55 protein-coding genes and 1 tRNA gene (2 of these 56 running past the window's edge) are annotated in these 55,235 nt (G+C 65.0%); 33 read left to right on the forward strand and 23 right to left on the reverse strand.

Annotated features, from left to right (window positions below):
• Together ACVOLO_RS04700 and ACVOLO_RS04705 are read right to left on the reverse strand one after the other, a co-directional pair.
• Positions 1-2,783, reverse strand: the 5' portion of a protein-coding gene (locus ACVOLO_RS04700) for a sensor histidine kinase (RefSeq protein WP_481569126.1). 571 nt of this gene lie to the left of the window's left edge; 2,783 of the gene's 3,354 nt are visible here — the first part of the coding sequence; it begins with the start codon at positions 2,781-2,783; its stop codon lies beyond the left edge, outside the window.
• A 454-nt stretch (positions 2,784-3,237) separates the two neighbouring features.
• Positions 3,238-5,505 (reverse strand): TonB-dependent receptor, encoded by a 2,268-nt coding sequence (locus ACVOLO_RS04705; RefSeq protein ID WP_481569127.1) that lies wholly within the window; start codon positions 5,503-5,505, stop codon positions 3,238-3,240.
• A gap of 161 nt (positions 5,506-5,666) precedes the next feature.
• Here ACVOLO_RS04705 and ACVOLO_RS04710 point away from each other — a divergent pair, with 161 nt between their 5' ends.
• Positions 5,667-7,073: a GntP family permease gene (locus ACVOLO_RS04710; protein ID WP_481569128.1), complete on the forward strand. Its 1,407-nt coding sequence runs from the start codon at positions 5,667-5,669 to the stop codon at positions 7,071-7,073.
• Positions 7,074-7,881: 808 nt separating this feature from the next.
• On the opposite strand, the gene ACVOLO_RS04715 is transcribed toward ACVOLO_RS04710, so the two are convergent.
• A complete protein-coding gene (locus ACVOLO_RS04715; protein ID WP_481569129.1) occupies positions 7,882-8,214 on the reverse strand; it encodes a ComEA family DNA-binding protein in 333 nt (110 codons plus the stop codon).
• A 205-nt stretch (positions 8,215-8,419) separates the two neighbouring features.
• Here ACVOLO_RS04715 and ACVOLO_RS04720 point away from each other — a divergent pair, with 205 nt between their 5' ends.
• The 4 genes from ACVOLO_RS04720 to murU all read left to right on the forward strand — a co-directional run bounded on the left by ACVOLO_RS04720 (position 8,420) and on the right by murU (position 12,026).
• On the forward strand, positions 8,420-9,913 hold the full coding sequence (locus tag ACVOLO_RS04720; protein ID WP_481569130.1) for a M20 family metallopeptidase: 1,494 nt from the start codon (positions 8,420-8,422) through the stop codon (positions 9,911-9,913).
• A gap of 73 nt (positions 9,914-9,986) precedes the next feature.
• Entirely contained in the window at positions 9,987-10,259 is a 273-nt protein-coding gene (locus ACVOLO_RS04725) for a GlsB/YeaQ/YmgE family stress response membrane protein (RefSeq protein WP_481569131.1), read from the forward strand.
• Between the two features lie 55 nt (positions 10,260-10,314).
• The gene (locus tag ACVOLO_RS04730; RefSeq protein ID WP_481569132.1) at positions 10,315-11,325 is read left to right on the forward strand and encodes an aminoglycoside phosphotransferase family protein; all 1,011 of its coding nucleotides are present in this window, start codon (positions 10,315-10,317) and stop codon (positions 11,323-11,325) included.
• Positions 11,322-12,026: an N-acetylmuramate alpha-1-phosphate uridylyltransferase MurU gene (gene murU, locus ACVOLO_RS04735; protein ID WP_481569133.1), complete on the forward strand. Its 705-nt coding sequence runs from the start codon at positions 11,322-11,324 to the stop codon at positions 12,024-12,026. The genes ACVOLO_RS04730 and murU overlap by 4 nt, the downstream gene beginning before the upstream one ends.
• 79 nt (positions 12,027-12,105) lie before the next feature.
• Here the strand turns inward: murU and hda are convergent, their stop codons facing one another.
• The 3 genes from hda to ACVOLO_RS04750 are packed head-to-tail and all read right to left on the reverse strand — an operon-like array spanning position 12,106 to position 15,085.
• A complete protein-coding gene (gene hda, locus ACVOLO_RS04740; protein ID WP_481569134.1) occupies positions 12,106-12,810 on the reverse strand; it encodes a DnaA regulatory inactivator Hda in 705 nt (234 codons plus the stop codon).
• Positions 12,807-13,979, reverse strand: coding sequence for an AI-2E family transporter (locus ACVOLO_RS04745; RefSeq protein WP_481569135.1), 1,173 nt, complete (start codon positions 13,977-13,979; stop codon positions 12,807-12,809). The genes hda and ACVOLO_RS04745 overlap by 4 nt, the downstream gene beginning before the upstream one ends.
• On the reverse strand, positions 13,976-15,085 hold the full coding sequence (locus tag ACVOLO_RS04750) for a DUF2066 domain-containing protein (RefSeq protein ID WP_481569136.1): 1,110 nt from the start codon (positions 15,083-15,085) through the stop codon (positions 13,976-13,978). Before ACVOLO_RS04750 ends, ACVOLO_RS04745 begins: the two co-directional genes overlap by 4 nt.
• Positions 15,086-15,227: 142 nt before the next feature.
• Between ACVOLO_RS04750 and purM the strand changes: the two genes are divergently transcribed.
• From purM to ACVOLO_RS04775, 5 genes are all read left to right on the forward strand, one after another.
• On the forward strand, positions 15,228-16,253 hold the full coding sequence (gene purM, locus ACVOLO_RS04755; RefSeq protein WP_481569200.1) for a phosphoribosylformylglycinamidine cyclo-ligase: 1,026 nt from the start codon (positions 15,228-15,230) through the stop codon (positions 16,251-16,253).
• Positions 16,254-16,264: 11 nt separating this feature from the next.
• Positions 16,265-16,876, forward strand: coding sequence for a DUF2238 domain-containing protein (locus ACVOLO_RS04760; protein WP_481569137.1), 612 nt, complete (start codon positions 16,265-16,267; stop codon positions 16,874-16,876).
• Positions 16,873-17,532 (forward strand): phosphoribosylglycinamide formyltransferase, encoded by a 660-nt coding sequence (gene purN / locus ACVOLO_RS04765; RefSeq protein ID WP_481569138.1) that lies wholly within the window; start codon positions 16,873-16,875, stop codon positions 17,530-17,532. The genes ACVOLO_RS04760 and purN overlap by 4 nt, the downstream gene beginning before the upstream one ends.
• Positions 17,533-17,595: 63 nt before the next feature.
• Complete coding sequence (locus ACVOLO_RS04770) at positions 17,596-18,372, forward strand: DUF3108 domain-containing protein (RefSeq protein WP_481569139.1); 777 nt, start codon at positions 17,596-17,598, stop codon at positions 18,370-18,372.
• 2 nt (positions 18,373-18,374) lie between these two features.
• On the forward strand, positions 18,375-19,058 hold the full coding sequence (locus tag ACVOLO_RS04775) for a DUF3108 domain-containing protein (RefSeq protein ID WP_481569140.1): 684 nt from the start codon (positions 18,375-18,377) through the stop codon (positions 19,056-19,058).
• 146 nt (positions 19,059-19,204) lie between these two features.
• Here ACVOLO_RS04775 and ACVOLO_RS04780 read toward each other — a convergent pair whose 3' ends face one another.
• From ACVOLO_RS04780 to ACVOLO_RS04790, 3 genes are read right to left on the reverse strand one after another with little or no spacing between them, the layout of a single operon-like run.
• On the reverse strand, positions 19,205-19,519 hold the full coding sequence (locus ACVOLO_RS04780) for an EF-hand domain-containing protein (protein ID WP_481569141.1): 315 nt from the start codon (positions 19,517-19,519) through the stop codon (positions 19,205-19,207).
• Complete coding sequence (gene murA, locus ACVOLO_RS04785; RefSeq protein ID WP_481569142.1) at positions 19,516-20,790, reverse strand: UDP-N-acetylglucosamine 1-carboxyvinyltransferase; 1,275 nt, start codon at positions 20,788-20,790, stop codon at positions 19,516-19,518. Before murA ends, ACVOLO_RS04780 begins: the two co-directional genes overlap by 4 nt.
• A gap of 40 nt (positions 20,791-20,830) precedes the next feature.
• Positions 20,831-21,061: a BolA family protein gene (locus tag ACVOLO_RS04790; RefSeq protein ID WP_481569143.1), complete on the reverse strand. Its 231-nt coding sequence runs from the start codon at positions 21,059-21,061 to the stop codon at positions 20,831-20,833.
• 53 nt (positions 21,062-21,114) lie between these two features.
• Between ACVOLO_RS04790 and ACVOLO_RS04795 the strand changes: the two genes are divergently transcribed.
• From ACVOLO_RS04795 to ACVOLO_RS04870, 16 genes are all read left to right on the forward strand, one after another.
• Positions 21,115-22,116: a KpsF/GutQ family sugar-phosphate isomerase gene (locus tag ACVOLO_RS04795; RefSeq protein WP_481569144.1), complete on the forward strand. Its 1,002-nt coding sequence runs from the start codon at positions 21,115-21,117 to the stop codon at positions 22,114-22,116.
• A gap of 55 nt (positions 22,117-22,171) precedes the next feature.
• Entirely contained in the window at positions 22,172-22,720 is a 549-nt protein-coding gene (locus tag ACVOLO_RS04800; protein ID WP_481569145.1) for a KdsC family phosphatase, read from the forward strand.
• On the forward strand, positions 22,717-23,283 hold the full coding sequence (gene lptC, locus ACVOLO_RS04805) for an LPS export ABC transporter periplasmic protein LptC (protein ID WP_481569146.1): 567 nt from the start codon (positions 22,717-22,719) through the stop codon (positions 23,281-23,283). Before ACVOLO_RS04800 ends, lptC begins: the two co-directional genes overlap by 4 nt.
• Positions 23,261-23,788 (forward strand): lipopolysaccharide transport periplasmic protein LptA, encoded by a 528-nt coding sequence (gene lptA / locus ACVOLO_RS04810; protein ID WP_481569147.1) that lies wholly within the window; start codon positions 23,261-23,263, stop codon positions 23,786-23,788. Before lptC ends, lptA begins: the two co-directional genes overlap by 23 nt.
• Positions 23,788-24,507, forward strand: a complete 720-nt coding sequence (gene lptB / locus ACVOLO_RS04815) for an LPS export ABC transporter ATP-binding protein (RefSeq protein ID WP_481569148.1) — start codon at positions 23,788-23,790, stop codon at positions 24,505-24,507. Before lptA ends, lptB begins: the two co-directional genes overlap by 1 nt.
• A 42-nt stretch (positions 24,508-24,549) precedes the next feature.
• Entirely contained in the window at positions 24,550-25,986 is a 1,437-nt protein-coding gene (locus tag ACVOLO_RS04820; RefSeq protein WP_481569149.1) for an RNA polymerase factor sigma-54, read from the forward strand.
• Positions 25,987-26,045: 59 nt separating this feature from the next.
• Entirely contained in the window at positions 26,046-26,363 is a 318-nt protein-coding gene (gene hpf / locus ACVOLO_RS04825) for a ribosome hibernation-promoting factor, HPF/YfiA family (protein WP_481569150.1), read from the forward strand.
• A 21-nt stretch (positions 26,364-26,384) separates the two neighbouring features.
• Positions 26,385-26,837, forward strand: coding sequence for a PTS sugar transporter subunit IIA (locus ACVOLO_RS04830; RefSeq protein ID WP_481569151.1), 453 nt, complete (start codon positions 26,385-26,387; stop codon positions 26,835-26,837).
• Complete coding sequence (hprK, locus tag ACVOLO_RS04835; protein WP_481569152.1) at positions 26,834-27,784, forward strand: HPr(Ser) kinase/phosphatase; 951 nt, start codon at positions 26,834-26,836, stop codon at positions 27,782-27,784. Before ACVOLO_RS04830 ends, hprK begins: the two co-directional genes overlap by 4 nt.
• Positions 27,781-28,659 (forward strand): RNase adapter RapZ, encoded by an 879-nt coding sequence (gene rapZ, locus ACVOLO_RS04840; RefSeq protein WP_481569153.1) that lies wholly within the window; start codon positions 27,781-27,783, stop codon positions 28,657-28,659. The genes hprK and rapZ overlap by 4 nt, the downstream gene beginning before the upstream one ends.
• A 110-nt stretch (positions 28,660-28,769) precedes the next feature.
• Entirely contained in the window at positions 28,770-29,162 is a 393-nt protein-coding gene (locus ACVOLO_RS04845; protein WP_481569154.1) for a PTS sugar transporter subunit IIA, read from the forward strand.
• Positions 29,155-29,424, forward strand: a complete 270-nt coding sequence (locus tag ACVOLO_RS04850) for an HPr family phosphocarrier protein (protein ID WP_449466071.1) — start codon at positions 29,155-29,157, stop codon at positions 29,422-29,424. The genes ACVOLO_RS04845 and ACVOLO_RS04850 overlap by 8 nt, the downstream gene beginning before the upstream one ends.
• Before the next feature lie 49 nt (positions 29,425-29,473).
• The gene (gene ptsP / locus ACVOLO_RS04855; RefSeq protein WP_481569155.1) at positions 29,474-31,192 is read left to right on the forward strand and encodes a phosphoenolpyruvate--protein phosphotransferase; all 1,719 of its coding nucleotides are present in this window, start codon (positions 29,474-29,476) and stop codon (positions 31,190-31,192) included.
• Between the two features lie 120 nt (positions 31,193-31,312).
• Entirely contained in the window at positions 31,313-32,674 is a 1,362-nt protein-coding gene (gene mgtE / locus ACVOLO_RS04860) for a magnesium transporter (protein WP_481569156.1), read from the forward strand.
• Positions 32,675-32,811: 137 nt separating this feature from the next.
• Positions 32,812-34,038: an NnrS family protein gene (locus tag ACVOLO_RS04865; RefSeq protein ID WP_481569157.1), complete on the forward strand. Its 1,227-nt coding sequence runs from the start codon at positions 32,812-32,814 to the stop codon at positions 34,036-34,038.
• Between the two features lie 68 nt (positions 34,039-34,106).
• Positions 34,107-34,370 carry a hypothetical protein gene (locus tag ACVOLO_RS04870; protein WP_481569158.1) on the forward strand — a complete coding sequence of 88 codons (264 nt, stop codon included), beginning with the start codon at positions 34,107-34,109 and terminating at the stop codon, positions 34,368-34,370.
• Positions 34,371-34,563: 193 nt separating this feature from the next.
• Here ACVOLO_RS04870 and ACVOLO_RS04875 read toward each other — a convergent pair whose 3' ends face one another.
• From ACVOLO_RS04875 to ACVOLO_RS04885, 3 genes are read right to left on the reverse strand one after another with little or no spacing between them, the layout of a single operon-like run.
• On the reverse strand, positions 34,564-35,514 hold the full coding sequence (locus tag ACVOLO_RS04875; protein WP_481569159.1) for an aspartate carbamoyltransferase catalytic subunit: 951 nt from the start codon (positions 35,512-35,514) through the stop codon (positions 34,564-34,566).
• An 18-nt stretch (positions 35,515-35,532) separates the two neighbouring features.
• Positions 35,533-36,000 (reverse strand): Holliday junction resolvase RuvX, encoded by a 468-nt coding sequence (gene ruvX / locus ACVOLO_RS04880; RefSeq protein ID WP_481569160.1) that lies wholly within the window; start codon positions 35,998-36,000, stop codon positions 35,533-35,535.
• Positions 35,993-36,550, reverse strand: coding sequence for a YqgE/AlgH family protein (locus ACVOLO_RS04885; RefSeq protein WP_481569161.1), 558 nt, complete (start codon positions 36,548-36,550; stop codon positions 35,993-35,995). Before ACVOLO_RS04885 ends, ruvX begins: the two co-directional genes overlap by 8 nt.
• Before the next feature lie 78 nt (positions 36,551-36,628).
• Here ACVOLO_RS04885 and ACVOLO_RS04890 point away from each other — a divergent pair, with 78 nt between their 5' ends.
• Positions 36,629-37,165 carry a DNA-3-methyladenine glycosylase I gene (locus ACVOLO_RS04890; RefSeq protein ID WP_481569162.1) on the forward strand — a complete coding sequence of 179 codons (537 nt, stop codon included), beginning with the start codon at positions 36,629-36,631 and terminating at the stop codon, positions 37,163-37,165.
• Positions 37,166-37,533: 368 nt separating this feature from the next.
• Here ACVOLO_RS04890 and ACVOLO_RS04895 read toward each other — a convergent pair whose 3' ends face one another.
• Both ACVOLO_RS04895 and ACVOLO_RS04900 read right to left on the reverse strand, forming a co-directional pair.
• Positions 37,534-38,664, reverse strand: coding sequence for a PilT/PilU family type 4a pilus ATPase (locus ACVOLO_RS04895; protein WP_481569163.1), 1,131 nt, complete (start codon positions 38,662-38,664; stop codon positions 37,534-37,536).
• A gap of 115 nt (positions 38,665-38,779) precedes the next feature.
• Positions 38,780-39,817, reverse strand: coding sequence for a type IV pilus twitching motility protein PilT (locus tag ACVOLO_RS04900; protein WP_481569164.1), 1,038 nt, complete (start codon positions 39,815-39,817; stop codon positions 38,780-38,782).
• 422 nt (positions 39,818-40,239) lie between these two features.
• Here ACVOLO_RS04900 and proC point away from each other — a divergent pair, with 422 nt between their 5' ends.
• Both proC and ACVOLO_RS04910 read left to right on the forward strand, forming a co-directional pair.
• Positions 40,240-41,085, forward strand: a complete 846-nt coding sequence (gene proC / locus ACVOLO_RS04905) for a pyrroline-5-carboxylate reductase (RefSeq protein ID WP_481569165.1) — start codon at positions 40,240-40,242, stop codon at positions 41,083-41,085.
• Positions 41,086-41,098: 13 nt separating this feature from the next.
• On the forward strand, positions 41,099-41,560 hold the full coding sequence (locus ACVOLO_RS04910) for a DUF4426 domain-containing protein (protein ID WP_481569166.1): 462 nt from the start codon (positions 41,099-41,101) through the stop codon (positions 41,558-41,560).
• Positions 41,561-41,589: 29 nt separating this feature from the next.
• Here ACVOLO_RS04910 and soxR read toward each other — a convergent pair whose 3' ends face one another.
• A complete protein-coding gene (gene soxR / locus ACVOLO_RS04915) occupies positions 41,590-42,039 on the reverse strand; it encodes a redox-sensitive transcriptional activator SoxR (protein ID WP_481569167.1) in 450 nt (149 codons plus the stop codon).
• Positions 42,040-42,128: 89 nt separating this feature from the next.
• Between soxR and ACVOLO_RS04920 the strand changes: the two genes are divergently transcribed.
• From ACVOLO_RS04920 to ACVOLO_RS04930, 3 genes are all read left to right on the forward strand, one after another.
• Positions 42,129-43,526: an MFS transporter gene (locus ACVOLO_RS04920; RefSeq protein ID WP_481569168.1), complete on the forward strand. Its 1,398-nt coding sequence runs from the start codon at positions 42,129-42,131 to the stop codon at positions 43,524-43,526.
• Positions 43,527-43,742: 216 nt separating this feature from the next.
• Positions 43,743-45,128, forward strand: coding sequence for a phosphatase domain-containing putative toxin (locus ACVOLO_RS04925; RefSeq protein WP_481569169.1), 1,386 nt, complete (start codon positions 43,743-43,745; stop codon positions 45,126-45,128).
• Between the two features lie 70 nt (positions 45,129-45,198).
• Positions 45,199-45,606 (forward strand): roadblock/LC7 domain-containing protein, encoded by a 408-nt coding sequence (locus tag ACVOLO_RS04930; RefSeq protein ID WP_481569170.1) that lies wholly within the window; start codon positions 45,199-45,201, stop codon positions 45,604-45,606.
• Between the two features lie 56 nt (positions 45,607-45,662).
• On the opposite strand, the gene ACVOLO_RS04935 is transcribed toward ACVOLO_RS04930, so the two are convergent.
• Both ACVOLO_RS04935 and ACVOLO_RS04940 read right to left on the reverse strand, forming a co-directional pair.
• A complete protein-coding gene (locus ACVOLO_RS04935; RefSeq protein ID WP_481569171.1) occupies positions 45,663-47,621 on the reverse strand; it encodes an esterase/lipase family protein in 1,959 nt (652 codons plus the stop codon).
• Positions 47,618-48,643 carry an Lnb N-terminal periplasmic domain-containing protein gene (locus ACVOLO_RS04940; protein ID WP_481569201.1) on the reverse strand — a complete coding sequence of 342 codons (1,026 nt, stop codon included), beginning with the start codon at positions 48,641-48,643 and terminating at the stop codon, positions 47,618-47,620. The genes ACVOLO_RS04935 and ACVOLO_RS04940 overlap by 4 nt, the downstream gene beginning before the upstream one ends.
• 393 nt (positions 48,644-49,036) lie before the next feature.
• Here ACVOLO_RS04940 and ACVOLO_RS04945 point away from each other — a divergent pair, with 393 nt between their 5' ends.
• Positions 49,037-50,209, forward strand: coding sequence for a serine hydrolase domain-containing protein (locus ACVOLO_RS04945; RefSeq protein ID WP_481569172.1), 1,173 nt, complete (start codon positions 49,037-49,039; stop codon positions 50,207-50,209).
• Between the two features lie 288 nt (positions 50,210-50,497).
• On the opposite strand, the gene ACVOLO_RS04950 is transcribed toward ACVOLO_RS04945, so the two are convergent.
• The 6 genes from ACVOLO_RS04950 to fabF form a co-directional block, all read right to left on the reverse strand.
• Positions 50,498-50,572 (reverse strand) — tRNA-Val (locus ACVOLO_RS04950).
• Positions 50,573-50,635: 63 nt separating this feature from the next.
• The gene (locus ACVOLO_RS04955) at positions 50,636-50,989 is read right to left on the reverse strand and encodes a PilZ domain-containing protein (protein ID WP_481569173.1); all 354 of its coding nucleotides are present in this window, start codon (positions 50,987-50,989) and stop codon (positions 50,636-50,638) included.
• Entirely contained in the window at positions 50,986-51,945 is a 960-nt protein-coding gene (locus tag ACVOLO_RS04960) for a DNA polymerase III subunit delta' (protein ID WP_481569174.1), read from the reverse strand. Before ACVOLO_RS04960 ends, ACVOLO_RS04955 begins: the two co-directional genes overlap by 4 nt.
• A gap of 34 nt (positions 51,946-51,979) precedes the next feature.
• Positions 51,980-53,038, reverse strand: coding sequence for an endolytic transglycosylase MltG (gene mltG, locus ACVOLO_RS04965; protein ID WP_481569175.1), 1,059 nt, complete (start codon positions 53,036-53,038; stop codon positions 51,980-51,982).
• 70 nt (positions 53,039-53,108) lie between these two features.
• Entirely contained in the window at positions 53,109-54,464 is a 1,356-nt protein-coding gene (locus ACVOLO_RS04970; RefSeq protein ID WP_481569176.1) for an aminodeoxychorismate synthase component I, read from the reverse strand.
• A 176-nt stretch (positions 54,465-54,640) separates the two neighbouring features.
• Positions 54,641-55,235: the 3' end of a beta-ketoacyl-ACP synthase II gene (gene fabF, locus ACVOLO_RS04975; RefSeq protein ID WP_481569177.1), read on the reverse strand. The gene runs 668 nt beyond the window's last position; only the last 595 of its 1,263 coding nucleotides appear in the window; its start codon lies off the right edge, out of view; its stop codon occupies positions 54,641-54,643.

Here is a 55,235-nt window from a genome sequence, read left to right on the forward strand (position 1 = left end):
TCCTCACCGCGCCGGAATTCCTCGAAGATCCTGCGCTGTTCGCCCTTGGCGATGCCGGGCCCGGTGTCATGCACTTCGATGCGCACACGCCCGCCCTCGCGCCGCACTCCGAACAGCACGCCGCCCTTGGCCGTATAACGCACCGCGTTGGCGAGGAAGTTCTGCAGCACGCGGCGCAGCAGTTGCGGGTCACTGTTCACCCACAGGCACGTCGGCACGTAGTGGAAATGCAAGCCTCGCGCCGAGGCCAACGCGCGGAATTCCGAAGCCAGTGGATCCAGCACTTCGGCAAGCGGCAGATCACGCAGCTGCGGCACCAGGCCACCGGCTTCCAAGCGCGACATGTCGAACAGGCCGGTCAGCAGATCGGTGGTGGAATCCAGCGCGCCGCGTATCTGCACCACCGCCTGCTGCTGTTGGCTCGACTCCACCTGCTGCGCCAGCGTGTCGGTGAACAGATGTGCCGCGTGCAGGGGCTGCAGCAGGTCATGGCCTACCGCAGCAAGGAACCGACTCTTGGCATCGTTGGCGCGCTCGGCCTCCCGCTTGGCCGATTCCAGCAGCGCAGTCCGCTCACCCACGCGCTGCTCCAGCGTTTCGTTGCTGCGCTTGAGTTCACGCTCGCTGCGGCGGAACGCGGTGACATCGGTGAAGGTCGCCACAAAGCCGCCACCCGGCATTGGATTGCCGCGTATCTCGACGATGCTGCCATCGGGGAACACGCGCTCGGTGAGGTGCGGCGTCCCGGCACGCATGAACGCCAGACGTCGGTCCACTGCGCGCTCATCACCGCCGCGCTGCGGCATGGCCTGCAAGGCCCAGCGGGTCAAGTCCATGATCGGCCGCCCCACCTGCAACAGCTCATCGGGAAAACCGAACATGCGCGCGTACGGCCGGTTCCAGGCCACCAGCCGCTGCTCACGATCAATCACGCTGATGCCTTGGCTCATGTTCTGCAGCGCCGCCTGCAGCACCTGCTGGCTGAAGCGCAGATCCTGCGACGCCTCGCTGACGATGGCGGCCACGGTCGCCAGTTCACTGCCTTCGCGACGGGCCGCATCCAGCAGCAACCGCGCCGAAGCCGCGCCGAGCACGGCAGAAAGTTCACGCTCCAACTGCGCTTCGATCAGTGCAGGCACCGGCCCGTGACGCGGCGCATCGGCAAGCAGCCGCTCCACCTTTTCAAAGGGCAGGAAGCGGCGTCCGGCATCGCGCAGGGTGTCCGCATCCAGGTTGCGACTGGCGCGGTCGGGCGTATCACGTCGCCACACCATCGCCAACAGCGTCACCGCCGTGCCAACGAACAGGCTTGCCCCCACCGCCCGGCCCAGCGGCGTCCAACCCGTCAAACCAAACAGCCCCTGCGGCGCCAGCCACTGCCAAGCAAACGGGCCCTCCAGTACCCACGCGGGCATGCGCCCGCCGTTCTCCAACAGCGAGGGCAACAACAACACCCAGGCCCAGGTCACGAAGCCTGCAAGCACACCGGCAATGGCCGCACGCGGCGGCGTCTGCGGGCGCCAGATTGCAAAGGCCAGCACCGGCACCAGCGTCGCCAAGGCCGAAAATGACACCGCTCCGATATCGGCCAGCACATTGCCGCCACCAATCAAACGGCTGTAAGCCCAGGCCAGCAGCATGATCACGCAGATGCCCACGCGACGCAGCCACACCAATTCGCGACGATGGTCAGCACCGCCCGCGCGCGCCCAGGCACCGCGCAACAGGCCAGGCGCAAACCAGTGGTTGCCGATCATCAGGCTCAGGGTCAACGTGCTGACCACCACCATGCCGGTGGCCGCGCTCAAGCCGCCCAGGAAGGCGAACAAGGCAATGCCCTCATGCCCGGCGGAGAATGGCAGCGCCAGCGTGTACATGTCCGAAGGCACGCTGTTGCCCAGCAATGCGGTACCGGCACGCGCCAGCGGTAGGATCGGCAGCGCGATCAGCAGCAGATACAGCGGGAACAACCAGCGCGCGGTGCGCACATCGGCAGGATCGCGGCATTCCACCACGCCGACATGGAACTGATGCGGCAGCAGGAACATCGCCAAGCCCCCCAGCAGCACCAGCGGTACAAAGCCGCCTGCCGGCGTATCCACCGCCGGTGCAATGGGCGCCGCCGGCAGGCCGTCCAATCCAAACCAGACAAACGCACCCAGCGCCAACATCGCGCACAGCTTGAACACCGACTCCACCGCCATCGCCAGCACCAGGCCACGGTTGTGCTCGGAGACATCGGCCCGGCGCGCACCGAACAGCATCGCGAACAAGGCCATCGCCAGCGCCACGTACAAGGCGCTGTCATGCCATGGTGATTCCCCCTGCCCGGCGTTCACTGCGCGCGAGGTGATCATGCCGAAGCTCATGGCCACGGCCTTGAGCTGCAGTGCGATGTAGGGAATCAAGCCCAGCGCCGCAACCAGCGTGACGGTCGCCGCCAGCCATGCATCGCGCCCCAGGCGCGCGGCAATCAAATCGGCCAGCGAGGTGGCATTGGTTTCACGCGCAAGGCGCACCAGGCGCACCATCACGCCCACGGCCAACGCATAGAACAGGATCGCGCCGACAAAGGTCGGCGGCAGCGGCCAGCCATGCCGCGCAGCCTGGGTAACGGTGCCGTAGAACGTCCACGAGGTGCAATGCACCGCCAGTGACAAGGCATACACATGCCGCCAATGCCGCGCGAACGCCGCCGGCCGGCGCTCGCCGTACAACGCCGCGCCGAACATCAACGCCAGCCAGGCAAAGCCCGCCAGCGCCACCGTCACCAGACTCAACATGGATTTCAGTTTCCCGGAAGCTGCCCGGCAGGATACGGAGTTCGCAGGTGCGGATGAAGGGATGAACGCTTGCGGAGGGCGTGGTGACGATGACGGCGGCGAATGCGATTACGGCGTGTGGTGCGGCTTGAAGCCCCTCTCCCCTGGGAGAGGAGTTGGGGTGAGGATGCGGTGCGCTCGATGTATTGAGCCTTGGCAGCGGTTTTCATCGCAAAGACACAGCGCGTGGTGATCCTTACAGCTCGCTGCCGTTTGACCGAGCCAGTTCTAAAAGCGCCCGGCGAAGATCAACGACGAAAGCTGCCCTCACCCCACCCCCTCTCCCGTGAACGGGAGAGGGGCTTCAAACAACAGCAACAGCAACAGCGGCAAACCCAAACGCAGGAACCCTTCCCCGCCAGGCGGGAAAGGGTTCCTTTGACTTCCTGTCAGCAGGCTGTTGCCGGCCGCTTCATCAGAAGTTGTAACGCACCGACACATACCAGTTGCGCGGCAGGCCGTAGTAAGCGGTCTGGATGTTGGCGATGCTGGCAAACTCCTGGCCTTCGGTCATGTACTGCTTGTCGGTGAGGTTGCGCACACCGGCGCGCACCTGCCACGTCAGCTGTGGTGAATCCCATACACCGTAGGCACCCAGCAGCGTGTACGCGCTCTGGCTGAGCACATCGCGATTGTCCACCGACAACCAGGTATCACCACGATAGGACACATCACCGCCCAGGGTCAGGTTGCCGCTCTCACCCAGCGAGAACACATGCTGCAGGGCGACGCGAGCAGTCCAGTCCGGCGAGAACGGTACGTGCTTGTGAACAACGTTGACGGGGTCATAACCCGGGTAGGTCGGATCGTTGCGCGGATCATCAAACTTGTCGTACTTGGCATCCAGCCAGCTCAACTGGCCGCTCAGCGTCGTGGACTCACCCAGCAGCGCGCTGCCTTCCAGTTCGATGCCCTTGATCTTCACCTTGGCGGCATTCAACACCGGGAACTTGAAATCCGGCACCGCGGCGCCGGGGTTGGAGATTTCCGAGACGCGGGCCTGGAAGTCTTCATAGTTGCTGTAGAACGCAGTTGCGCTACCACGGAAACGGCGGTCAGCCGAACTGCCCTTCAAGCCAGCCTCGTAGGTCCAGACGTATTCCGGGTTGAACTTGGCCGTCTTCACCTCGTATGCCGAATTGGCGCGGCCATTGAAACCACCGGACTTGAAGCCACGGTTGGCCGAGACGTAGCCCATCACGTTGTCACTGAAGGCCTTCTGCAGGCTCACCGATGGCGTGGTCGCGGTCCACGATGCCGAGGTCCGCGGGAACGGCACGGTCTCGTTCAAACCGCCGAACGGCACGCCCCAGAAGGTGCTGGTGCTGCGCTCGTAATCCTTCGTGTCCTTGGTCCAGCGGACACCCGCGGCCAACGTCCAGGTGGGCATGAATTCCCAGTTCGCATGCGCAAACGCCGCCTTGGAGGTTGTCGTCAGGTCATCGTCGATCGTACGCAGGAAGCTGATCGGGCTGCCGGCAATGGCAAACAGATCGCTGGCGTATGCCTCCTGGTAGGACGGCACATGCTCCTTCATGTAGTACGCGCCAAAGGTCAGGTGCAGGTTGCTGCCATTGTCGTAATGCAGCTGGAATTCCTGGCTCTTCTGGTCCTGGTCCAGCGCTACCAGCACATCGCCCAGCTCATATTCGGTCGCATCGATATCGATGTACGACTTGGTCTTGAGCTTGCGGTAGGCAGTGATGCTCTTCAGGGTGAACTGTTCGTTGATGTCCCAGTTCATCGCCAGCGATGCACCCGAGTGCTTCAGGTACTGGCCCTGGCCATCATCGAACGAGGTGCGGGCGCGACGGTTCCATTCGCCCTTCTCACCCTGGGTCAATACCACCGAGCCCAGCGCGAGATCGGTGCGGCGCAGGTCCGCCATCGGCCGGCCCAGGGTCAGCGCGGCGTCCTGCTTGGTGGTGTCCAGCGACAGCACGGCGCTGAAATTGTCGGTTGGCTGGTAGGCCAGCTTGGCGCGGAACGCCTCGGTGTCGTCATCGTTGTAACGCTTGCCGCTGACCGCATCCTTGACGTAACCGTCATTGGTGATCTTGGCACCGGCGATGCTGCCGGCCAGGGTGTCGCTCAGCTTGCCCGACACATAGAAACGGCCTTCCAGGCGACCGTAGTCGCCGGCAGTCACTTCCACCGCGCCACCTTCATTGTCGAAGGGGTTCTTGGTGGTCAGCTTGATCGCGCCGCCGGTGGAATTCTTGCCATACAGCGTGCCCTGCGGGCCACGCAGTACTTCCAGCTGCTGGATGTCGAACAGCGAGAAAAGCGCGCCGTTGATACGCGAGTAATACACGTCATCGACATACATGCCAACGCCCGGGTCGAAGGTCTGCAGCGCGTCGGGCTGGCCGATGCCGCGGATGAAGACGTTGACGCTGTTGGCCGAGCCACGGCCCTGGGCGATGTTCATGTTGGGCACGGCGCCCTGCAGGCCTTCCACGGTCGAGGCCTGCAGATCCTTGATCTGCTCCTCGCCGAAGGCACTCACCGCCACCGGCACGTCCATGATGGACTCGGTGCGGCGGCGCGCGGTGACGGTCACTTCATCCAGTTGCGTGGCCTGGGTGCCGGCCGGCACCGCCTGCTGCTCCTGTGCCTGCACGAATGCGGCCGGCGCCAGCAGAATGCCGCCGATGGCCATGCTCAGATACTTGCGCTTCATTGGTCTCCCTCCTCCCGGGTATGACGTAGCGGCATGCGGATGCCGCCATGGAGCGCACGTTAACGGGGCGTTAGCCGGCCGCGTATCGTCCCTTCGTACAGTGGGCCGCCCGCCCACGCGTGCTGATACTCGCCGGCAACGTATTGGCCGGGGAGCCGTGGATGTCGTTTCTGATCGTATTGGCGGCCCTGTGCTTCCTGATGTTCGTGGCCTACCGTGGCTACAGCGTGATCCTGTTCGCCCCGGTGGCGGCATTGGGTGCGGTGCTGCTGACCGACCCCACGCTGGTGCAGCCGATGTTCACCGGCCTGTTCATGGACAAGATGGTCGGCTTCCTGAAGCTGTATTTCCCGGTGTTCGTGCTGGGCGCGGTGTTCGGCAAGCTGATCGAAATCTCCGGCTTCTCCAAATCCATCGTCAGCGCCACCATCAAGCTGGTCGGTGCCAAGCGCGCGATGCTGTCCATCGTGCTGGTCTGTGCCCTGCTCACCTACGGCGGGGTGTCGCTGTTCGTGGTGGTGTTCGCGGTCTATCCGTTTGCCGCCGAGCTGTTCCGCCAGAGCAACATCCCCAAGCGGCTGATCCCCGGCACCATTGCGCTGGGTGCCTTCACCTTCACCATGGACGCGCTGCCGGGCACGCCGCAGATCCAGAACATCATCCCGTCCTCGTTCTTCGGCACCACCGGCTGGGCCGCACCGTGGCTGGGGGTGATCGGCACCGTGGTGATCCTGGTGCTGGGCATGAGCTACCTGGAATGGCGCCGCCGCGCTGCCGCCAGCAAGGGCGAAGGCTATGCCGGCACCGGCGAGGAACTGCGCAACGAGCCGGAGGTTTTCCATGGCGACAAACTCGCCCACCCGCTGGTGGCACTCCTGCCGCTGCTGCTGGTTGGTGTGTCCAACTTCCTGCTGACCCGCTGGATTCCCGGTTTCTACGGTGAAACCCAGTCGTTCGTGCCGGCGGTGATCGGCAACCCGGCCCCGGTGGTGCAGGACGTCGCCAAGCTCGCCGCCATCTGGGCCGTGCAGGGCGCACTGCTGATCGGCATTCTCAGCGTCATCGCCTTCGCCTGGAAGCCGGTGGTCGCCGCATTCGCCGAAGGCACCAAGTCCGCCATCGGCGGCGCCATGCTGGCCTCGATGAACACGGCTTCGGAGTATGGCTTCGGCGCGGTCATTGCCGCCCTGCCCGGCTTCCTGGTCGTGGCCAATGCACTGGGCTCGATTCCCAATCCACTGATCAACGAGGCGGTTTCGGTCACCGCCATGGCCGGCATCACCGGCTCGGCCTCCGGCGGCATGAGCATCGCCCTGGCGGCGATGGCCGACAGCTTCATCGCCAATGCACAGGCCGCGGGCATTCCGATGGAAGTGCTGCATCGCGTCGCATCGATGGCTTCAGGCGGCATGGACACCTTGCCGCACAACGGCGCGGTGATCACCGTACTGGCCGTCACTGGCCTCACCCATCGCCAGTCCTACAAGGACATTTTCGCCATCACCATCATCAAGACATTGGCCGTGTTCGCAATCATCGGCGTGTACTACGCCACCGGCCTGGTTTGATCGAGGCAGGCAGATCACAACAGATGGCGCTTCACTTGGATGCCAAGCGCATCTCGATACGCATCCAGGAGCGTGCAAGCTCGCCGAGTCGTGCGAGTGACCTTGCCCGTAGCAGATATGGCCGCCTGCCTAGGTAATCCCTGACAGGAGCCCGCCCTGCTCAGGAAGCCTCTGATAGATGCCAGCACTACCCAGGTACCCGCAGGCGGAGGCCAACACGGCCCAGGCAACCCCTGGCGGGGGCCAACACTCCCCGGAAGCCCCGGCAACTCCACGCTTTTCCCTCTCCCCTTGCGGGAGAGGGTGCCCAAAGGGCGGGAGAGGGGTTTCCGCTCTTCTCCCCGGCCCTCAGCTCGCTACCTCAGTTTTCCCGTTGGCAATCTGCCCGCTCAAACCTTCCCCTGCCTCAACCCGCAGACCCAGGCCCCCAGGCCGCCCAACGCCCCATCACTTCGCCCGGTGAATTCTTCAAGCCAACCGACAAGCGTGGCTCATGAACGGCTGAAGGCCAGAGCCGATGACAGGACTGCAGCGACACCGGCAGCCAACACTCAGACAAGCCGCCGTGCCCGCAAGCAAGCCATCCGAGCGAGCCTCCATCTGATCGCCAGACGCACAAAGGCCCGGGAAACCCGGGCCTTTGCCTGCTCTGCAAACCGCAGAAAGAAATCACCCGCCAGCACATCAATGTGCTGACGGGTGACTGTACTTCCCTGTTGGCATCCTGCCTGTCCCCAGCATCCTGCTCTGGTTGGGTTCCTTCTGTGTTCCGCCTTCCTGGCGGTCCACAAATCTCGAATCCTTCCGCTCAGCGCCTCTCAATCGGCTTGGCCGCCACCGTCCCGGTGGCTCTCTTGGCGGGGGCTGATCCTGCCCTCACTTCGATATGGTCACGATTCCGTTCGACCGTGTTCAATCCGATCCCTTTCACCAGTGCCAGTTCCTCGACACTTTTGAACGGCCCGTTTGCTTGTCTATGTGCGACGATTGCCTGCGCCTTCGATGGCCCGACATTCACCATCACCCGGTCCAGCTCCGCCGCGGAGGCGGTATTGATATCGACCTTGTCCGTGGCATACGCCGAAATGGTCAACACCAACGCCAGAACCAATGACTTCAGCGTTACGGTGAAAAGCTTCATCTACGCTCCTTGTGGCTTGGTCAGGATTGACCCGCTTCTTGCCGGTCGATCCAGTGTTCCGCGCCACATGAACACAGGCTATCCGTCACACGTCGCTCACACAGCCAGCAAACACCCCTAGACCATGTAGGAAAATTCCTACAAAGCTGCTTTCCAAGCCAGCGGCGTAGAATGGTTGCACCTGACATTGCTACCGGAGATCCAGATGGACAGCGCCAAGATCGGCCAATTTCTCAGCGACAAGTGGGACAACGACATCGTCCCGCAACTGGTCGATTACATCCGCATCCCCAACAAATCGCCGATGTTCGACGCCAATTGGGTCGCCAACGGCTACATGGAGCAGGCGGTTACCCTGATGGAAACCTGGGCCAAGGCGCAGAACATCCCCGGCCTGCAGGTCGAAGTGGTGCGCCTGGAAGGCCGTACTCCGCTGATTTTCCTGGAAATCCCGGCCACCGGCCCGGAAACCGGCGATGACACCGTGCTGCTCTATGGCCACCTGGACAAGCAGCCGGAAATGACCGGCTGGGATGACGATCTGGGCCCGTGGAAGCCGGTGCTGCGCGGCGAAAAGCTGTACGGCCGTGGCGGCGCTGACGACGGCTACGCCATCTTCGGCTCGCTGGCCGCCGTGCTCGCCCTGCAGGAACAGGGCCTGCCGCACGCCCGCTGCGTGATCCTGATTGAAGCCTGCGAAGAGTCCGGCTCCTACGATCTGCCCGCCTACGTTGACCACCTGGCTGACCGCATCGGCCAGCCGTCGCTGGTGGTGTGCCTGGATTCGGGCTGCGCCAATTACGACCAACTGTGGTGCACCACCTCGCTGCGCGGCCTGACCGGCGGCAACTTCACCGTCAAGGTGCTCAACGAAGGTGTGCACTCCGGTGATGCCTCCGGCGTGGTGCCGTCCAGCTTCCGCCTGCTGCGCCAGCTGCTCTCGCGCATCGAGGATGAAAAGACCGGCCGCATCCTGCTCGACGGCCTGCACACCGAAATCCCGGCCGAGCGCCTGGAACAGGCCAAGCGCGCCGCCGACGTGGTCGATACCGCCATCTTCGACAAGTTCCCGCTGGTCGACGGCCTCAAGCCGATGAGCGAGGAACTGACCGAGCTGGTGCTCAACCGCACCTGGCGCCCGGCGCTGTCGGTGACCGGCATCGGTGGCATGCCGCCGCTGGAATCGGCCGGCAACGTGCTGCGCCCGGAAACCTCGGTAAAGCTGTCGCTGCGCCTGCCGCCCACCGCCAATGGCAAGGCCTGCGGCGAGTTGCTGAAGGAAGCGCTGCTGCGTGATCCGCCGAACGGCGCCCATGTCAGCCTGGATCTGGAAAAGGCCTCCACCGGCTGGAATGCACCGGCCATGGCGCCGTGGCTGGAGCAGTCCATCGACGACGCCAGCCAGGCCTTCTTCGGCAAGCCGGCCATGTACATGGGTGAAGGCGGCTCGATCCCGTTCATGGGCATGCTGGGCGAGAAGTTCCCGGGTGCGCAGTTCATGATTACCGGCGTGCTCGGCCCGCACTCCAATGCACACGGCCCGAACGAGTTCCTGCACATCCCGATGGGCAAGCGCGTCACCTCCTGCGTGTCCAAGGTGCTGTTCGACCACCACGCCGCCAGCCTGCGCGGCGAAACCAGCGGTTCGCCGGTGGCGGCCGACAGCGGCACCCGCCACGGCGGACACGGCTGCTGCTAAGCAGCCTGGGTGTTTGATGACGGACGCAGCCTGGCCTTGCTAGGCTGCGTCTTTCTTCATGGCGGACGGACACATGAGCGGACTGTTTGGCAGCGACAGCTGGCTGTACATCATCCTGATCGGCTTCTTCGTCGGCCTGCTGGGCCGTTTTTTCATGCCCGGCAACAACCGCATGGGCTGCCTGCTGACCATCGTGCTTGGCATCGTCGGCGCCATGTTTGCCGGCTGGTTCGGGCGCGAAATGGGCTGGTATGCCGCCGGTGAGCCGGCAGGCTTCATCGGTGCCATCATCGGCGCGATCGCCATCTTGGGTTTGCTGCGGCTGGTCAGCGGCGGCAAGCGCTGAACCCCTTCCTGTTTTTCTCCATGCGCCCGACGGCGCGGTTTTGACGTACCCGTCCATGAATGACCCAGCTTCCGATCCGCTGCGCGCCGAGCAACGCCTGCAGTGGGCCCGCCACGCGCTCGACGACGCCACCACCGAGCTTGATCGCGCGTCGGTGGATGCCGGCTTCCGCAGCTACTGGCGCAGCACCAGCGCGCGCGGCAGCCACATCATCATGGATTCCCCTCCCGGGCTGGAAGACGTGCGCCCGTGGCTGCGCATGCACGACCTGCTCGAACCCAATGGCGTGCGCGTGCCGCAGGTACTGGCGCGCGATACCGACAACGGCTTCCTGCTGCTGGAAGACCTGGGCGGCCCGACCTTGGCCCGGCACATCAACCACGACAATGCCGATGCATGGTTCGACGCGGCGTTCGCGCAGTTGATCCGCCTGCAGTCCATCCCCGTGCCCGACGGCATGGGCGCGTTTGGCGAAGCCCTGCTGCAACGTGATGCCGGCCTGTTCGACGAATGGTTCCTGCAGCACCACCTGGGTTTGGTGCTGGATTGTGGTGAAGTCGAAGGCCTGCAACTGGTGCATCGGCGGCTGATGGACAACGCGCTGAACCAGCCGCAGGTGCTGACCCATCGCGATTTCATGCCACGCAATCTGATGCCGGTCGCAGATGGCCCGGCGGTGCTGGATTTCCAGGATCTGGTGCGCGGCCCGATTGCCTACGACCCGGTGAGCCTGTTCAAGGATGCGTTCCTGAGTTGGCCGCTGGAACGCGTGGATGCCTGGCTGGCGCGCTATCACGCTCAGGCCCTGGCCGCAGGTTTGCCGGTGCGGCCGTGGCCGCAGTTCCTGCGCGATGCCGACTGGATGGGCGTGCAGCGCCACCTCAAGATTCTCGGCTTGTTCGTGCGCCTGCGTGACCGCGATGGCAAGGGCCACTACTTCGACGACGCGCCGCGCTTCATCCATTACCTGGATGAAGTCCTGCCGCGCCACCCGGAGCTGGCGCCATTGAATGCACTGCTGCAGCAGCGCATCAAGCCGGCGATGGCGGCAAAGGCTGCGGCATGAAGGCGTTGATCTTCGCCGCCGGCCTGGGCGAGCGCATGCGCCCGCTCACCGACCACACGCCAAAGCCGCTGCTATCGGTCGCCGGCAAGCCGTTGATTGAATGGCACCTGCAACGTTTGGCGGCCCTGGGCATTACCGATGTCGTGATCAACACCAGTTGGCTGGCCGAACAATTCCCGCAGCAGCTCGGTGACGGCAGCCGCTGGGGGCTGCACCTGCATTTCGTCCATGAAGGCCCGGTGCCGCTGGAAACCGGCGGCGGCATGCTCAACGCGCTGTCGTTGCTGGGCGATGCGCCGTTCATCGCGGTCAACGGCGATATCTGGAGTGACTTCGACTTCACACGGTTGCCGTATACCCCGGATGGATTGGCGCACCTGGTCATGGTCGACAACCCGGAGCACCACCCACGCGGTGATTTCATTCTCGACGCCGATGGCCGACTGCATGACATCGGTGATGCGCCGCGCCTGACGTTCGCCGGCATCGGGGTGTATCGCCCCGAACTGCTGCTGGGGTGGCGAGAGGTGATCGGGGATGCCGACGGCAGCGCGGAAAACCCGCCACGTTTCAAACTGGCCCCCTTGCTGCGTGCGGCGATGGCCAACACGGCAGTCAGCGCTCAACACCACCCCGGCAACTGGACCGACGTAGGCACCCCCGAGCGCCTGCGGCAACTGGACGCGCAGCTACGGCGCTAGTGCCAGGCCATACCCGGCCGGGCTTTGTCGGTAACCCATCCGCGGTGCATGGCTCCGCTTCGCCCGCGTCGTGCGGCAGTTACTCGCCGGAGCCGTTTTCCAGCACGCGCTTGAGGAACGGCACGGTGATGCGGCGCTTGGCAGCCAGCGATTCGCGGTCGAGTTTTTCCAGCAAGGCAACCAGCCCGCTAAGGTCGCGCCCGGTGCGGGTCAACAGCCAGTCCAGCGTGACCTCGTCCATCACCAGCCCACGCCGCACCGCGCGTTCGCGCAGGACCGCGCCACGGCCTTCATCATCGAGCGGATCGAGCATGATCCGGCCGCACTGCGACAACCGCGAACGCAGGTCCGGCAACACCAGACCGAGCGCATCCGGCGTGCAGCGCGCGGTGTAGAGCAAGGTCACATCGGCTGCGCGCGCGCGGTTGTGGAACTCGAACAGCGTCACTTCCTGCTCGCGGCGGCCGGCCACGTACTCCAGCCCGTCCAGCGCGACCATGTCGTGCCCTTCCAGGGCTTCCAGTGCCTCGTCCAGACGTGTGCCGGCCGCCTGCAGCGGCAGATACGCCGGGCGACGACCGGCCTGCAATGCCGCCGCACAGGTGGCCAGCGACAAGTGCGTTTTGCCGGTTCCACCGGCACCGGCAAGAAATATCCAGTCATGGCTGCTGCCCACGGCAAGCGCACGCAACTGGGCCAGCGCGCCATCGGGCGCGCCAATGAAGGTCTCGAATCGTTGGTCTGGCGGATAACGCAAGGCCAAGGGCAACTGCGGCACACTCACTTCGGTTCAACGTCCTTCAATACAATCGCCATGTCCGCAGGGGGCTGAGTCCGCGCATCCAGCACAATCGTCGGCGCATGGCCGGCATACAACTCGCTCTGCCGGTAACGCTCGTGCGCATAGCGCAGCAACACGTTGATCACGGCTGCCGCCGGCAACGCCAGCAACATGCCCAGGAAACCGAACAGCTGGCCACCGGCCATCACCGCAAAAATCACCGCCACCGGGTGCAGGCCAATCTTGTCGCCAACAATGCGCGGGGTAAGCACATAGCTTTCCAGCAACTGGCCAACGGTAAACACCACGCCAACGAGCAGCAGCAACTTCAGGTCAAAACCCTGCGACTGCACCAGCGCAGCCAGCACGGCCATCACCACGCCGGTGGTCGCACCAAGGTAGGGGATGAAACTGATCAGGCCGGCAACCAGGCCGATCAACAAGCCCAGGTTGAGGCCCACCATGCTCAGACCGGCCGCATACACCACGCCCAGCGCGATCATCACCACGATCTGGCCACGGATGAAGGCGCCCAGGACATCGTTGGACTCACGGGCCAGCCGCGACACGGTGGTGATGTGGTTGCGCGGGATCATCGAAGCCACGCGCTCGACCAGCTTGTCCCAGTCACGCAGGAAGTAATAAGTCAGGATCGGCAGCAGTGCCAGGTTGACCACCCAGCCCACCATCGCAAAGCCCGAGCGCGACACGTACCCGAAGAACGTGGTGGCCACCCCGCCGGCCTGCTGCCAGTGGCTGCGCACCCACTCGATCAGGCGCTCCGGCTCCAGCCAGCTCATCAGTTCAAAGCCGCTTTTCTGTTCGACCCACGGAATCGCCGTGCCCAGCAGCCACTGCTGTGCCTGCGGCAACGCCGCCACCAGGGTGGTGATCTGGCGCTCGATCATCGGCACCAGGATCAGCAAGGCCAGCGTCAGCAGCAACGACATCAGCACGAACACCAGCACCACGGCGGTATTGCGCGAGCGGCCGCGTGCTTCCACCCAGTCCACCACCGGATCGCCCAGCCACGCCAGCATCAGCGCAATCACGAAGGGGGTCAGGATTGGCGCCAGCAGCCAGGTCACCCACAGGCCGAAGGCGGTCAGCACCACCCATTTCAGGCGGCGCAGGAACAGGGCGATTTCTTCTTCGGGAGCGACACTGCTCATCGGATGCGGTACTCGGCGCGCTTGCTGTCCATTACTTCGGTAGTGGCATCCTCGTCAGGCGCAGCGACCGGCTGCAGCGCGCTGTTCTGGCCAAGCATGCGGTTGAAGCCCGGCAGGCCACTCATCAGTTCAACATCCAGTTCCAGCCGCCCTGCGCTGGCCTGCACCGGCACCATCGACTTCACCACCGCATTGTTCTGCAGCGATGCGGCCAGGCGCAGATAGTCATCCGCGCTGTTGATGCCGCTGACCACGATGCGATAGATGCCGGCCGCACCGCTGACCGGCACCTTGGCGTAACGGCGCACCAGCGCATCGGCGGCACCATCGGCGCCGGCGGCCATCGCACGGCGGGCGTCGCCATCCTGGGAACTCCACTTGGACAGTTCGCGGCCGTTGTCGACAAACACCCAGTCCGCCTGCCAGCCACCGGCCCTGCCGCGGTACAGCTTGCCGACCAACTGCATGGGCGGCGAATAACGGGCCGAGGCACGGGCCACGGCTGCGGTGTCCTGGCGCCAGATCGCACCGGCCATCGCCTGCTCTGCCGCACCGCCGGAAGGCAGGCCCAGGCGGAAACCCCGCTCGATGGCCCGGTCAAGCAACGGGCGGGCGGCATTGGACTGCTGCACGCTGACCAGTCGCGGGCCGCTGCCATCGTCAATGGCCAGCCACACCACCGGCTTGGGCCGCGGCTGCGGCCAGACCGGCAGGCCCAGCGCGGCGGCCAGGCCGTCCACGTCATCCTGGCGGAAACGCGCCACCAGCATGGTCCGGTAGCTTGGCGCGCCGCTGGCGGCCACGCTCTGGTCCTGGCGGTAGTCGTAGCTGGCAACCATGTCCTTGGCCCCGCGCAGCGCCTGCGCCACGCCGGGCCGACTCACCGCGCCCCGGTCGCCGGACAGCTTGCCCAGCACCGTGCCCAGCGCGCGCGCCAAGGCCCCGGGGCGATCAGCATCGCTCTGGCTGTTGACCGGCACTTCAGCCTCATAGGTGCCACTGGCGCTGGCGACGTCGCCCTCGGTACGCACGCCGGACTGCGCCTGCGCCAGGGAAACAGGCACGCAGAGCAGCAAAAACAGGATTGTGGCCAGGCTGCGACGCATTGAAAATTCCATTGCTCGGTGGTTCCAGAGGGAATTGTTGCCCGAATGGGGCCTTCACGCCAACGTGGCCTGTTAAAATGCCGCGTTAACCCCGCCAGCGCAGCCGACCGTGACCAGCACCCCGACTTCCGCCAACTCTCCCCTGACCTACCGTGACGCCGGTGTCGACATCGACGCGGGCAACGAACTGGTCGAGCGTATCAAGCCGCTGGTAAAGCGCAGCTTCCGCCCTGAAGTCATGGGCGGGCTGGGCGGCTTTGGCGCCCTGTTCGACCTCTCCAGCAAGTACCGCGAGCCGGTACTGGTGTCCGGCACCGACGGCGTTGGCACCAAGCTGAAGCTTGCACAACAGCTGGGCCGCCACGACACCATCGGCATCGACCTGGTCGCCATGTGCGTGAACGACGTGCTGGTGCAGGGCGCCGAGCCGCTGTTCTTCCTGGACTACTTCGCCACCGGCAAGCTCGACATCGACACCGCAGCGGCCGTGGTTGGTGGCATCGCCAACGGTTGCACCGAGGCCGGTTGTGCGCTGATTGGCGGTGAAACCGCCGAAATGCCCGACATGTACGCCCCGGGCGAATACGACCTGGCCGGTTTCACCGTGGCCGGCGTGGAAAAGAGCGAGCTCAAGGACGGCTCGGCCGTGCAGCAGGGCGACGTGCTGATCGGCATTGCCTCCTCCGGCCCGCATTCCAACGGTTACTCGCTGGTACGCCGCATCTATGAACGTGCCGGCAGCCCGACCGACCTGGTGCTGGAAGACGGCGTGAAGCTGGTGGACGCGCTGATGGCGCCGACCCGCCTGTACGTCAAGCCGATCCTGTCGCTGCTCAAGTCGCATGGCGCCGCCATCCATGGCATGGCCCACATCACCGGCGGTGGCCTGACCGAGAACATCATCCGCGTGGTGCCCGAAGGCCTGGGTCTGAACATCGACGCCAGCAGCTGGACGCTGCCGCCGGTGTTCCAGTGGCTGCAGCGCGAAGGCAACGTCGCCGACAGCGAGATGTGGCGCACCTTCAACTGCGGCATCGGTTTCGTGCTGCTGGTGCCGGCCGACCAGGTCGCCACCATCAACAGCGCACTCGATGCCCTGCAGCTGGCGCATTGGCAGATCGGCGAAGTGGTGCCGGCTGCAGGTGACGAACGCGTCCACATCGGCTGAGTACCAGCCCCATGTCGACCATGAAGAAGGCCGCCTTCATCGGCGTCCTTGCCGTGTTCCTGGCCACATGGGTCAAACCCCTGTGGCCGCTGGAACAGACGCTGCACAGTTCGCTGACGGTGATCGGCCTGGCTGCATTGTGGTGGGTGGACCGCCGCTGGCGGCTGGGCAATGGCGCCTTCGCCGCCATCTGCGGGTTCATTGCCATCCATTGCATCGCCGCCCGCTGGCTGTATTCCAACGTTCCCTATGACGCCTGGCTGCAGGCCACGATCGGCTGGTCGCCGGATGCGGCCTTTGGCTGGAAGCGCAACCATTTCGACCGGCTGATCCACTTCCTGTACGGCGTCTGCTTCACCCCGGCGCTCACCCAGCTGATACGGCATGCATGGCCGGCACTGCGCATCGGCCAGACCTTCACCCTGGCAGTGATGGTGGTGATGTGCTCCAGCCTGGCCTATGAGTGGTTCGAGTGGGGCATCGCGTTGCTGCTCTCGCCCGATGCTGCCGAGGCCTACAACGGCCAACAGGGCGACATGTGGGACGCGCATGCCGACATGCTGCTGGCCACGCTGGGCAGCCTGCTGGTGTGGCCGCTGGCACGCAGGGTCGCTGCGCGATGAACGCCCCGGCCCGTATCGCGGTATTGGTCTCCGGGCGCGGCAGCAACCTGCAGTGCCTGCTGGATGGCATTGCCGCCGGCCAGCTCAATGCACAGGTCGTCGGTGTCTTCTCCGACAAACCTGCTGCCGCCGCGCTGGGCAAAGTACCGCCCGCGCTGGGCTGGGCACGCTCACCGAAGGATTTCGACAGCCGCGACGCCTTTGATGCCGCGCTGGGCGACGCCGTGGCGGCCTGTTTGCCGGACTGGATCATCTGCGCCGGCTACATGCGCATCCTCGGCGCAGATTTCGTCCAGCGTTTCAGTGGCCAACTGGTCAACATTCACCCGTCGCTGCTGCCGCTGCACAAGGGCCTGCATACCCACGCCCGCGCCATTGAAGCCGGCCACGCCGAACACGGTGCCAGCGTGCACTTTGTGGTGCCGGAGCTGGATGCCGGCGCGGTCATGGCCCAGGCCCGTGTTCCGGTGCTGCCGGGCGACACCCCCGAAACGCTGGCCGACCGGGTACTGCGCATCGAACACCCCCTGCTGTTGGCAAGCGTTCAGCTGCTTGCTTCCGGGCGCGTAGCTGAACGCGACGGCATGATCCAGCTCGATGGTCAGTCCCTGCTCAGCCCTTTGCGCCTAGATTCCGCCGGAACGCTGTCAGGCTGATCTGCATATGCGGCTGACCTGCGTGCTGGCATGATCCCCTTCCCTTCCGTGCATCCTCCACGCATGAATTACGCGCCGTTCAAATCGCTGGTGCTGACAACCCTGCTGGTAACAGCCGGCTCCCATGCACAGGAAGCCGCCGCTCCAGCACCTGCTGTCGTGGCGCTGCCCGCCATGGAGTGGACGCCGCCAGCCCTGGAACCCTTTGTCGCCACCTACGAAGCCTCCTACAAGGGCAAGCTGGCCGGCGATGCCACCATGCGCGTCGTCCACAACGACGGCGCACAGTGGCGGGTGGACATGGCCGTGCGCGGCAAGCATGGCTTTGCCAGCGTGCTGGGCTTGAACATCGAACAAAGCACCGTGTTCAACAACGAGGGCAGCGTTTACACCCCGTTGAGCCAGAGTACGGTCAGGAAAGCCCTGTTCATGGGCAAAAAGATCACCGGCACCTACGACTGGCAGGCCGGCACCGCGCAGTGGCAGGGCGATCTCAAGAAGGAACGGCGTCGTCCCATTCCCCTGCAACGCGGCGACCAGAGCGCGCTGCTGCTCAACCTGTCACTGATGCGTGATGCCCGCCCCGGGCAGAGCCTGAGCTACCGCTATGTCGATGTCGGCCGCGTGCGCCAGTACGAATACCGCGCCGCCGATGCCACCGAAAGCGTGCAGGTCGGCGACCTGAGCTATGACGCCCTGCGCGTATACCGGGTCAATGGCGGCAACGATGAAATGATCCTGTGGATCGCAAACGGCGTACCTACTCCCGTACGCATCCTGCAGCGCAAGGACGGCGAGGATGAAATTGACCTGCGCCTGACCGAATACCAAGGAGCCTGAGCATGAAGCATTTCTTCTCCCCCCTTCGCCTTGTCGCCAGCGCCGCACTTGCCCTGACCAGCCTGCCGGCATTGGCGCTGCAGCCGTTCACCGCCAACTACCAGGCCAGCTACATGGGCATGCAGGCCAACGGCGTGATGACGCTGGCCAATGAAGGCGCCGACCGTTGGCGCTACAGCATGCAGATCAAGAACCCGATGGCCGACCTGAGCCAGAGCACCGTGTTCGACGAACACCAGGGCAACCTGCGCCCGTTGAGCAGCCACGACCGCTCGGTGCTGCTGATCAAGCGCAAGCAGGTGGACGCGCGTTATGACTGGGCCAGCAACCAGGCTACCTGGACCGGCGATGTGAAAGCCGACCGCAGCGGCCCGATCCGCCTGCGCAGCGGCGACCTGGACGCGCTGCTGCTGAATCTGGCCATCGCCCGCGACCTGGCGGCCGGCAAACCACTGACCTATCGCATGGTCGACGACGGCCGGGTCAAACCGATGACCTATCGCGTGGTCGGCAAGGAAAACGTCACCTTTGCCGGCAAGACCGAAGAAGCCACCAAGGTCTCGCGCGTGGACGGCAACAAGGAACAGATCGCCTGGATCGTGCCCGGCATGCCGGTCCCGGCGCGCCTGCTGCAGCGCGAAGACGGCCACGATGCCCTGGACCTGACCCTGAAGTCGATCAATTAGGAGATCACCTGTAGAGCGCAGCCATGCTGCGCTGAAGCTCGCCCGGTGAAGCTTCTGCCGAGCATGGCTCGGCACTACAGCACTGTCTTTGCACCAGCAAAAAACCCGGCAATCGCCGGGCTTTTTGTTTGGCTCAACGCGAAGAACTACTTCGCTTCGGCCTCTTCTTTCTTGAACACTGTCTTGCAATCGCGCCGGAACTCCTCGCCGCTGCTGCGCCAGACAAAGCTGCGGCAATGGCGGTTACCCTCCTCGATGTCGTTGACCTTCACCGCATAAAACGCCTGGAAAAGCTCATCACGGCTGACCTGGCCATCGCCATTCCAGTCCATCTGTTCCTTTTCCACACCCCGGGTGATCGCCACGCCGCTGTACCAGCCCCAGCCCAGCCAGGCCAGGGCCAGCAGCACCAACACCAGCAGTGCCTTGCGACGCGGGGTGAAGCGGCCCTTGAGGATCATGCTTCGCGCCTGATGCTGGCACCGAGCGCACTGAGCTTTTCTTCAATGTTCTCGTAGCCACGGTCCAGGTGATAAATGCGGTCGATGACGGTGTCGCCTTCGGCCACCAGCCCGGCCAGGATCAGCGACGCCGATGCGCGCAGGTCCGTGGCCATCACTGGCGCGCCGGTCAGGCGGTCACTGCCACGGCAGATCGCGGTACGGCCTTCGATCTGTACATCCGCGCCCAGGCGTTGCAGCTCCTGCACGTGCATGAAGCGGTTCTCGAAGATCGTTTCGTTGACCACGCCCACGCCCTCGGCCACGCAGTTCAATGCCATGAACTGTGCCTGCATGTCGGTGGGGAATGCCGGATACGGTGCGGTGGTCAGGTTGACCGCCTTCGGCCGGCGCCCCTGCATGTCCACGGTGATGGTGTCTTCGGTGGTTTCGACGGCTGCGCCGGCTTCGACCAGCTTGGCCAGCACCGCGTCCAGCGTGTCCGGGCGCGCATTGCGCGCCACGACGCGGCCGCCGGTCATCGCCGCGGCGACCAGGAAGGTGCCGGTTTCGATGCGGTCGGCCAGCACCGCGTGGCGGCCACCACTCAGGCGCTCGACGCCTTCAATCACCAACCGCGCGGTGCCGATGCCCTCGATCTTTGCGCCGAGTGCGATCAAGCAATGCGCCAGGTCGGACACTTCCGGCTCCATCGCTGCGTTTTCCAGGATGGTGGTGCCATCGGCCAGCACCGCCGCCATCAGCACGTTCTCGGTGCCGGTGACGCTGACCATGTCGAAGGTGAAACGCCCGCCCTTCAGGCGGCCATCGACATGCGCCTTGATGAAGCCGTTTTCGACGGTGATATGCGCACCCAGCGCCTGCAGCCCCTTGATGTGCTGGTCCACCGGGCGCGAGCCGATGGCGCAACCGCCGGGCAGCGACACTTCGGCCTTGCCGTACTTGGCCAACAGCGGGCCCAGCACCAGGATCGAGGCGCGCATGGTCTTGACCAGCTCATACGGGGCGACATGCTGGCTGACGCTGCGCGGGTCAACCACGATGGCGCTGCCACGGGACAACGTGCCCTGGTCGATGGTGACCTTGGCGCCCAGCTCGCCGAGCAGCTTCACGGTGGTGATCACGTCGTGCAGGTGCGGCACATTGGTGATTTCCACCGGCGCATCGGCCAGCAAGGTGGCGCACAGGATCGGCAGGACGGCGTTCTTGGCGCCGGAGATATACACCTCACCGTTCAGCGTCTTGCCGCCGGTGACTACGATTTTTGCCATGGATGAAAGCCGGAAATAAGGGGAAATAAGGTGCGCCGGCTCAGCCGGCTTCACCTGGAGTGACGGTTTTCAGCGCCAGCGCGTGGATCGCGCCGCCCATCAGGTCGCCCAGCGTCGCATAGACCATGCGGTGGCGGGCCAGCGGCATCTTGCCGGCAAACGCCTCGCAGACGACCGTTGCCTCGAAATGCACGCCGTCTTCACCCTGCACGTCGGCGCGGGCGCCGGGCAGGCCGGTTTCGATCAGGTTTCGGATGGTCTCGGCGTCCAAAGCGCTTTCCTAATAAAATGAACGCCCATTCTACTATTCCGAGTGGCGCCCGCATGGCTGCTTCTTCGCTTTCCCTGGATACGCTGCGTGATGCCGACCTGGTGTCCAGTGGCCACCGCGTGTTCCAGATCGAATCCACCGAGCTGAACCGGGTGGGCAACCGCATTGGTGCCGAATTCGCCGCCGCCTGCCGGCTGGTGCTGGCTTCGCCAGGCCGCGTGGTGACCACCGGCATGGGCAAATCCGGCCATATCGCGCGCAAGATCGCCGCCACCCTGGCCTCCACCGGCACGCCTTCGTTCTACGTTCATCCAGGTGAAGCCGGCCACGGCGACCTGGGCATGATCACCGAGGACGATGTGGTGCTGGCGCTGTCCTACTCCGGCGAATCGGACGAAGTGCTGATGCTGCTGCCGGTGCTCAAGCGCCAGGGCAACCTGCTGATTTCCATGACCGGCAAGCCGCAGTCCAGCCTGGCCAAGGCTGCCGACGTGCACCTGGACGTGAACGTCGACCACGAAGCCTGCCCACTGGCCCTGGCCCCGACCTCCAGCACCACCGCGTCACTGGCGATGGGCGATGCTCTGGCGGTGGCCCTGCTCGACGCACGCGGCTTCACCGCCGACGACTTTGCCCGTTCGCATCCGGCCGGCAGCCTGGGCCGGCGCCTGCTGCTGCACATCACCGACGTGATGCACGGCGGCGACGAACTGCCGGCGGTGCGCGAAGACGCCAGCCTCAGCCAGGCGTTGATGGAAATGAGCCGCAAGCGCCTGGGCATGACCTCGGTGGTCGATGCCGACGGCCGCCTGGTCGGGCTGTTCACCGACGGTGACCTGCGCCGCGCACTGGATACCGATCTGGATGTCCGCACCGCCGGCATCGCCGAAGTAATGACCCACAGGCCACGCACCATCGGCGCCGACCAATTGGCCGTGGAAGCGGCACGCTTGCTGGAAAAACACCAGATCAACGGTCTGATCGTGGTCGATGCCGACAACCGCCCGGTCGGTGCCCTGAACATTCATGACCTGTTGCGGGCAAAAGTGGTCTAAAGCCCGCACAATCACTGTCCCCGTCCCCCCGGCCCGCAACGGATACTGCCCGCAGATGCCCTATTCACCGCTCGACCACTTCCCCGCGCCGCTGCATGCCGTTGCCGCCAACATCCGGCTGGCCTGCTTTGACGTGGACGGCACGCTGACCGATGGGCGCCTGTTCTACGACCACGCCGGCAACGAGAGCAAGGCGTACTTCGTGCAGGACGGGCTGGGCCTGAAACTGCTGCAGCAGCACGGCATCCACCCGGTGCTGATCACCGCGCGCAACAGCCTGTCAGCACAGAAGCGCGGTGCGGACCTGGGCATCGACACCCAGATCGCGGTCGGCGACAAGCTGGCCAGCGTGCGTGCGCTGTGCGAGCAGCACGGTATTGGCCTGGAACAGGTCGCCTTCATGGGCGATGACCTGCCCGACCTGGCGCCGCTGTGCGCGGTCGGCCTGGCGGTGGCCCCGGCCAACGCTCACCCCTGGATCGCCGAACGCGTGCATTGGCAGACCCGCGCCGAAGGTGGCCACGGCGCCGGGCGCGAGTTGTGCGACGTGCTGCTGGCCGCGCAAGGCAAGCTGGACGCGGTGCTGGCGAGGTATTCGCGATGAGCTGGCGCACCGTACTTGGGCTGGGGCTGCTGTTGGCGGCATTGGTCAGCGGCTGGTCGGCCTGGCGCCACCGCGCCAGCAATGCGCCGCAGGCCGTTGAAGAAGGCAGCACCGATTTCGTGCTGAAGGACTTCGAGGTCACCACGCTGGGCAAGGACGGCAAGGAATCGATGACGCTGCGTGCGCCCTCGATGGAACGCAGCCGCGCCGACCAGACCTCCAACATCACCGCCCCGTTGTTCCTGCTGCCCGATGCGGCCGGCCAGCACTGGGAACTGCGTGCCGATACCGGCTGGGTCAGCCCCAAGGGGGAAGAGCTGCGCCTGCGCGGCAACGTCGCCGGCGACAGCCCGAAGGACGGCAAGACACCGCCCACCACCTTCCGCACCGATGCGCTGGACGTGCTCAGCGAACAGAACCTTGCCCGCACCGATGGTCGCGTCACGGTGACCCGGCCCGGGCTGACCCAGACCGGCGTCGGCTTCCAGACCAACCTGAAAACCAAACAGTATTCACTCCTTTCCCAGGTCAAGACCCGCTATGAACCCAATGCTGCCCGCTAAGCTCGCATCGATCACGCTGCTCGCCGCCCTGCTTGCGCCCGGCCTGGCGTGGTCCAAGACCTCTGACCGCAACCAGCCGATGACCATCGACTCCAGCAACAACGACTGCAACTTCGCCGATGACGGCAAATGCCAGTTCAGCGGCAACGTGGTCATCACCCAGGGCACGCTGGAAATCCATGCCGATACCGCCGATGTGATCCGCAAAAGCGGCGACATCGAGCGCGTGGTCCTCGCCGGCAAGCAGGCCCGCCTGAAGCAGCAGATGGATGACAACACCTGGATGAACGCCCGTGCCGACAACATGGACTACAACATCAACAGCGAAGTCATCGTTCTGACCGGCAACTACAACGTCGAATCCGAGCGCGGCACCAATGCCGGCCAGCGCATGGTCTACAACACCCGCACCGGCAGCATGCAGAGCGGCGGCGATGGCACCCGCGTGCGCACCGTCATCCAGCCCAAGGCCAAGGCACCGGCTGCCGCAGGAGACAGAAAGTAATGCTCGTCGCCCAAGGCCTGCGCAAGCGCTACAAGAACCGCGAAGTCGTCAAGGATTTCGGCCTCACCCTGGAAGCCGGCGAAGTGGTCGGCCTGCTCGGCCCCAACGGCGCCGGCAAGACCACCTGCTTCTACATGATCGTCGGCCTGGTCGCTGCCGATGCCGGCAGCATCGTGCTTGATGGCCAGGACATCACCGCCGACCCAATGTATTCGCGCGCCACGCTCGGCGTGGGTTATCTGCCGCAGGAACCTTCGGTGTTCCGCAAGCTCAGCGTGGCCGACAACATCCGCCTGGTGCTGGAACTGCGCAGCGATCTGGATTCCGCCGGACGCGAGCGCGAGTTGTCCTCGTTGCTGGACGAACTGCAGATCACCCACGTCGCCGACCAACTGGGCGCCAGCCTTTCCGGTGGTGAGCGCCGCCGCTGCGAGATCGCCCGTGCGCTGGCCGCAAAGCCGCGCCTGATCCTGCTGGACGAGCCCTTTGCCGGTGTCGATCCCATTTCGGTCGGCGAGATCCAGCGCATCGTGACCCACCTCAAGCAACGCGGCATCGGCGTGCTGATCACCGACCACAACGTGCGCGAGACCTTGGGAATCTGCGACCGGGCGTATATCCTCGCTGAAGGCAGCGTTCTGGCGCAGGGGGCACCGGAAGAACTGCTGGCCAACACCGACGTTCGCCGCGTCTATCTTGGAGACGCCTTCACCCTCTGAAGTCGCGGCACAGCGTCAGGCCTTCCTCGCACGGAAACAGGCATGAAAGCTCGGCTGCAGACATCGATGGGACAGAGCCTGGTCATGACGCCGCAATTGCGTCAGGCCATCCGGCTGTTGCAGATGTCCAGCACCGAGCTGGAGCTTGAACTGGCCGAAGCGGTGGAGACCAACCCACTGCTGGAATGGGCCGACAGCATCGACAGCGGCGGCGAAGACGACACGCCAGCGGCCAGCAGCAGCAATGACGACAGCCCGGTCGATCCGGCGCAGGGCGACATCAACAGCGATGGCGCCGACTGGGAACCGGACGATGCGGACTGGAGCAGTGGCCGCAGCGGCTCGTTCGAAGGTGACGGCGAAGACGGCGAGCGTGAACAGGCCGCCGACCCGGAAACACTGGCCGACCACCTGCTCTGGCAATTGCACCTCTCCCATCTGAGCAACCGTGACCGCGCCATCGGCGTGGCCTTGATTGACGCACTGGATGAAGACGGCTATCTCCGCGAACCGTTCTCCAGCATTGCTGAAACCCTGCGTCCCGACGTCATCGCCGATGACGATGAGATTCTTGCCGTGCTGCGGCAGATTCACTGTTTCGACCCCGCCGGCGTAGGCGCGCGCTCCCTGGGCGAATGCCTGTCCCTGCAACTGGACACCCTGCCAAGCTGCACACCGGGGCTCAGCCTGGCCCGCAGCATCGCACTGGGGCCACTGGAGCGGCTGCCACGGGCCGGCATCGCCGGCATCGCCCAGGAACTCAAACAACCGGCCGACGCCGTCGAGCAGGCCGTACAGCTGCTGCGCTCACTGGACCCGCGCCCGGGCAAGCAAGTGGGTGAGTTGTCCACCGATACCTATGTGGTTCCCGATTGCGTGATCTGGCGGCAACGCGGTATCTGGCGCTGCGCTTTGGCCGGCCACGCCGGGCCCAGGGTTGTCATCAATCGGGAATATGAGCAGCTGATCCGCCGCTGCGGCGATGCCGACGCCAGCTATCTGCGCGGGCACCTGCAGGAGGCGCGCTGGCTGCTGAAAAGCCTTGAGGCGCGCGGCGAAACGCTGCTGCGCGTGGTCAACAGCCTGCTCCACCACCAGGCCGGCTTCCTGGAATTCGGCGAACAGGCGCTGCGTCCGTTGACGCTGCGTGAAATCGCCGGCGAACTTGATCTTCACGAATCCACCATCTCGCGTGCCATTTCACGCAAGTACGTGCGCACCCCGCGCGGCACCTTGCCGTTGCGCGCCTTCTTTGCCTCCGGCATCGATACCGAAGGCGGAGGTGAAGCCTCCAGCACCGCCATCCAGTCGATGATCCGCAACCTGATCGACGCGGAAAACCCGCGCAAACCGCTTTCTGACGCCAAGCTGGCTGAGCTGCTCAAAACCAGTGGAATACCAGTGGCGCGGCGCACCGTGGCGAAGTATCGTGAGGCCATGAACATCAGTGCCTCCCACGAACGCGTCCGCATCATCTGACCCATTCGCAGGCTTGGCACAGAGTTCATTGGGCAACCCCGAACCACAGGAGGAATCCGATGCGTATCGAGACGTATGGCCAGCAGATCGAAGTAACGCCCGCCCTGAAGGAGTATGTGGAAACAAAGCTGGAACGGGTGGGACGACACGTCGACCAGCACTGCGAAATCCGGGTGCAGCTGTCCACTCGCAAGCCTGACTTCCTCGTCGTCGCCACGGTGAATCTACCCGGGCGCACGCTGCACGCAGACGCGGCAGCCTCCACCATGTACGCGGCCATCGACATCCTGGCCGACAAGCTGGACCGCCTGGTCATCAAGCACAAGGAAAAGCATCTTCCCCACGCATCGCATGCTCTGCGCGACAATAGCGCCTAGACGCCATTACCTGCAGCAACCATGCCGTTGACCGACCTCATGGCGGCCGTAAGTACCCAGGTACTTGCGGCCGCCGACCGTGACACCACCCTGCTCGCCGCCTCGCGACTGCTCGCCTGTCGTGAAGCGGGAGCCGACACCCTTTTCGACAGCCTGCGCGAACGCGAGCGCGTGGGCAGTACTGCCATCGGCCATGGCATCGCCATCCCGCATGGCCGCTCACCCACCCTGCAACAACCCCGCGGCGCACTATTGCGCCTGCACACCCCGGTGGACTTCGGCGGTGACGAGCCCGTTGACCTGGTCTTCGCCATGGCCGTGCCCGAGCACTACACCCATCAACACCTGATGCTGCTGTCCGAACTGGCCGAGTTGTTCTCCGATGGCGGCATCCGCCAGGCCCTGCGCGACGCACCCGACGCACACGCGCTGCAACAGATCATCACCGACCCGCAGCAGGCATCCCGCGGATGAATACCAGCATCACGGCACAGGAGTTGTTTGACCAGCAGCGCGAGAAACTTGAGCTGCGCTGGGTCGCCGGGCAACAGGGCGCGCAGCGCGAGCTGGAGGCCGGCAACACCGTCTCCCGTCGTCCGTCGCTGGCCGGTTATCTCAACACCATCTACCCCAACAAGGTGCAGATTCTCGGCACCGAGGAACTGACCTGGCTGGACTCACTGGATTCGCGCCAGCGCTGGGAAGTCATCGAGCGCATCATCCAGGCGCGGCCGCTGGCGCTGGTCATCACCAAGAGCCATGGTTGCCCGGAAGATCTGCGCGCGGCGGCGGACGAATCACAGACCCCGCTGTGGGTATCGCCGCGCCGTGGCCATGAACTGCTCAACCACATCAGCTATCACCTGGCCCGCACGCTGGCCCCACGCGTCACCCTGCATGGGGTGTTCATGGAGATCTACTCCATCGGCGTGCTGATCACCGGCGAGGCCGGGTCGGGCAAGAGCGAACTGGCGCTGGAACTGCTCTCGCGCGGGCATCGGCTGGTTGCCGATGACGCCCCGGAATTCACCCAGATCGCCCCCGACGTACTGGACGGCACCTGCCCGGAACTGCTGCAGGACCTGCTGGAAGTCCGCGGCCTGGGCGTGCTGAACGTGCGCCAGATGTTTGGTGACACCGCTGTAAAGAAGAACAAGTACCTTCGCCTCATCGTCCACCTGACCAAGCCGATGACCGAGCCAAGTACCTACGGTTACGAACGCCTCACCGGCGATTCCGGCAAGCGTCATGTGCTGGACCTGGATGTGCCGCTGATCACCCTGCCGGTGATGCCCGGCCGCAACCTTGCCGTGCTCACCGAAGCGGCCACGCGGCTGCACATCCTGCGCACCAAGGGCATCGACCCGGCTGCGATGTTCATCGCCCGGCACAGCAACCTGCTGGAACAACGCACACCATGAACACACCTTCCTCTCCTCTGCTGGTGATCGTCAGCGGCCTGTCCGGCTCGGGCAAATCGGTCGCGCTGAAAACCTTCGAGGATCTGGATTACTACTGCTCGGACAACATCCCGGTGAACCTGCTGCCGGAGTTCGTGCGGGGAGTGCTTGGCGAACGCACCGAAAACAGCCCCAGGCGCCTGGCCATCGGCATCGACGTCCGCGGCCGCAGCGACCTCAGCCAGTTGGCGCGTTGGCGCAAGACCGCGCTGGACTACAGCATCGATGCGCGGCTGTTGTTCTTTGAAGCCGACGACGACACCCTGCTCGCCCGCTATGCCGACACGCGCCGCCGTCACCCGCTGAGCCACCTGGGGCTGTCGCTGCCGGAAGCCATCGCCCGCGAGCGTGAGCTCACCGCGCCACTGCGCCGCGAAGCCGATGCCATCATCGACACCACCAAACTCAACGTGCACCAGTTGCGGCGCCGGGTCATCACCGAGTTCGCGCTGAGCCAGGCCAGCAACCTCTCGTTGCTGTTTGAATCCTTCGCCTACAAGCGCGGCGTACCGGCCGAAGCCGATTTCGTGTTCGACGCGCGGGTGCTGCCCAACCCGCACTGGGATCCCGAGCTGCGCTCGCTGACCGGCCGCGACCGTGAAGTACGCGAGTACCTGGATGTACAACCGGAAGTGGTGCGCTACGTCACCCAGCTGCAGGACCTGCTCGACACCTGGCTGCCAAAACTGGGCAGCGAGACCCGCAGCTACGTGACCGTGGCCTTCGGCTGCACCGGCGGCAAGCACCGCTCGGTCTACCTGGCCGAACGGCTCGCCCGCCATGCCCGTGAACAGGGTTGGCAGGACGTGGCCACCTTCCATCGCGAGCAGGATTAGGACGCGTCCTGCGGCGGATGCGCCCCAATTTCAAGGGGCGACCGCGCGGTACACAGAAGACACGATTTCAACGCTATCGCGGACTCAGCCTGACCTGTTAACGTTCGGGCATGACCTGCGGCATTCTTATTGTGACCCATCCCGGCGTCGGCACTTCCCTGCTGGAAGTGGCGACCACTCTTTTGCGCCAGTTGCCGCTCAAGGCCGAGGCCTTTGAAGTACCGTTCGATGCGGACCTGGACGCTCTGCTGCCGGAAGCCTCGGCGGCAATGCGTCGGGTCGAGGGCGAAGACGGCGTGCTGATCCTGACCGATCTGTATGGCGCCAGCCCCAGCAATCTTGCCAATCAACTGGCAAGGCTGGGAACGCCAGCCAGGCGCGTGTCGGGACTGAGCCTGCCGATGTTGCTGCGGGTAATGAATTATCCGGAACAGGGATTGGATCAACTGCCCGCCACTGCGGCGGCGGGCGCACGCAATGGAGTCATCATCGACGATGCTTGAACGAGAACTTACCGTTTCCAACCGCCTGGGCCTGCACGCCCGCGCCACTGCAAAGCTGGTGCAGGTGCTGTCCGGTTTCCGTGCCAATGCCACGCTGGTGGCCAAGGGCCGCGAGGTCAATGCCAAGAGCATCATGGGTGTGATGCTGCTGGCGGCCGCGCAGGGCACCCCGGTCACCGTCCGCGTGGACGGCGAGGACGAGGCTGCGGCGCTGGAAGCCGTCACCGGCCTGTTTGAACGCCGCTTCGACGAGGACAACTGATGGCGCGCCACGCGCACGCAAGCGCCCTGCGCACAGGGAACCGGCAGCCGTGACCCGGCTGCAGGGGCTGGCCGCATCGCGCGGGACCGCACTTGGTCGCGCGCGCGTGCGCCTGCCCCATGTGCAGGAAACCGGCGAAAAGAAGATCACCGCCAGCGCCATCGAAACCGAACTGCAACGCCTGCACCGTGCCACCGATGCAGCGCGCGCGGAGATGCGTGAACTGCGCACCCGCCTGCAAGGCGCCCTGCCCGCCGAGGTTGGCGAGTTTCTCGACCTGCACGCCATGCTGCTGGACGACCCGGAGCTGTTGAGCGCACTGGACGAGCTCATCCGCAGCAAGCGTTACAGCGCCAGTTATGCCCTGCGCATCCAGCGCGACCGCCTGGCGCAGGTGTTCGAGGGCATGGAAGATGCCTACCTCAAAAGCCGGCTGGATGACCTGGACCATGTCATCGGCCGCATCCAGTCGTTCCTGCACAAACGCCCCAGCAGTGTGAAAGGCCTGGCCGGGGAAATCCTGGTCTGCGAAAACGTCGCGCCTTCGGAACTGGCACAGCTGCAGTCACAGGGCGTGGTCGGCATCGTCAGCAGCGCCGGCAGCGTGCTCTCGCACAGTGCCATCCTCGCGCGTAGCCTGCACATGCCGCTGGTGGTGGGTGCCAACGCGGTGCTGAACAAGGTCAACGACGGCGACGTGGTGATCCTGGACGGTGCCAGCGGTGAGGTTGTCATCGAGCCGGGCCCCGCCGACCTGCGCCAGTACCGCACCCGTCAGCGTGAACTGGCCCGCGAACAGCGCGAGCTCGGCCGCCTGCGCAGCATGCCCACGCGCACCGTGGACGGGGCCGAGATCATCCTGCTGGCCAATGCCGAATCGCAGGACGACGTCGCCCAGGCCCACGCACTGGGCGCCCGCGGGCTGGGCCTGTACCGCACCGAATTCCTGTTCCTGCAGCGCAACCAGTTGCCGGACGAAGACGAGCAGTTCCGCGCCTACCGCGACACCGTGCTGGGCATGATCGGCCTGCCGGTGACCATCCGCACCCTGGACCTGGGCGCGGACAAGGCTGACCGTACCGGGCTGGTGGTCGGCAGCGAGGAAAACCCGGCGCTGGGCCTGCGCGGCGTGCGCCTGTCCCTGGCCCACCCCAAGGTGTCCGACACTCAATTGCGCGCCATCCTGCGTGCCTCCGGTTATGGCCCGGTGCGCATCCTGGTGCCGATGGTCAGTGGCCGCGAGGAAATCATGGCCGTCCGGCGGCGCCTGTCGCGACTGGCGGCATTGCTGCGCAATGAGGGCCATGAAGTCGCCGAGAACATCCCGATCGGCGCGATGATCGAGGTGCCCGCCGCAGCCATTGCGCTGGAGACCTTCATCGACCAGGTGGATTTCCTCTCCATCGGCACCAATGACCTGGTGCAGTACCTGTTGGCGGCCGACCGCAACAACGATGCGGTCGCCGAGCTGTATTCGCCACTGCACCCGGCGGTACTGCGGCTGTTGTGGCAGGTGATCGAAACCGCACAGCGGCATTCCACGCCGGTGGCGGTATGCGGTGAGATCGCCGGTGATGCGCGCATGGCACCGCTGTTGCTGGCGCTCGGCCTGACCGAATTCAGCCTGCACCCGGCGACGCTGCTGGAAGTCCGCCGCGCCATCCGCGAGGTGGATCTGGCCGCCCTGCGTGCGCAGACACCGCAGTTGTTGGCCGCGCGCGACCGCCGTGGCATCGAGCGCTGGATCGCCGGCACCGCCTGCGACTGAAGTTTTTACTTCGCAAAGCCAGTGCAACTGCCATGTATTGCACGCGATAATGACGGGCTCAACACCGCCGATGCTGCATCCTGTCCCGGATAGCGGCCTTTTGACTCCCGGGAGCTGTGCATGGCCGAAGCGGTACGCCACGACAAGACGGCACGACAGCTGCGTCTGCTTTCCGACGCGCTCGACAGCGGCCGGCTGGGTCCGGTCCGCCGCCTGGTCAATACGCTCTCGCCGGCGGAGATCGGCAACCTGCTCGAATCGCTGCCGCCGGGCAAGCGCGAGGTGGTATGGGGGCTGGTGGATGCCGAGGACGACGGCGAGGTGCTGGTGCATGTCGGTGACGACGTGCGCGAAAGCCTGCTGGCGGACATGGACCCGGACGAAATCATCGCCGCGGTCGAAGACCTGGACATCGATGACCTGGCCGATCTGGTCGAGGACCTGCCTGACACCGTCATCGACGAAGTGCTCAAGTCGATGGACCGCGAGAACCGCGAGCGGCTGGAGCAGGTGCTGTCCTACCCGGAGGACACCGCCGGCCGTTTGATGAACCCGGACGTGGTCACCGTGCGCGCCGACGTCAACGTCGATGTGGTGCTGCGTTACCTGCGCCTGCGCGGCGAGCTGCCGGACCATACCGACCACCTGTTCGTGGTCAGCCGGCGCCATCAATACCTGGGCCGGCTGTCGCTGGCCTCGCTGGTCACCCACGAAGACACCACGCCGATCAACCGCCTGATCGACGACGAGCAGCCGGCCATCGATGTGGGCGAAAGCGCCGACGAAGTGGCCCGCCAATTCTCCGACCATGACTGGGTGTCGGCGCCGGTGGTGGATGACAACAACATCCTGATCGGCCGCATCACCATCGATGACGTGGTCGACATCATCCGTGGCCAGGCCGAGCACCAGGCGCTGGGCGCCGCCGGCCTGGACGAGGACGAGGACTTGTTCAGCCCGGTGTGGCGCGCGATGCGCCGTCGCCTGATGTGGCTGTCGGTCAACCTGTGCACCGCGTTCCTTGCTTCCAGCGTGGTCGGGCATTTCGAGGGCACCATCGACAAGCTGGTGGCGCTGGCGGTGCTGATGCCGATTGTCGCCGGCCTTGGCGGCAATGCCGGCACCCAGGTGCTGGCGCTGATGGTGCGCGGCCTGGCACTGGGCCAGGTCGGCGCTTCCAATGCCCGCACACTGCTGTGGAAGGAACTGCGCGTGGCCCTGCTCAACGGCCTGTTACTGGGCACGGTGCTGGGCCTGATCGTGCTGGCGTGGTTCCACACACCGGGGCTGTCGCTGGTCATCGGCGTCGCGCTGACCCTGAACCTGCTGCTGGCCGCCAGCGCCGGCGTGCTGGTGCCGCTGACGCTGAAGCGGCTGGGTTTCGACCCGGCACTGGCCAGCGGCATCTTCCTTACCGCAGTCACCGATTCGATGGGCTTTTTCACCTTCCTCGGCCTGGCCACGCTGGTGTTGTTGAACTGACCAGCCCGCCGGGGCCGGGATTCCAGCACTGCCCAGGCTTGCGTCACTGAGCCTTCGCCGGGGCACGCCCGGCTGAACCGGGCCGGGGCCTGATACATGTCAAGGCGCCTTGCAGGCGCTGCGCGCATCATCGCCACATGCAATCACCCACTCCCCGCCCCGCTGTCGCGCTGGGCAACCTTGCGCGCGCACCGCATCGGCTGATGTTCTTCATTGGCGCCAGCAATCTGTTGCTGGCGATGGCGTGGTGGGCGCTGTGGTTGTCGAGCGCACGCTGGCCCTTGCTGGCGATGCCCGGGACATCCATCTACGCCGGCTGGCTGCATGCCTTCGTCATGCAGTACCTGGTGCTGCCGAGTTTCATCTTCGGCTTCCTGCTCACCGTGTTTCCGCGCTGGATGGGCCTGCCGGAGCTTTCCCGGCGCCAGTACCTGCCGGTCGGCCTCGGCTTGATCGGCGGGCAACTGATGCTGTTGCTGGGCGCTGCCGGTGTGCCCGCCGCCATTCCGATTGGCATGGCCTTGTCACTGCTGGGCTGGACTATCGGCTTGTGGCGACTGGCGCGCCTGCTGTCGGCCGAACGCGGCCGCACCTGGCACGCGCGTTCCTGCATGGCGGCGTTGCTGCTGGGTTATGCCGGCCTTTGTGGGTTCATCGCCTTTGTTGCTGGCGCCGACCCGCGCTGGGCGATGTTCGGCATCAAGTTGGGCGGCTTTGGCCTGCTGCTGCCGATCTACGTCACCGTGGCGCACCGCATGTTCCCGTTCTTTGCCGGCAACGTCGTGGCTAATTACACGCCTTGGCGGCCGTTGTGGTGGCTGGCTGCATTCTGGGCATTCGTCGTGCTGCATCTGCTGCTGGAGCTGAACCAGCAAAGCGCGTGGCTGTGGCTGGCCGATCTGCCGTTGTTGCTGCTCAGTTGCGCCGCCCTGTGGCGCTGGTGGCCGCGCGGCGCGATGCCCGGCCTGCTGCGGGTGCTGTTCATCGGCCTGGCGTGGCTGCCGGTGAGCCTGGCGCTGTATGTGCTGCAGAGCCTGGCCGAGCTGTTGGGCGGCCAGATGATCCTCGGCCGTGGCCCGGCGCATGCCTTGTTCATCGGCCTGTTCGGCAGCCTGTTGGTGGCGATGGTCACCCGCGTGACCCAGGGCCACTCCGGCCGCCCATTGCAGATGCCGCCGGTCGCCTGGTTCGCATTCATCGCCATCCAGATCGTGGCGGTGATGCGGGTGGTGGCCGAAATCATGCCCGATGCGGGTGCGTGGCAGGCGCTGAGCGCGCTCGCCTGGTTGCTGGCGTTCTCGCCGTGGGTGGCGCGGATTGGCCGCATCTATCTGCTGCCGCGTCAGGACGGGCGCGAAGGCTGAGCCTGCACGGCACACCGGCGTGGCCGGCGTATACACTCCGCGCTCCCCCGCTCTGCCGTGCAACCACCATGACCATCACCGTCCACGATTACTACCAAGCCGGTTGGCGTGACCAGCTCCACTCCTGCCCGGCCTGCGACTGGAAAGGCGACTCGCGGCAGATGGAAATGGAACTGCACGACGAGCAGACCGAGTACAGCTGCCCGCAATGCGAATTCCCGGTACTGATCGTGCAACACCCGAACCTGGAACAGGTCAAAGCCGCAGCCGATGCCGGCAATGAAGAAGCGCAGCAGCAGCTGGCGATCCTGGCGATGGCACCGCGGGGCTGAGTGGCGGGGATTCGGGATTCGGGATTCGGGATTCGGGATTCGGGATTCGGGATTCGCCGCAGCCTCGCAGCTTCCTAGGCGGGGATGGAATCCCGACAGCCGGCTTCAAAGCCCCCCTCCCCGGCCCTCCCCTTCGCTTCGAGAAAGGGAGGGGGAGATACTCAGCCCCGCAGCGAAAGCGAGGGGTAAACGCTCAACCCAGCAGGGTTTCCAGCACCGCCATGCGCACGGCCACGCCGTTTGCGACCTGGCGCAACACCCACGACTGCGGGCCGTCGGCGACTTCGTCAGTAACTTCCACGCCGCGGTTGATCGGGCCCGGGTGCAGCACGGCTGCATCCTTGCCAGCACGCTTCAGGCGTTCGCTGGTGAGGCCGTACTGGGCGTGATAGTGCTCCAGCGACGGCACCAAGCCTTCTTCCATGCGCTCACGCTGCAGACGCAGCATCATCAGCGCGTCGGCACCTTCGAGCATGGCGTCGAAATCCTCGCCCACCACGCAGCCCTCGACGATGTCATCGTCCGGCAGCAGCGACTGCGGGCCGCAGATGCGGATCTCGCCCACGCCCAGCGTGCGCATGGCGTACAGGTCGGTGCGGGCCACACGTGAATGCTTCACGTCGCCGACGATCACCACCTTCAACTTGGAGAAATCGCCACCCTTGGCCTGACGCAGGGTCAGCATGTCGAGCAGACCCTGGGTTGGATGCGCGCTGCGGCCGTCGCCGGCATTGATCAACGCCGTGCCTTCACCCGCGGCAGCGGCCAGCGCGGCTACCGCGCCGTCATCGGGATGGCGCACGACAAACCCGCGCACGCCCATCGCTTCGAGATTGCGCAGCGTGTCGCAGGCGGTCTCGCCCTTGCGGGTGGACGAGGTGGAGGCGTCGAAGTTCAGCACGTCCGCACCCAGCCGTTGCGCGGCCAGTTGGAACGAGCTGCGGGTGCGCGTGGACGGCTCGAAGAACAGCGTGCAGACCGCAGCGCCGGCCAGCACCGCGCGCTTGTTGTTGATGCGGCCAACGGCAGCGTCGCGGATCTGACCGGCGCGGTCGAGCAGCTGCAGCAAGGTCTCACGGGGCAACCCTTCCAGGGTCAGCAGGTGGCGCAGGCGTCCTTGGTCATCGAGTTGCGAAGCAGTCATGGCGGGGTTCTTCGTGAGTCAGGAAATAGGGGTGGCGTCGTGCGGTGCGGACAGCCACCGCTCGATGATGACCGCAGCCGCCACGGCATCGAGATTGGCTGCGTCACGGCGGCGTTTGCGGCCTTCGGCGCGCTCCACGGCAAAACGCTGTGCCGCCTCGACCGAACTGGAGCGCTCATCGACCAGCAGCACCGGCACCTTGTAGCGCTGCTGCAGTTGCCGGGCGAAAGCATGCGCGCGCTTGCGGTTGGGTTGGTCGTCGCCTTCCAGGGTGAGCGGATCGCCGACGATCAGGCCCTGCGGCCGCCATTCTTTATGCAGGCGATCCAGCGCCGCCCAATCCGGGCCGTTGGCATGCACGTCGATGACAGCGATGGCACGGGCACTGACGCCAAACGGGCTGCCGATGGCCACACCGATACGGCGCGAGCCCACGTCAAAGCCCAGCACGGTGCTGTCGGTGGAAAGCAGGGCCTGCTCAGGCATGACCGCTGTATCCGGCCAGGCGCGACATATCCACGCCAATGCGGGCGGCTGCCAGTTGCCAACGCTCGTCCAGCGGCGTGGCGAACAGCAGTGCGGCATCGGCTGGAACGGTCAACCAGCTGTTCTCGGCCAGCTCCTGTTCCAGCTGCCCCGCTCCCCAGCCCGCGCAGCCCAGTGTGACCAGCGCATTGTTGGGGCCATCGCCGCGGGCCATGGCTTCAAGGATGTCGCGCGAGGTGGTCAGGAACAGGCCTTCGGCAACGGCCAGGCTGGAATCCCAGGGGCGGGCATCATCGTGGATCACGAAGCCGCGGCCGGTATGCACCGGGCCACCATTGAGCACCGGCACGGCGCGCAGATCGTCGCTGTCGCAGGCGATTTCCATCTGCTCGAATACATCGCCCAGCGTGTACTCCGAAGCCTGGTTGATGACCACGCCCATGGCGCCGTCATCGTCGTGCTGACAGATCAACGCCACGCTGCGCGCGAACACGGACTCGGCCAGCGACGGCAAGGCGACCAGCAGGTGATTGGCAAAGAGTGCAGACATGCGCACATTCTAGCGTTTACCCGCCGCCGGGTCGTGGACGGCGATAATCCACGCTCGCCCGACTGCCGACCTCCGCCCATGCCCAGCTACTGCGATATCGCCCCTGGCCACCCGGTCCATGCCGACTATCACGCCAACGAATACGGCTTCCCGCAACGCGACGAGCGCGAATTGTTCGAGCGGCTGCTGCTGGAGATCAACCAGGCCGGGCTCAGCTGGGAGACCATCCTGCGCAAGCGCGAAGGTTTCCGTAATGCTTACAGCGGCTTCGACGTGGACGCAGTGGCCGCCTATGGCGAGGCCGACATCGCCCGCCTGATGGCCGATGCGGCCATCATCCGCAACCGGCTCAAGGTGCTGGCCGCCATTCACAACGCGCAGGTGATCCAGCGGTTGCGTGCATCACATGGCAGCTTCGTCGCATGGCTGGATGCCCAGCACCCGCTGAGCAAGCCCGAATGGGTGAAGCTGTTCAAGAAGACCTTCCGCTTCACCGGCGGCGAGATCACCGGCGAATTCCTGATGAGCCTGGGCTACCTGCCGGGTGCGCACCAGGAGAGCTGCCCGGTGCATGCACGGCTGGTGAAACTGGGGCCGGCGTGGATGAAGGGGTGAGGGGTTGGGCGCTTGGGTTGAGGGAGGCTGAGGCTGAGAGCTGAAAGCTGAAAGCACCCCTCCCCCGCCCTCCCCTTCGCTGCGCGAAAGGGAGGGGGCAAGAACGGCTTTCGCTACGTGTCTGACCGATCGCAAGAGATCACCGACCAGCAAGAGATGCGCCGCCTCCCTTTCGCGCAGCGAAGGGGAGGGTTGGGGAGGGGTGCAGTTTGCTCGTTGACGCTTAAGTGCTTGAGCTCATGCGCCCATCCGCAACACCGCCCGTGAACCACCCAGCACTTCAGCTCTTTCCCAGCCCCCAAAAAAGCCACAAAAAAACCGGCCCACATCCGCAGGCCGGTTCCTGTTCCATCATCCGATTCGCTGACTCAGCGAACCTCGGCAATCTCCACGCCATCCAGGCCCTGCGACAGGGTCTTGGCGTCGCCGCCCTGTGCCAGCTTGATGCGCAGGCGCACCTCGTTCTGCGAGTCGGCATAACGCAGTGCGTCGTCGTAGCTGATCTCGCCGGCCTGGTACAGCTCGAACAGGCTCTGGTCGAAGGTCTTCATCCCCAGCTGCACGGAGTCCTTCATGACCTCCTTGAGTTTGTGGATCTCGCCTTCGCGGATGTAGTCCTGGATCAACGGCGTGCCCAGCATGATCTCCATCGCCGCGCGGCGGCTCTTGCCGTCCGGTGACGGCACCAGCTGCTGCGCCACCACACCCTTGAGGTTCAGCGAAAGATCCATCAACAGCTGCCCGCGGCGATCTTCCGGGAAGAAGTTGATGATGCGGTCCATCGCCTGGTTGGCGTTGTTGGCGTGCAGGGTGGCCAGCACCAGGTGGCCGGTTTCGGCGAAGGCAATGGCGTGATCCATGCCTTCGCGGGTGCGGATTTCACCGATCATGATCACGTCCGGCGCCTGTCGCAGCGTGTTCTTCAGCGCCGCTTCCCAGCTGTCGGTGTCGATGCCGACTTCGCGCTGGGTGATGATGCAGCCCTCGTGCCGGTGCACGAATTCGATCGGGTCTTCGATGGTGATGATGTGGCCGGTCGAGTTCTGGTTGCGGTAGCCGATCATCGCCGCCAGCGAGGTCGACTTGCCGGTGCCGGTGGCGCCGACAAACAGGATGATGCCGCGCTTGGTCATGGCCAGCGTCTTGATCACCGGCGGCAAGCTCAGCTCTTCCACCGTGGGGATGCGCGTCTCGATGCGACGCAACACCATGCCCACCTGGTTGCGCTGGTAGAAACAGCTCACGCGGAAGCGGCCAACGCCGGACAGGCCGATGGCGAAATTGCACTCGTGGGTTTTTTCAAACTCCTCGCGCTGCGCCGGCGTCATCACGTTGAGCACCATGTCGCGCGACTGTTGCGGCGTCAAAGGCGTCTGCGTGATCGGCGAAATCTTGCCGTTGACCTTCATCGACGGCGCCATGCCGGCAGTGATGAAAAGGTCCGACGCCTTCTGGTGCGCCATCAGCTTGAGGAAGGAGGTGAAGTCGATGCTGCTCATGTCTGGCTCCCGATGGGGAGCCGGGATTGGGGATTGGGGATTGGGGATATACCCCACCCCACTCCGTGAATCCCGGCTTTAGCGAATCCCGAATCCCGAATCTCAAAATCCGGATTTATTCGAACAGCCGCTTGTCCTTGGCGTATTCCTTGGCCTGGTTGCGCGTGATCAGGCTGCGCTTGACCAAGTCCTGCAGGTTCTGGTCCAGGGTCTGCATGCCCACGGCCTGGCCGGTCTGGATCGACGAATACATCTGCGCCACCTTGTCCTCGCGGATCAGGTTACGGATGGCCGGGGTGGCCACCATGATTTCGTGCGAGGCGATACGGCCACCGCCCACTTTCTTCAGCAGCGCCTGCGAGATCACCGCACGCAGCGACTCGGACAGCATCGAGCGCACCATCGGCTTTTCGCCGGCCGGGAACACGTCGATGATTCGGTCGATGGTCTTGGCCGCCGAGCTGGTGTGCAGCGTGCCGAACACCAGGTGGCCGGTTTCTGCGGCGGTCAGTGCCAGGCGGATGGTTTCCAGGTCACGCAATTCGCCGACCAGGATGATGTCCGGGTCTTCACGCAGCGCCGAGCGCAAGGCCTCGTTGAAGCCGTGCGTGTCGCGGTGTACTTCGCGCTGGTTGATCAGGCACTTCTGCGAGGTGTGCACGAATTCGATCGGATCCTCGACGGTGAGGATATGGCCGTATTCGTTCTTGTTGATGTGGTCGATCATCGCTGCCAGCGTGGTCGACTTGCCCGAGCCGGTCGGGCCGGTCACCAAAATCAAACCCTGCGGCTGCTCGATCAGCTGGCGGAAGATCGGCGGGCAGCCCAGGTCTTCCAGCGTCAGCACTTCGGAGGGAATGGTACGGAACACCGCACCGGCGCCGCGGTTCTGGTTGAAGGCGTTGACACGGAAGCGCGCCAGCGAGGGAATCTCGAACGAGAAATCGACCTCGAGGAACTCTTCGTAATCGCGACGCTGCTTGTCCGACATGATGTCGTACACAAGCGCGTGCACCTGTTTGTGGTCCAGTGCCGGAATGTTGATGCGGCGGACGTCACCGTCCACGCGGATCATCGGCGGCAAGCCGGCCGAGAGATGGAGGTCCGAGGCCTTGTTCTTGACCGAGAACGCCAAAAGTTCAGCGATATCCATACGCCGCTATGTCCCCTGCGTTGCGAGTATCTGGAAGGTATTTCCCCTACAGGGCAGTATAGCCCTCCCGCGTAAGAACCTGCGCACGTTTCCCGCCCGCCTCCAGCCCCACCTGGCCGGCGCCCCAGGCGACGTCATGCGCAGCCCCCACCGAGGTTTCCGCCGTTGCAGACGATGCCACTGGCCACGCCCAAACACCAGACGGCCACCACTGCCGGCCGCCTTCCCGGGGCGGCGAACCCCCTGCCGGCCCTGAGCCGCATGCACGGATTCTTCACCGGGCTGACCGCGGCCCGCCGGGCCGATACGCTGTCCATGGGCATGTGCATGTGCAGCGCCCTGCCGCCGGCCCGATCCGGCAGCATGCCGGCGCCGGCGCATCTGGCCAACGCTCCACTCCTTATCTTGTTGAGGCTCCTTCCATGACTGACTCCGCCCCCGCCGTGCTTCCCGATACCGATATCGCCTTCATTGGTGGCGGCAACATGGCCCGCAGCCTGATCGCCGGCCTGGTCCGGCGCGGCATGCCGGCCTCCCGCATCCATGTCGCCGAGCCGGTGCCCGCACTGCGTGAGGCGCTGGCGCAGGACTTCGGTGTGCAGACCCATGCTGCGGCCCTGGATGCAGTTGGCAACGCCGGGCTGTGGCTGATGGCGGTCAAGCCGCAGGTGATGCGCGAGGTCTGCGCGTCGCTGGCCGGCATCGCCACGCAACAGCGGCCGGTGGTGGTGTCCATCGCCGCCGGCATCACCGCCACGCAGCTGGATCGCTGGCTGGGCGGTGGGCAGAGCATCGTCCGCGCCATGCCCAATACGCCGGCGCTGCTCGGCGCCGGCGTCACCGGCCTGTTTGCCAATGCAGAGGTTTCGGCCACGCAGCGCGCGCAGGCCGAGCAGGTGCTGTCCAGCGCCGGGCGCACGGTGTGGATTGCCGAGGAAGCCCGCATGGATGCGGTGACCGCTGTTTCCGGCAGCGGCCCGGCCTATGTCTTCCTGCTGGCCGAAGCGATGGAGGCCGCCGCGCTGGAACAAGGCCTGCCGGCCGACGCCGCACGCACCCTGGTACTGGATACCGTGCTCGGTGCCGCGCGCATGCTCACCGAAGCCGGCGAAGCCCCGGCCGAGCTGCGCCGCCGTGTCACCTCGCCAGGCGGCACCACCCAGGCCGCAATCGAAACCTTCCAGGCCGGTGGCTTTGAAGCCCTGACTGCCAAGGCCATTGACGCCGCCGCTCGCCGTGGCAAGGAACTGTCCGCCGCCAACGACTGACCGGGAGATCACCATGCACCGTGCCGCACCGCTGTTGCTGTCCGTCATCGTGATGTCCCTGGGCGCCTGCTCCGGCCAGCAGGCGCCACGCATGGCCACGCCGTCACAGGGCCATGCCAGCCAGGCCGATTTCGGCACCTTGCGGGTGTACTACAACCTGCTGCCGACGCTGGCGATGAATGACAGTGTCGCGCGCAGTTACGGCGTGCAGCGCCGTGCGGACCAGGCCTTGCTGGTGGTCGCCCTGCGCCAGCGCGGCGGCACCGAAGAACTGCCGGTGGATGGCACGGTCACTGCCACGGCAACGGACCTGTCCGGTCGCCAGCAGCAGATCGTGCTGCGCACGGTGAAAACCGGCGCCTATACCGACCATGTCGGCAGCGTGCAGATCAGCGATCACGACACGCTGCGGCTTGCCGTGCAGGTGGCGGCGGGCGGCGACACCGGCACGCTGCGGTTCGAGCGCGGCTTCTGATCAACAGGCACCTCGAACACGCCAGCGCGTTACCTGCTGCCCGTGTTGCCCCAGCGTTGCGGCCCGTCGCCGCGCAGGCCCAGGGTATCGTCCGGGTTGCTCAGGCGGCAGCGCCGCAGCGACAAACAACCGCAGCCGATGCAATCGGTGAATTGCTCTTTCAACTGCTGCAGCTGCGTGATCCGCTGTTCAAGATCATCGCGCCATGAGGCCGACAACCGTGCCCAGTCCGCACGGGTCGGCGTGCGCGTATCGGGCAGCGTGGAAAACGCCGTGGCCACGGCTTCCAGCGGAATACCCACGCGCTGCGCGATGCGGATGGCCGCCAGCCGTCGCAGCACCTGGCGGTGATAGCGGCGTTGGTTGCCGGGCGTGCGCAGGCTGTGGATCAAGCCTTTGCGCTCATAGAAATGCAACGCCGATATGCTGTGGCCGCTACGCTGCGCCACCTCCCCCACCGTCAGTTCACGTGCGACCATCCACTTGACCTCAACCTTTGTTGAGGTTGCATGCTACCTCGCCCTGCCGGGCCCACAGCCGCCGGCACCCTGCCTGTACTGGAATTCCCATGTCGTCCCACCCCACGGCCTCGTCCCCCACGACGGCGGCCCCGATCGACCCCAGCGCCGTCTCCATCCTTTCCCCGCATTACCGCGCCACAACCCTGGGCATGGTGGCGCTGGTCGCTTTGTTCGCCTTCGAGGCGCTGGCCGTTGCCACCGCAATGCCCACTGTCGCTCGCGAACTGGACGGGCTGAAGCTGTACGCCCTGGCGTTTGGCGGCACCTTGGCCACCAGCGTGATCGGCATGCCGTTGTCCGGCCGCTGGAGCGACCGCAGCGGCCCGGCCGGGCCGCTGTGGAGTGGGCTGGGCTGTTTTCTGGTTGGCCTGCTGGTCGCTGGCTTGGCCATCAACATGCCGATGCTGGTCATCGGCCGGTTGCTGCAGGGCCTGGGCGCAGGCGCGCTGATCGTGGCGCTGTACGTCATGGCCGCGCGGGTGTTTCCCGATGCACTGCGGCCCAAGGTGTTTGCCGCCTTTTCCGCCGGCTGGGTGGTGCCGTCGCTGATCGGGCCCGCACTGAGCGGGTTGATCGTGCAACACGTCGGCTGGCGCTGGGTGTTCCTCGGCGTTCCGGTTCTGGCGGTCCCGGCCGCATTGATGCTGCGCCCGGCACTGGCCCGCATCGCCCCGGCCAAAGCCGCGCCCAGTGAATCGGCCACCACCGTGGATGCCTCGCCGGTCCCGTGGGCGATAGGTGCGGCCAGTGGCGCGCTGTTGCTGTACATCGGCGGCCAGTACCACGACATCAAGGCCTTGGCGCTGTTGCTGCCGGCAATGGCGCTGCTCATCCTGTGCAGTTGGAAGCTGCTGCCTGCCGGCACCCTGCGCCTGCAACGCGGCCTGCCCAGCGTGATTGCACTGCGCGGCATGATCGGCGCGGCCTTCTTCGGTTGTGAAGCTTTCCTGCCCTTGCTGCTGTCGCGCGAGCGTGGGCTGTCGCCGCTGATGGCGGGCATCATCCTGAGCCTGGGGGCGCTGGGCTGGGCCGCCGGCTCCGGGTTCCAGGGCCACCAGCGCCTGGGCGTCAGCCGCCAGCGCATCCTGCAGATCGGTACGGCCATGATCGCCAGTGGCGTGGCGCTGACCACGCTGGTGGTCGCTGCAGTGCCGATGTGGCTGGTGCTGCTGGGCTGGACCATCACCGGCCTGGGCATGGGCCTGACCTACCCGAGTCTGTCGGTTCTCACGCTGTCGCTGTCCCCGCCCGAACGCCAGGGCGCCAACAGCTCGGCACTGCAGCTGAGTGAAGCCATCGCCGTGGCAGCGACACTGGCCGTGGGCGGGTCGTTGTTTGCGGCCCTGCTTGAGCGCTCGGTGCTGGCCGGCTATCTGGTCAATTTCACCATTGCCTTGTTGCTGGCCTTGCTGGGCTGCCTTGTCACGCGCCGCATCCGCGCCTGACCCTGGCGGCCTCGCCCTGCTGCAAACCGCACCCGCGCGGCGGGCGATTCACTGTTCCTGCCCACGGAAAACACGATGGGCGTCTCGCTTTGCTGGCAACGAGGATTTTGCAGGACAACAAATGTCCGACTGCACGTCGATACCGGATAAAATTGTCAGCCCTGCTTGCCAATCAGACTTCAGGCCCCTGCATTCCGCAGCCGCCGCTCCCGAATCATGCCGCCCCTGTCCCTGCGTTCCCCTGATGCTCCGCTGCTGAAGATCGAAAACTGGGGCATGCGCCGTGGCCGGCACACCATCCTGGCAGCCATTGACCTCAGCCTTGATGGCCCCGGCATTGTTGTCCTGATGGGCCCGGGCGGCACCGGCAAATCCTCGTTGCTGCATGCGCTGTCCGGCCAGCACAACGCGCATGGCGAACGCTGGGGCGAGATTATTTTCCAGGGACAGCCCCTGCATGCGGCCACGCAACCGCCGGCGCTGGTACACCAGCAACCACGCGAACTGGGTTTCAGCGTGCTGGAAAACCTGAGCGCCGCCTTGCGCCAGCAGCAGAGCAGCACCCCACAGGAACTGCGCGAGGAAATCAGCGCACGCCTGCACGCACTTGGCGCTGATGCCCTGCTGGCCCAGTTGCAGCAGCGGGTGATCGACCTGCCGCGCGGCCTGGCACGGCAGCTGGCTATCGTCCGTGCCGCTTTCAGCGGCAGCCCTCTTTTGCTGATTGACGAACCCACCAGCGAACTGGACCCCAGCGACGCCGAGGCGGTACTGGGCCTGCTTGAACGCCTGGGTAAAACCCATGCCTGCCTGGTCACGCTGCACCATCAGGGCCAGGCGCGGCGCATTGCGTCACGCGCCGTCCTGTTGGCGGGCGGCTATATCCAGGTGGACGCGCCGGCCGATGCGTTCTTCGCCAATGACATGCAGCACCCGGTGTTGGCGCAGTTCCTGCGCACCGGCAGTTGCCATGTGCCCGCGCCCGACGCACGCGCCGAAGAACTGGCCGACAACGTCGCCATGCCCACGCCTGTAGCCAACACTCCGGTCACGCAGGCGGCGCCGCTTGTGTCGCCTGCATCGCCCCTGCCGCCCGCACCGCAGGTTGCGCTCGCGGCGACATCCGCGCGGCGCGGCCCCAACGGTTTTCACTGGTTGCAGCCCGGCAAGCTGGCCGGTTGCCCGCTGCCCGGCGTCGTCTACGCCCCCGACCATGACCTGGCCCTGCTGCGTGGCATGGGCGTGACCGTGCTGGTCAACCTGACCGAAACCGCCATGTCGGCCGAGCTGTTGGCCCGCCATGGCCTGCGCGGCTACCACATGGGCATTCCCGACCGCGGCGCCCCGCCGCTGCTGTGGGCCAAGCTGCTGCTGGCCAAGATCGACGTGATGCTGCGCGAGGGTGATGTGGTTGCGGTGCATTGCCTGGCCGGCCTGGGCCGCACCGGCATGGTGCTGGCCGCCTGGTTGATCCGCGAAGGCCTGAACGCCAACGAAGCCCTGCGCCGGTTGCGCACCATCGATCCCGGTTTCGTCCAGTCGCAGGAGCAGGAAGACCTGCTGCATGCGCTGGAAGAAAACCTGCTGATCCGCGCCTGCTGATACCCCTGTTTCATTGCACCGTGCCTGCGTTGCGGGCGCGGCATTTTTTTCCTCCCCCCAAGGAACCTCCATGTCTCTTGACAGCACCTTGCAGCAATCCGTCGCCTCCGTTCCCGAATGCGTGGCCGCCGGCTATGTCGACATCAGCTCCGGCATGCTGTTGTCGGTCCGTACCGTGGATTCGCATCCGCGCGAAGTACTGGACCTGGTTGCCGCGGCCACCGCCGACCTGTACCAGGGGCCCAACATTCGCAGCATCGAGCAGATGTTCCGTCGCGCACGCGGCCTGCAGGAGCAGGAAGGCGCGCATTACTTCCAGGAAATCATCGTCAACAGCGAGAACCTGATCCACATCTTCATGCGCGGCAAGCTCTACCCGGACTACGTGATGGTGTTCGTGTGCCGCCGCACCGCCAACCTGGGCATGGCGCTCACCCGGTCGCGCCTGGCAATGCCGGCCATCGAAGCCGCACTCTGAAACGACGAAGGCCACCGCAAGGTGGCCTTCGTGTATTGCGTCGGCAGTGCCGCAGATCAGTGCGTGCTTTCCACGCCATCCACTTCGTGCAGGTCCTGGCGCAGGATGCGGCGAACCTCCAGCACCGCTTCCGGCGTCTCCTGCACGCTGTGCCCGGAGATAACCACCTTCTCCGACAACGCGCCGTCCAAGTGCGCACTCCAGTACGGCACCAGCCCATCGTCCGAGTCCGCCGTCGGCACCTCGGCCTTGCGGTTGGCAATGATGGAGTGGTACTTCAAGCCCGGCGCCAGCGGCAGGGTCGCCGATTTCTCGATGAACGGATCGCTGGCTTTCAGGTTGTCGATGCTGGTGCTGATGCGCGGCTCCTTGGGCTTGTCGCCGGCTTCATCCGGGTTTTGCAGGGCCAGGAACACATCACCAAACTTGCCCAGGATGGTCAGCGGCAAACGCACCAGCTTGCCGATCATGCGCCCCAGCCGGTTGCCCGCCGCATCGGTGCCCTTGTGTGGCGAGGCGATGAAAATGGCGCGCTCCACGTTCGGCTGCGGAGTGAAATGCAGCAGCGGCCCGAGTTTGGTCTCCACCCGCTTCAAACGCTCGCCCTGTAGATTGAAACGGGTCAACGTATCGTCCCACAGCACTTCGCCGGAATTGCTCAACATCAGCCGCGCAATCACGCCGCCCATGCTGTGGCCGATGAACACCATGTCGTGCGTTGCGCGCGCCGTGCCCGTCGGGTCGAAATGTTTCAACGTGCCATTGAAGGCATGGCTGACCGTGTAGCGGTTCAAGGCAATCGGTGCGTTGGTCGGGTAATACACGGACCACACCTGGTAGTGCGCGCGCATTTCCGGGTCGCCCATGATCTCGTTGGCCAGGTTCACCCATGCTTCTGGGCTGCTGGCCAAGCCGTGCAACATGAAAATGATGCGGCGGTCCGGGTCATACGGTTGCATCAGGTAGATATGCGGCTCGCGGATGCCTTCGCCACGGCCAAACAGGGTACGCAACGATTCACCGGCAAAGCCCGACTGCGCCAGCCACACGCCATAGGCCGCGGTGAAGTTGCCCGCAAGCGGCACCTCCTGTCCACGCAGCATCACGCTGGTCGTCTTGTCCGGGGAATAGGACTCCAGGCGGATTTCGCGTGTCGCCAGCACTTCCTCCAACGTGTCCCCGCTGAAGTGCAGCAGCGCGGTGGCATTGACCGCCGGCATCTCACTGAACAGCGGCAGTTCGGCGACCTTGTCGCTCCCTTCCACCGGCGCGGTCAGTGCCGCCTTCTCCATCACCACCACCAGCTCGGCGCCAAAACCATCGCGCCGGTACGAGCTGCGCAACCCGGCAAAGCTCACCGTTGACGCCGACACCAGTTGCTTGGGAATGCTGGTCAGCGGCAGCTGATCAAAGTTGGTGCTGATGGTCCAGCGGTCCACCTGCATCGGCAGTGAGAAATCCTGGCCTTCCATCGCCAGCGCACGCGTCCGCTGGAACACCACCGACGCGGTCTGCTCGGCGGCAAAGTTGTAGTAATCACGCACCTGCGTCAGCCGGTCTTCCAACGCACGCTGTGCCGGCGTGCGGCCGCTGAAGAACAGGTAGGCATACGAATACCGGGCGGTTTCCAGCCACGCATCCAGCGCCGGTGCAGGCAACTCGGCCGCCTGCCCCAGCTTGGCCTTGGGCGTGAGCGCCAAGGCTTCTTCCATCCACAACTCGGCCAGCGTGGAGAGCCGCTGCTCGCTCTGCAGGCCCTCCACCGTTGCCACGGTGTTGCGGCAGGCCGGCAGATCCTTGCTGCATGCCGAAGCGGTCAGACCAATGACCGCCAAGGATTCCTGCGACAGCGCACTCAACTTGCCACTGTTGAGAATGTCGCCACGCTTGAGCATCACATGGTCGGTGGTGGTGACCTGTTTCATCTTCACCATGGCGCAGCCGCTGGACAGCAGCAGCGCCAGCACGGCGATTACCGGCAACAGCCGACGCATCCCGACCAAGTTGAAACTCATGGAGCGCTTCCTTTCACGGCAATGCCAGGCACGCCAACGCGTATCTGATCAGAGAAATCGGCGTCATCCCCCGCACGCAGCGCACGCGGGTTGATATAGCCCAACTGGTGCAGCTGTGCATACGCCACGCCCGGCGTCAGCCCACCGATGTCATCGACGTATTCGGCAAGGTAGCCCGACAGCAGCAGGCGGTAGTCCATGGGCAGCCCGGGGACGATGCCACGCATCAGCTCAAACACCACCGTGGTGCAGTTGCTGGTCAGCGTGTTGTAGAAGCGCGGTTCGCGCTCCAGTTGCTGCGCCGCGTCCACATAGACATGCAGCAACTGGCGCATCTTGTCCTGGCTCAAGCCATGCAGGCGATACAGGTAAACGTCTTCGCCACGCGCATTGCTGCGCACACGCACAATGTCGCGTTCATCGGATGCCACCAGCACCGACTCGAACTTGCGGAAGAAACCGCCCAGCGCGGAGAAGGATTCCTCCTTCTCCTTGCGGATCTCCAGCGAGAACACCAACTGCTGACCGTCGGCAAAGCCAAACGACACCAGCGTGTGCGCGATGGCCGGCCCCATCCAGTAGGACAGGATCATGTCCACCGACTGCACCTGCGACAGATCGTATTCACGCCGCTGCCAGCGCACGTCGTAGTCGTCCTCGGTGCGCCAACGGAAATCACGCACGTTGTCGATCACCAGCCGGTCGCCTTCAATATGGGCACTGAGCGGCTGGGCCACATCGTCGGCCCACGCGCGATCCTGCTGGGGCTTGATGGTGGCCCACCAGATCAACATCACCACGAACAGCACACCGAACACCGCCAAGGAGTGCCAGCGCCGCACCGGCCCAAAGCCGGCGCGGACCGCCCAGATGCTGGGCACGCACCACACCAGAACTGCCGCCACCTTGGCCGCCAGCCCACCCGGAAACTGGAACCACAACGCAAAGCCGCCCCAGATGCCAAGGCACAGGCACAGCAACGCCAACAGGACACGACCGACGCCACGCACCACACTGGTCAGGCGTCGTTTCCCTTCATTCACCACTTCACTCTCCCAAAAGACCCCACGGCCCAGCGCACTTTTGGCCCCGGTGCCGCCCGAAATGAATGGGCCGCCAGCGGCCCGCGGCAAAGATAGCCTGCCCGGCACGGAAAACGGAGTGAAGCAGCAACAAAAAAACCGGCACAGGGCCGGCGTTCAGGTAGGTGGCGGGAAAGCGCTGGATCTCAGCGTCGGGACTTCCTCGCCCCCTTCTGACGAAGGTTCCGAATTTCTACAAGCCCTCGCTCAACAGCGGATCAGAACCCGACTCTGACCCCTGTTTTCCCGGGGCGGCCTCTGCGAGAACCGGCTTCAGCCGCTGCGATCGGCTAGTCTATGCAGTTACTTCCACGGCCCTTCAAGCACTGGCGCATGCAAGCGATTTCGAGGATTGTTCGAAACAGGCGGTGGTTCAAATTCTTCGTATTGTCCACCGCGCTCTTGTCCGCGGGCTGTAAGAGCAATCATGAGCCGACGAAGGATCTGGGAGCGGACATTGATGAAGTCGCCGCAACGCTGATCGAACAGCCATTGCTGCATTCCACCTCGATCGCAGTCGTGTATCGGGGCCAGAAATTCATTCGCCACCGCGGCAACATGGAAGCGGGCAGGCCGGGGATTCCGACCGATGCGACCCGCTACGAAATCGGTTCGCTGAGCAAGACCCTGGCGGGAACCCTGATGGCCAACGCCGTGTTGGAGCGCAGACTGAGTCTGGACGACGATGTTCGGATGTACCTGCGGGAGGACTACCCGAACCTGCAGTACAAGGGCGACCCCATTCGCATCCGGCACCTGCTGTCGCACACGAGTGGTCTACCGAACATGCTGCCCGAACGCGCGAACACGGTGCTCGCCAACTTCACCGATCAACGTACTCCTGGCGAGCTCAACGGCATCTATGCGAGCTACGGCAAGGCTGATTTCTTCAAGGACCTGCACACTGTCGAGATTCATCAGGCACCCGGAAAAGACTACGCCTACTCCAGCACCGGAACCGAGCTGGTGGCGCACATACTGGAAACTGTCTACAAGAGCGACTACGAGTCGTTGCTACGTGGATTCTTCCGCGATTCCGCGGCGATGGCAGACTTGAAAATCAAGCTGAGCGAGGCCGAGGCGTCTCAGCTTGCGATCGGCTATCACAGCAACAACCCGGTACCGACCACACCGATGCCGCAGTTGCCCTGGGGCGCATCCGGTAACGTGAAGGCGACCGTCCGGGAAATGGTGAAATACCTCGAATTCCAGTTGGCCGACAATTCCGTGGCCCAGGAATCGCACCGCTCGCTTGTCGAATTCGACTCCGAGTTCAGCATCGGCTATTTCTGGAACATCATCGCGGGCGACCGCTTGAAGGGCACGTACTATGCCCATCATGGCGGTGTTCCTCGCTCGCAGTGCTACATCTACATTCTGCCGAAGTACGACCTGGGCATTTTCGTGATCACCAACCAAAGCGGCGACCAAACGGCGCACGCCATGGAAGCAGCGATCGACACGTTGGTGGAACGGATTGCCGCTCGGGAAAAGGCGCTGAATTAGTATCTCTCACGACCGCCTTTTTTGCGGCTCGGTTTGGTCAAGAAGGTGAAAACGCCCACCTTCTCCCGGTAGCGGCTGTTACTTCAAAGCCCAAGAGTACCCATTGGCCCCAGTGGTGCAGCTGCGCAACCCGTTTGGCCGACGTATACCAGCACATAGCCAAGTGACTCACCCGACTGTATCTCGCAGCGGGGAATGCTCCACCCACTTGCCAGACCGCGCGCACTTGCAGTACGCCTACGAAAAAACCGGCTTTCGCCGGCTTTGTCTACAACACTCAAATTTTGATGGTGGGCGGTACAGGGATCGAACCTGTGACCCTTGCCGTGTGAAGGCAATGCTCTACCGCTGAGCTAACCGCCCGTGTTGCGAGCCGCTCATTATAGGGGCCTGAGCGAGCACGTCAACGCATTTTCACAAAAATCTTCACATCGTCTGGGTGGGCTTGTCCGAGCCTGCGGTGCCGGCCAGCAGGGTCTCGATCTTGTTGCGCACCGCCTCGCCATCGGCGCCGTCAGCCAGCTGCACGCCGATGCCCGCCTGGCGGTTGCCCTGCGCGCCCAGCGGCGTCACCCAGACCACTTTGCCGGCCACCGGCAGGCGCTCGCTGGAGTCGGGCAAGGTCAGCAGCAGGAACACCTCGTCGCCGAGGAAGTAACGCTTGGGCGTGGGCACGAAAACGCCACCGTTCTTCACGAACGGCATGTAGGCACTGAACAGCGCAGCCTTGTCCTTGACCGCCAGTGACAGGATGCCTTGGCGGGCGTTCATCGCACTCATCGAATAGTCCCCTTGGATTGCCCTGGATTGGCCGCGCCCCAGGCAAGCAACAACTCCACCACGGCAAGGTCGGCGCGCACGGTGGTGCGCAGCAGGTCGCGGGTACGGTTGGCGGCGTCAAACCAGGCGGCCAGCTTGTTCAATCGCGCCGGATCGGTCAAGCCGTCCGCGGCTTTCTTCAGCGCCAGATCGGCGGCATGGCGCAGCCGCAGGTCGGTATGTTCGTCGCCGGTCCAGCGCTGCGCCAGCTCGACGCTGCCCAGCTTGCCGGTGAGCAGTTGCTCCAGCTCGCTGGCCACCTGCCGCCGCAGCGCCATGCCCTCGCCCTGCAGCCAGTTGTCGGCCAGCGCCGGGTGGCCGCGCGTGGCGTCCAGCGCCTCGCGTGCCACGCCTTCGGTATAGCCGCGCGCCTGTAGCCAGGCCAGCGCTTCCTCGCGTGGCGGCAGGCGGAATTCCAGGCGCTGGCAGCGGCTGCGGATGGTCTGCGGCAGCCGCGCCGGGTCGGCACTGAGCAGCCACAGGTAACGGCCGGGCGATGGCTCTTCCAGGGTCTTGAGCAGCGCGTTGCAGGCGGCGCGGTTGATGGCATCGGCCGGATCGACAATCACCACCTGCGCCACCCCGTACTGCGGGGTGAGCGCCAGCTTTTGCGATATCTCGCGCACCTGCTCGATGACGATCTCGGTACGCAGCTTGTCGCCGGTCTTGTTGGGAATGAAGGACGTCAGCTGCAGGTCGGGATGGGTGCCTGCGGCGATCAGCTGCGCGTTGCGCTGCCGCCCCGCCGCATCCACCCCGTGGTTGAGCACATGCGCGGCCAGCTTCAGTGCTACTGCACGCTTGCCCATGCCGGCAGGCCCGCACATCAGCAGGCCGTGCCCCAGCCGGCCCGCATCCAATGCGGCCACGGCCTGGTCGTAGGCGCGCTGCTGCCAGGGCGCAAGCACCTCACTCATGCCGATACCCTGCGCGCTTCATCGCTCACGCCAATCATTCCGGTGCCACCTCGTTTCGCTTTGCACGCAGCCGCTGCAGGTAACGTGCGACGGCCGCGTTGTGTTCGGACAGCGTGGCGGAAAATTCATGTGCACCACTGCCATCGCCCACCGCGACGAAATACAGCGCATCGCCCGCCGCCGGATGTGCAGCGGCCTGCAATGCATCGCGGCCAGGCATGGCGATGGGCGTCGGGGTCAGGCCCGCGCGCGTGTATGTGTTGTACGGCGTGTCGGTGGTGAGGTGGCTGCGGCGGATGTTGCCGTCATAAGCACTGCCGATGCCGTAGATCACGGTAGGGTCGGTCTGCAGGCGCATGCCCATTTTCAGGCGGCGCATGAACACCCCGGCAATCTGCGGGCGTTCGCTGGCCAGGCCGGTTTCCTTTTCGAGGATCGAGGCCAGGATCAACAGCTCATACGGCGACTTCAGCGGCAGATCATCCGCGCGCGACGCCCAGGCCGCCGCCAGTTCTTTTTCCATCGCGGCGTGGGCGCGCTTGAGCACGTCCAGGTCGTTGTCGCCACGCTGGTAGATATAGGTTTCCGGCAGGAACCGCCCTTCCGGGTGCTGCTCGGCAAAGCCCAGTGCGGCCATCAGCTCGGCATCACTCATATCGACCGTCCGGTGCTGCAGCGGCTGTGCGCGATTGAGCGCGGCGCGCAGTTGGCGGATGTTCCAGCCTTCGACGATGGTCACGCGGTATTGCAGCACCTTGCCCTGGCGCATGTTGCGCAGCAACTCGCGCGGTGCCGGCGCCGGTTCCAGCGCGTACTCACCCACCTTGAGCTTGCCGGCGGCGTCCAGCTGGCGCGCCAGCAGCTGCCATTGCAGATCCTCGCCCTCATCGATGCCGGCCGCACGCAGCTTGCCCAGCACCGTGTTGAAGGAGTCGCCCGAGGCGACGGTGACGCTGGCTTGGCTGGGCGTGACCGGCGTGGCGGCAAAGCTGCCCTGCCGCTGCCACAGCAGAGCGGCACCCGCGCCCGCCAATGCCACCAGCAATACAAAGATCGCCAGCACCACCAGACATCCACGCTTGGCACCCGCCATGGTCACCCCGTTCAGATCAAACAGGTGCGCAGGATACCGCGCCAGCCATCGTATCGACCAAGCGCAGCGTTCATTGTTGCGGCTCCAGCGCCCGCAACAGGCCGCGGGCCTTGGCCCGGGTTTCGTCCAGTTCCTTGTCCGGGTCCGAATCCACCACGATGCCGGCGCCGGTGCGGAATGCCGCCACCCCGCCCTGCACTTCGGCGGTGCGGATAAGGATGTTCAGGTCCATGTCGCCATCGCGGTTCAGCCAACCGAAGGCGCCGGTATAGGCCCCGCGTGCGGTCTGTTCCAGCTCGGCAATGATCTCCATGCAGCGCACTTTCGGGCAGCCGGTGATGGTGCCGCCCGGGAACGTGGCGGCAATCACCTCACCCGGACTGACGCCCGAGCGCAATCGCGCGCGCACGTTGCTGACGATGTGGTGGACATGCGCGTAGCTCTCCACCGTCATCAGTTCATCGACCTCAACGCTGCCGGGCGCTGCAATGCGGCCCAGATCGTTGCGTTCCAGGTCGATCAACATGACGTGCTCGGCGCGCTCCTTCGGGTGGCCGACCAGCTCCTGGATGCGTGCGGCGTCATCGTCGCCTTCAAAGCGCGGACGCGTGCCGGCGATGGGCCGGGTTTGCACCACGTCGCCGGTCACCGACACCAGCCGCTCCGGCGAGGAACTCACCACCGCCCGCCCTGCCGCCATGAACAGACCGGCGAACGGTGCCGGGTTGGCAGTGCGCAGACGCGCATACAAGGCTTCCGGCGCCAGCGGCGCATCAAACTGCGCCTGCCAGCGGCGCGACAGGTTCACCTGGAACACATCGCCTGCATGCAGGTAGTCGATGACCTTGTGTACGCCATCGGTGAACTGCCGCCCGTTGTCTTCACTGATGGCGGCAGGCGGCTGCCAGCCGACAAGTGCAGGCAGCTGCGCGGCGTCATGCAGATCCTGCTGAAGTTGTGCAAGCAGCCCGGCACTGTCGTCTTCGGCAACGGCCATGCAACGGCCGCTATCGCGCTGACGCAGCACCGCTGCCGGGCAACGTAGTGCGATTGCGGTTGGCAGGCCGTCGCTACGTTGTGGCAGTTGCAGGATGGGTTCGATTTGCTGGGCCAGCTCGTAATCGAGCAACAGCGCCCAGCCGCCACGGAACGGGATGTCCGCTTCCATTGGATTGCGGGTTTGGCGCAGCGCCTGCCAATCGCGGTCGAGTGCCGAGAGGAAATCACCTTCGACAGAGGAACCATCCTCGCGCTGCAGGCTGCCGTCGACGTTGAGCAGCAGCTGGCCGCCACTGGCGATCAACAGCATGTCCCACTGGCCTTGCTTGCCAGCAGCAGTGGATTCGAGCAGGACCGGATAACGATGCGGGGCGAGCCGATGCAGCGCCAGCAAGTCGGTGTCGGCGTGCAGGGGGAGGATGTGCATCGTGGGCCAAAGAGTCGAGGAGGCTGACGGCTCCCTTCTCCCGCCTGCGGGAGAAGGTGCCCCGAAGGGGCGGATGAGGGGAAGCCCTTAAAGCTCTTGGAGCTCTTAAGGCTTTTGAGCTTTAAAGCCCCTCACCCCAACCCCTCTCCCGCATGCGGGAGAAGGGCTTAAAGCCTTTAGATCCGCTTGAACACCAGCGTGCCGTTGGTGCCGCCGAAGCCGAAGCCGTTGGACATCACCACGTCCACCTGCGCCTTGCGGGCCACGTTCGGCACGTAGTCCAGGTCGCAGCCTTCGCCCGGCTCGTCCAGGTTGATGGTCGGCGGGATGACGCCGGTTTCCAGCGCCTTGACCGAGAAGATCGCTTCCACGCCGCCGGCTGCGCCAAGCAGGTGGCCGGTCATCGATTTGGTCGAGCTCACCAGCAGCTTGTAGGCGTGATCGCCGAAGGCAGTCTTCATCGCCATGGTCTCGCCCAGGTCGCCCAGCGGCGTGGAGGTGCCGTGTGCGTTGAGATAGCCGACCTGCTCCGGGGTGACGCCTGCGTCCTTCATCGCCGCCACCATGCAGCGCGCGGCGCCTTCGCCGTTCTCGCTCGGTGCGGTCATGTGGTACGCGTCGGAGCTTGCGCCGAAGCCGGCCAGCTCGCAGTAGATGCGTGCGCCGCGCGCCTTGGCGTGCTCGTACTCTTCCAGGATCAGGATGCCGGCACCGTCGCCCAGTACGAAACCGTCACGGCCCTTGTCCCACGGGCGCGAGGCCTTGGTCGGG

This window comes from Stenotrophomonas sp. STEN056, assembly GCF_056759635.1.

What these genes read in the sequence shown, in the direction of transcription:
- ACVOLO_RS04705 (WP_481569127.1), bottom strand. Translation starts at nt 5,505, where the DNA reads ATGAAGCGCAAGTATCTGAGCATGGCCATCGGCGGCATTCTGCTGGCG.
- ACVOLO_RS04710 (WP_481569128.1), top strand. Translation starts at nt 5,667, where the DNA reads ATGTCGTTTCTGATCGTATTGGCGGCCCTGTGCTTCCTGATGTTCGTG.
- ACVOLO_RS04715 (WP_481569129.1), bottom strand. Translation starts at nt 8,214, where the DNA reads ATGAAGCTTTTCACCGTAACGCTGAAGTCATTGGTTCTGGCGTTGGTG.
- ACVOLO_RS04720 (WP_481569130.1), top strand. Translation starts at nt 8,420, where the DNA reads ATGGACAGCGCCAAGATCGGCCAATTTCTCAGCGACAAGTGGGACAAC.
- ACVOLO_RS04725 (WP_481569131.1), top strand. Translation starts at nt 9,987, where the DNA reads ATGAGCGGACTGTTTGGCAGCGACAGCTGGCTGTACATCATCCTGATC.
- ACVOLO_RS04730 (WP_481569132.1), top strand. Translation starts at nt 10,315, where the DNA reads ATGAATGACCCAGCTTCCGATCCGCTGCGCGCCGAGCAACGCCTGCAG.
- murU (WP_481569133.1), top strand. Translation starts at nt 11,322, where the DNA reads ATGAAGGCGTTGATCTTCGCCGCCGGCCTGGGCGAGCGCATGCGCCCG.
- ACVOLO_RS04745 (WP_481569135.1), bottom strand. Translation starts at nt 13,979, where the DNA reads ATGAGCAGTGTCGCTCCCGAAGAAGAAATCGCCCTGTTCCTGCGCCGC.
- ACVOLO_RS04750 (WP_481569136.1), bottom strand. Translation starts at nt 15,085, where the DNA reads ATGCGTCGCAGCCTGGCCACAATCCTGTTTTTGCTGCTCTGCGTGCCT.
- ACVOLO_RS04760 (WP_481569137.1), top strand. Translation starts at nt 16,265, where the DNA reads ATGTCGACCATGAAGAAGGCCGCCTTCATCGGCGTCCTTGCCGTGTTC.
- purN (WP_481569138.1), top strand. Translation starts at nt 16,873, where the DNA reads ATGAACGCCCCGGCCCGTATCGCGGTATTGGTCTCCGGGCGCGGCAGC.
- ACVOLO_RS04770 (WP_481569139.1), top strand. Translation starts at nt 17,596, where the DNA reads ATGAATTACGCGCCGTTCAAATCGCTGGTGCTGACAACCCTGCTGGTA.
- ACVOLO_RS04775 (WP_481569140.1), top strand. Translation starts at nt 18,375, where the DNA reads ATGAAGCATTTCTTCTCCCCCCTTCGCCTTGTCGCCAGCGCCGCACTT.
- ACVOLO_RS04780 (WP_481569141.1), bottom strand. Translation starts at nt 19,519, where the DNA reads ATGATCCTCAAGGGCCGCTTCACCCCGCGTCGCAAGGCACTGCTGGTG.
- murA (WP_481569142.1), bottom strand. Translation starts at nt 20,790, where the DNA reads ATGGCAAAAATCGTAGTCACCGGCGGCAAGACGCTGAACGGTGAGGTG.
- ACVOLO_RS04795 (WP_481569144.1), top strand. Translation starts at nt 21,115, where the DNA reads ATGGCTGCTTCTTCGCTTTCCCTGGATACGCTGCGTGATGCCGACCTG.
- ACVOLO_RS04800 (WP_481569145.1), top strand. Translation starts at nt 22,172, where the DNA reads ATGCCCTATTCACCGCTCGACCACTTCCCCGCGCCGCTGCATGCCGTT.
- lptC (WP_481569146.1), top strand. Translation starts at nt 22,717, where the DNA reads ATGAGCTGGCGCACCGTACTTGGGCTGGGGCTGCTGTTGGCGGCATTG.
- lptA (WP_481569147.1), top strand. Translation starts at nt 23,261, where the DNA reads ATGAACCCAATGCTGCCCGCTAAGCTCGCATCGATCACGCTGCTCGCC.
- lptB (WP_481569148.1), top strand. Translation starts at nt 23,788, where the DNA reads ATGCTCGTCGCCCAAGGCCTGCGCAAGCGCTACAAGAACCGCGAAGTC.
- ACVOLO_RS04820 (WP_481569149.1), top strand. Translation starts at nt 24,550, where the DNA reads ATGAAAGCTCGGCTGCAGACATCGATGGGACAGAGCCTGGTCATGACG.
- hpf (WP_481569150.1), top strand. Translation starts at nt 26,046, where the DNA reads ATGCGTATCGAGACGTATGGCCAGCAGATCGAAGTAACGCCCGCCCTG.
- ACVOLO_RS04830 (WP_481569151.1), top strand. Translation starts at nt 26,385, where the DNA reads ATGCCGTTGACCGACCTCATGGCGGCCGTAAGTACCCAGGTACTTGCG.
- hprK (WP_481569152.1), top strand. Translation starts at nt 26,834, where the DNA reads ATGAATACCAGCATCACGGCACAGGAGTTGTTTGACCAGCAGCGCGAG.
- rapZ (WP_481569153.1), top strand. Translation starts at nt 27,781, where the DNA reads ATGAACACACCTTCCTCTCCTCTGCTGGTGATCGTCAGCGGCCTGTCC.
- ACVOLO_RS04845 (WP_481569154.1), top strand. Translation starts at nt 28,770, where the DNA reads ATGACCTGCGGCATTCTTATTGTGACCCATCCCGGCGTCGGCACTTCC.
- ACVOLO_RS04850 (WP_449466071.1), top strand. Translation starts at nt 29,155, where the DNA reads ATGCTTGAACGAGAACTTACCGTTTCCAACCGCCTGGGCCTGCACGCC.
- mgtE (WP_481569156.1), top strand. Translation starts at nt 31,313, where the DNA reads ATGGCCGAAGCGGTACGCCACGACAAGACGGCACGACAGCTGCGTCTG.
- ACVOLO_RS04865 (WP_481569157.1), top strand. Translation starts at nt 32,812, where the DNA reads ATGCAATCACCCACTCCCCGCCCCGCTGTCGCGCTGGGCAACCTTGCG.
- ACVOLO_RS04870 (WP_481569158.1), top strand. Translation starts at nt 34,107, where the DNA reads ATGACCATCACCGTCCACGATTACTACCAAGCCGGTTGGCGTGACCAG.
- ACVOLO_RS04875 (WP_481569159.1), bottom strand. Translation starts at nt 35,514, where the DNA reads ATGACTGCTTCGCAACTCGATGACCAAGGACGCCTGCGCCACCTGCTG.
- ruvX (WP_481569160.1), bottom strand. Translation starts at nt 36,000, where the DNA reads ATGCCTGAGCAGGCCCTGCTTTCCACCGACAGCACCGTGCTGGGCTTT.
- ACVOLO_RS04885 (WP_481569161.1), bottom strand. Translation starts at nt 36,550, where the DNA reads ATGTCTGCACTCTTTGCCAATCACCTGCTGGTCGCCTTGCCGTCGCTG.
- ACVOLO_RS04890 (WP_481569162.1), top strand. Translation starts at nt 36,629, where the DNA reads ATGCCCAGCTACTGCGATATCGCCCCTGGCCACCCGGTCCATGCCGAC.
- ACVOLO_RS04895 (WP_481569163.1), bottom strand. Translation starts at nt 38,664, where the DNA reads ATGAGCAGCATCGACTTCACCTCCTTCCTCAAGCTGATGGCGCACCAG.
- ACVOLO_RS04900 (WP_481569164.1), bottom strand. Translation starts at nt 39,817, where the DNA reads ATGGATATCGCTGAACTTTTGGCGTTCTCGGTCAAGAACAAGGCCTCG.
- proC (WP_481569165.1), top strand. Translation starts at nt 40,240, where the DNA reads ATGACTGACTCCGCCCCCGCCGTGCTTCCCGATACCGATATCGCCTTC.
- ACVOLO_RS04910 (WP_481569166.1), top strand. Translation starts at nt 41,099, where the DNA reads ATGCACCGTGCCGCACCGCTGTTGCTGTCCGTCATCGTGATGTCCCTG.
- soxR (WP_481569167.1), bottom strand. Translation starts at nt 42,039, where the DNA reads ATGGTCGCACGTGAACTGACGGTGGGGGAGGTGGCGCAGCGTAGCGGC.
- ACVOLO_RS04920 (WP_481569168.1), top strand. Translation starts at nt 42,129, where the DNA reads ATGTCGTCCCACCCCACGGCCTCGTCCCCCACGACGGCGGCCCCGATC.
- ACVOLO_RS04925 (WP_481569169.1), top strand. Translation starts at nt 43,743, where the DNA reads ATGCCGCCCCTGTCCCTGCGTTCCCCTGATGCTCCGCTGCTGAAGATC.
- ACVOLO_RS04930 (WP_481569170.1), top strand. Translation starts at nt 45,199, where the DNA reads ATGTCTCTTGACAGCACCTTGCAGCAATCCGTCGCCTCCGTTCCCGAA.
- ACVOLO_RS04935 (WP_481569171.1), bottom strand. Translation starts at nt 47,621, where the DNA reads ATGAGTTTCAACTTGGTCGGGATGCGTCGGCTGTTGCCGGTAATCGCC.
- ACVOLO_RS04945 (WP_481569172.1), top strand. Translation starts at nt 49,037, where the DNA reads ATGCAAGCGATTTCGAGGATTGTTCGAAACAGGCGGTGGTTCAAATTC.
- ACVOLO_RS04955 (WP_481569173.1), bottom strand. Translation starts at nt 50,989, where the DNA reads ATGAGTGCGATGAACGCCCGCCAAGGCATCCTGTCACTGGCGGTCAAG.
- ACVOLO_RS04960 (WP_481569174.1), bottom strand. Translation starts at nt 51,945, where the DNA reads ATGAGTGAGGTGCTTGCGCCCTGGCAGCAGCGCGCCTACGACCAGGCC.
- mltG (WP_481569175.1), bottom strand. Translation starts at nt 53,038, where the DNA reads ATGGCGGGTGCCAAGCGTGGATGTCTGGTGGTGCTGGCGATCTTTGTA.
- ACVOLO_RS04970 (WP_481569176.1), bottom strand. Translation starts at nt 54,464, where the DNA reads ATGCACATCCTCCCCCTGCACGCCGACACCGACTTGCTGGCGCTGCAT.